The 55,134-nt window shown below is 69.0% G+C and carries 57 protein-coding genes (1 of these 57 only partly in view); 32 read left to right on the forward strand and 25 right to left on the reverse strand.

What is annotated here, in order from left to right; translation table 11 throughout:
• The coding region (locus Q664_RS25580; RefSeq protein ID WP_152622331.1) for a tetratricopeptide repeat protein at positions 1 to 690 on the forward strand (690 nt) is incomplete at its 5' end.
• Positions 691 to 708: 18 nt separating this feature from the next.
• Entirely contained in the window at positions 709 to 1,464 is a 756-nt protein-coding gene (locus Q664_RS25585; RefSeq protein ID WP_043401191.1) for a DUF5953 family protein, read from the forward strand.
• Positions 1,465 to 1,938: 474 nt separating this feature from the next.
• On the opposite strand, the gene Q664_RS25590 is transcribed toward Q664_RS25585, so the two are convergent.
• The 5 genes from Q664_RS25590 to Q664_RS58010 all read right to left on the reverse strand — a co-directional run bounded on the left by Q664_RS25590 (position 1,939) and on the right by Q664_RS58010 (position 6,716).
• On the reverse strand, positions 1,939 to 2,673 hold the full coding sequence (locus Q664_RS25590) for an Imm52 family immunity protein (protein ID WP_043401057.1): 735 nt from the start codon (positions 2,671 to 2,673) through the stop codon (positions 1,939 to 1,941).
• An 11-nt stretch (positions 2,674 to 2,684) separates the two neighbouring features.
• Positions 2,685 to 4,526, reverse strand: coding sequence for a Tox-REase-5 domain-containing protein (locus tag Q664_RS25595; RefSeq protein ID WP_160174498.1), 1,842 nt, complete (start codon positions 4,524 to 4,526; stop codon positions 2,685 to 2,687).
• Positions 4,527 to 4,793: 267 nt separating this feature from the next.
• Positions 4,794 to 5,300 carry a hypothetical protein gene (locus Q664_RS25600; RefSeq protein WP_052518675.1) on the reverse strand — a complete coding sequence of 169 codons (507 nt, stop codon included), beginning with the start codon at positions 5,298 to 5,300 and terminating at the stop codon, positions 4,794 to 4,796.
• Between the two features lie 15 nt (positions 5,301 to 5,315).
• The gene (locus tag Q664_RS25605; RefSeq protein ID WP_043401061.1) at positions 5,316 to 6,248 is read right to left on the reverse strand and encodes a DUF2381 family protein; all 933 of its coding nucleotides are present in this window, start codon (positions 6,246 to 6,248) and stop codon (positions 5,316 to 5,318) included.
• A 162-nt stretch (positions 6,249 to 6,410) separates the two neighbouring features.
• A complete protein-coding gene (locus Q664_RS58010) occupies positions 6,411 to 6,716 on the reverse strand; it encodes a hypothetical protein (protein ID WP_152622332.1) in 306 nt (101 codons plus the stop codon).
• Positions 6,717 to 6,879: 163 nt separating this feature from the next.
• On the opposite strand from Q664_RS58010, the gene Q664_RS25610 reads away from it, so the two are divergent.
• Together Q664_RS25610 and Q664_RS62700 are read left to right on the forward strand one after the other, a co-directional pair.
• On the forward strand, positions 6,880 to 7,296 hold the full coding sequence (locus Q664_RS25610; protein ID WP_160174499.1) for a hypothetical protein: 417 nt from the start codon (positions 6,880 to 6,882) through the stop codon (positions 7,294 to 7,296).
• A gap of 279 nt (positions 7,297 to 7,575) precedes the next feature.
• Positions 7,576 to 8,658 carry a cyclic di-GMP-binding domain-containing protein, MshE-related gene (locus Q664_RS62700; RefSeq protein ID WP_052518662.1) on the forward strand — a complete coding sequence of 361 codons (1,083 nt, stop codon included), beginning with the start codon at positions 7,576 to 7,578 and terminating at the stop codon, positions 8,656 to 8,658.
• Between the two features lie 21 nt (positions 8,659 to 8,679).
• On the opposite strand, the gene Q664_RS25620 is transcribed toward Q664_RS62700, so the two are convergent.
• The 9 genes from Q664_RS25620 to rpmH all read right to left on the reverse strand — a co-directional run bounded on the left by Q664_RS25620 (position 8,680) and on the right by rpmH (position 15,955).
• On the reverse strand, positions 8,680 to 9,264 hold the full coding sequence (locus tag Q664_RS25620) for a Uma2 family endonuclease (protein WP_043401063.1): 585 nt from the start codon (positions 9,262 to 9,264) through the stop codon (positions 8,680 to 8,682).
• 100 nt (positions 9,265 to 9,364) lie between these two features.
• Entirely contained in the window at positions 9,365 to 10,807 is a 1,443-nt protein-coding gene (locus tag Q664_RS25625) for a tRNA modification GTPase (protein WP_043401066.1), read from the reverse strand.
• A 25-nt stretch (positions 10,808 to 10,832) separates the two neighbouring features.
• On the reverse strand, positions 10,833 to 12,002 hold the full coding sequence (locus Q664_RS60150) for a hypothetical protein (protein WP_043401068.1): 1,170 nt from the start codon (positions 12,000 to 12,002) through the stop codon (positions 10,833 to 10,835).
• A gap of 264 nt (positions 12,003 to 12,266) precedes the next feature.
• Entirely contained in the window at positions 12,267 to 12,497 is a 231-nt protein-coding gene (locus tag Q664_RS25635) for a hypothetical protein (RefSeq protein ID WP_043401070.1), read from the reverse strand.
• Positions 12,498 to 12,529: 32 nt separating this feature from the next.
• Positions 12,530 to 13,306 carry a KH domain-containing protein gene (locus Q664_RS25640; RefSeq protein ID WP_043401072.1) on the reverse strand — a complete coding sequence of 259 codons (777 nt, stop codon included), beginning with the start codon at positions 13,304 to 13,306 and terminating at the stop codon, positions 12,530 to 12,532.
• Positions 13,303 to 15,156, reverse strand: coding sequence for a membrane protein insertase YidC (gene yidC, locus Q664_RS25645; RefSeq protein ID WP_043401074.1), 1,854 nt, complete (start codon positions 15,154 to 15,156; stop codon positions 13,303 to 13,305). Before yidC ends, Q664_RS25640 begins: the two co-directional genes overlap by 4 nt.
• 16 nt (positions 15,157 to 15,172) lie before the next feature.
• Positions 15,173 to 15,391 (reverse strand): membrane protein insertion efficiency factor YidD, encoded by a 219-nt coding sequence (yidD, locus tag Q664_RS25650; protein WP_043401078.1) that lies wholly within the window; start codon positions 15,389 to 15,391, stop codon positions 15,173 to 15,175.
• Positions 15,388 to 15,789 (reverse strand): ribonuclease P protein component, encoded by a 402-nt coding sequence (rnpA, locus tag Q664_RS25655; RefSeq protein ID WP_043401082.1) that lies wholly within the window; start codon positions 15,787 to 15,789, stop codon positions 15,388 to 15,390. The genes yidD and rnpA overlap by 4 nt, the downstream gene beginning before the upstream one ends.
• 13 nt (positions 15,790 to 15,802) lie before the next feature.
• Complete coding sequence (gene rpmH, locus Q664_RS25660) at positions 15,803 to 15,955, reverse strand: 50S ribosomal protein L34 (protein ID WP_043401084.1); 153 nt, start codon at positions 15,953 to 15,955, stop codon at positions 15,803 to 15,805.
• A 371-nt stretch (positions 15,956 to 16,326) separates the two neighbouring features.
• Between rpmH and dnaA the strand changes: the two genes are divergently transcribed.
• From dnaA to Q664_RS25685, 5 genes are all read left to right on the forward strand, one after another.
• Positions 16,327 to 17,679, forward strand: a complete 1,353-nt coding sequence (dnaA, locus tag Q664_RS25665; protein WP_052518663.1) for a chromosomal replication initiator protein DnaA — start codon at positions 16,327 to 16,329, stop codon at positions 17,677 to 17,679.
• 113 nt (positions 17,680 to 17,792) lie between these two features.
• A complete protein-coding gene (locus tag Q664_RS25670; RefSeq protein ID WP_152622333.1) occupies positions 17,793 to 18,344 on the forward strand; it encodes a hypothetical protein in 552 nt (183 codons plus the stop codon).
• Between the two features lie 189 nt (positions 18,345 to 18,533).
• The gene (locus tag Q664_RS25675; RefSeq protein ID WP_043401093.1) at positions 18,534 to 19,160 is read left to right on the forward strand and encodes an NAD(P)-dependent oxidoreductase; all 627 of its coding nucleotides are present in this window, start codon (positions 18,534 to 18,536) and stop codon (positions 19,158 to 19,160) included.
• A gap of 193 nt (positions 19,161 to 19,353) precedes the next feature.
• Entirely contained in the window at positions 19,354 to 20,232 is an 879-nt protein-coding gene (locus tag Q664_RS25680) for an alpha/beta hydrolase family protein (protein WP_043401096.1), read from the forward strand.
• Positions 20,229 to 20,918, forward strand: coding sequence for a hypothetical protein (locus tag Q664_RS25685; RefSeq protein WP_043401100.1), 690 nt, complete (start codon positions 20,229 to 20,231; stop codon positions 20,916 to 20,918). The genes Q664_RS25680 and Q664_RS25685 overlap by 4 nt, the downstream gene beginning before the upstream one ends.
• Here Q664_RS25685 and Q664_RS25690 read toward each other — a convergent pair.
• Positions 20,887 to 21,399 (reverse strand): secretin and TonB N-terminal domain-containing protein, encoded by a 513-nt coding sequence (locus Q664_RS25690; protein ID WP_052518664.1) that lies wholly within the window; start codon positions 21,397 to 21,399, stop codon positions 20,887 to 20,889. The genes Q664_RS25685 and Q664_RS25690 overlap by 32 nt on opposite strands.
• 283 nt (positions 21,400 to 21,682) lie before the next feature.
• Positions 21,683 to 22,483: a hypothetical protein gene (locus Q664_RS25695; protein WP_043401106.1), complete on the reverse strand. Its 801-nt coding sequence runs from the start codon at positions 22,481 to 22,483 to the stop codon at positions 21,683 to 21,685.
• 124 nt (positions 22,484 to 22,607) lie between these two features.
• Here Q664_RS25695 and Q664_RS25700 point away from each other — a divergent pair, with 124 nt between their 5' ends.
• The 6 genes from Q664_RS25700 to Q664_RS25725 all read left to right on the forward strand — a co-directional run bounded on the left by Q664_RS25700 (position 22,608) and on the right by Q664_RS25725 (position 29,505).
• Positions 22,608 to 22,823: a hypothetical protein gene (locus tag Q664_RS25700; RefSeq protein ID WP_052518665.1), complete on the forward strand. Its 216-nt coding sequence runs from the start codon at positions 22,608 to 22,610 to the stop codon at positions 22,821 to 22,823.
• Between the two features lie 86 nt (positions 22,824 to 22,909).
• Entirely contained in the window at positions 22,910 to 24,295 is a 1,386-nt protein-coding gene (locus Q664_RS25705) for a cytochrome P450 (protein ID WP_043401109.1), read from the forward strand.
• Positions 24,296 to 24,298: 3 nt separating this feature from the next.
• The gene (locus tag Q664_RS25710; protein WP_043401112.1) at positions 24,299 to 25,021 is read left to right on the forward strand and encodes a class I SAM-dependent methyltransferase; all 723 of its coding nucleotides are present in this window, start codon (positions 24,299 to 24,301) and stop codon (positions 25,019 to 25,021) included.
• A 77-nt stretch (positions 25,022 to 25,098) separates the two neighbouring features.
• A complete protein-coding gene (locus Q664_RS25715; protein ID WP_235216871.1) occupies positions 25,099 to 26,463 on the forward strand; it encodes a sensor histidine kinase in 1,365 nt (454 codons plus the stop codon).
• A gap of 136 nt (positions 26,464 to 26,599) precedes the next feature.
• Entirely contained in the window at positions 26,600 to 28,009 is a 1,410-nt protein-coding gene (locus Q664_RS25720) for a M16 family metallopeptidase (protein ID WP_043401114.1), read from the forward strand.
• Positions 28,009 to 29,505 (forward strand): M16 family metallopeptidase, encoded by a 1,497-nt coding sequence (locus Q664_RS25725; protein WP_043401116.1) that lies wholly within the window; start codon positions 28,009 to 28,011, stop codon positions 29,503 to 29,505. Before Q664_RS25720 ends, Q664_RS25725 begins: the two co-directional genes overlap by 1 nt.
• Positions 29,506 to 29,650: 145 nt before the next feature.
• Here Q664_RS25725 and Q664_RS25730 read toward each other — a convergent pair whose 3' ends face one another.
• On the reverse strand, positions 29,651 to 29,941 hold the full coding sequence (locus Q664_RS25730; RefSeq protein ID WP_043401119.1) for a hypothetical protein: 291 nt from the start codon (positions 29,939 to 29,941) through the stop codon (positions 29,651 to 29,653).
• A gap of 220 nt (positions 29,942 to 30,161) precedes the next feature.
• Here Q664_RS25730 and Q664_RS25735 point away from each other — a divergent pair, with 220 nt between their 5' ends.
• Positions 30,162 to 30,512: an ArsR/SmtB family transcription factor gene (locus Q664_RS25735; protein ID WP_043401122.1), complete on the forward strand. Its 351-nt coding sequence runs from the start codon at positions 30,162 to 30,164 to the stop codon at positions 30,510 to 30,512.
• A 27-nt stretch (positions 30,513 to 30,539) separates the two neighbouring features.
• Positions 30,540 to 31,025: an SRPBCC family protein gene (locus Q664_RS25740; protein WP_235216872.1), complete on the forward strand. Its 486-nt coding sequence runs from the start codon at positions 30,540 to 30,542 to the stop codon at positions 31,023 to 31,025.
• 24 nt (positions 31,026 to 31,049) lie between these two features.
• Here Q664_RS25740 and Q664_RS25745 read toward each other — a convergent pair whose 3' ends face one another.
• From Q664_RS25745 to Q664_RS59310, 3 genes are all read right to left on the reverse strand, one after another.
• Complete coding sequence (locus Q664_RS25745; RefSeq protein WP_235216873.1) at positions 31,050 to 31,673, reverse strand: hypothetical protein; 624 nt, start codon at positions 31,671 to 31,673, stop codon at positions 31,050 to 31,052.
• 122 nt (positions 31,674 to 31,795) lie between these two features.
• Positions 31,796 to 32,350 carry a hypothetical protein gene (locus Q664_RS25750; RefSeq protein WP_235216874.1) on the reverse strand — a complete coding sequence of 185 codons (555 nt, stop codon included), beginning with the start codon at positions 32,348 to 32,350 and terminating at the stop codon, positions 31,796 to 31,798.
• A gap of 65 nt (positions 32,351 to 32,415) precedes the next feature.
• The gene (locus Q664_RS59310) at positions 32,416 to 32,583 is read right to left on the reverse strand and encodes a hypothetical protein (protein ID WP_160174500.1); all 168 of its coding nucleotides are present in this window, start codon (positions 32,581 to 32,583) and stop codon (positions 32,416 to 32,418) included.
• 101 nt (positions 32,584 to 32,684) lie between these two features.
• Here Q664_RS59310 and Q664_RS25755 point away from each other — a divergent pair, with 101 nt between their 5' ends.
• Complete coding sequence (locus Q664_RS25755; RefSeq protein ID WP_043401131.1) at positions 32,685 to 33,506, forward strand: acyl-CoA thioesterase; 822 nt, start codon at positions 32,685 to 32,687, stop codon at positions 33,504 to 33,506.
• An 18-nt stretch (positions 33,507 to 33,524) separates the two neighbouring features.
• Here the strand turns inward: Q664_RS25755 and Q664_RS25760 are convergent, their stop codons facing one another.
• Positions 33,525 to 33,992, reverse strand: a complete 468-nt coding sequence (locus Q664_RS25760) for a winged helix-turn-helix transcriptional regulator (RefSeq protein ID WP_043401134.1) — start codon at positions 33,990 to 33,992, stop codon at positions 33,525 to 33,527.
• 103 nt (positions 33,993 to 34,095) lie between these two features.
• Here Q664_RS25760 and Q664_RS25765 point away from each other — a divergent pair, with 103 nt between their 5' ends.
• The 3 genes from Q664_RS25765 (at position 34,096) to Q664_RS52650 (ending at position 37,293) form a co-directional block, all read left to right on the forward strand.
• On the forward strand, positions 34,096 to 34,950 hold the full coding sequence (locus tag Q664_RS25765) for an SDR family oxidoreductase (protein WP_043401136.1): 855 nt from the start codon (positions 34,096 to 34,098) through the stop codon (positions 34,948 to 34,950).
• 263 nt (positions 34,951 to 35,213) lie between these two features.
• Entirely contained in the window at positions 35,214 to 35,687 is a 474-nt protein-coding gene (locus Q664_RS25770; protein ID WP_043401139.1) for a hypothetical protein, read from the forward strand.
• A gap of 145 nt (positions 35,688 to 35,832) precedes the next feature.
• Positions 35,833 to 37,293, forward strand: coding sequence for a tetratricopeptide repeat protein (locus Q664_RS52650; protein WP_052518668.1), 1,461 nt, complete (start codon positions 35,833 to 35,835; stop codon positions 37,291 to 37,293).
• Positions 37,294 to 37,316: 23 nt separating this feature from the next.
• Here Q664_RS52650 and Q664_RS25780 read toward each other — a convergent pair whose 3' ends face one another.
• Entirely contained in the window at positions 37,317 to 38,621 is a 1,305-nt protein-coding gene (locus Q664_RS25780) for an MFS transporter (protein ID WP_043401142.1), read from the reverse strand.
• A 160-nt stretch (positions 38,622 to 38,781) separates the two neighbouring features.
• Between Q664_RS25780 and Q664_RS25785 the strand changes: the two genes are divergently transcribed.
• On the forward strand, positions 38,782 to 39,504 hold the full coding sequence (locus Q664_RS25785) for a hypothetical protein (RefSeq protein WP_043401146.1): 723 nt from the start codon (positions 38,782 to 38,784) through the stop codon (positions 39,502 to 39,504).
• Between the two features lie 174 nt (positions 39,505 to 39,678).
• Here Q664_RS25785 and Q664_RS25790 read toward each other — a convergent pair whose 3' ends face one another.
• Complete coding sequence (locus Q664_RS25790) at positions 39,679 to 41,265, reverse strand: CapA family protein (protein ID WP_043401211.1); 1,587 nt, start codon at positions 41,263 to 41,265, stop codon at positions 39,679 to 39,681.
• A 129-nt stretch (positions 41,266 to 41,394) separates the two neighbouring features.
• Between Q664_RS25790 and Q664_RS25795 the strand changes: the two genes are divergently transcribed.
• Both Q664_RS25795 and Q664_RS25800 read left to right on the forward strand, forming a co-directional pair.
• Positions 41,395 to 42,564: a hypothetical protein gene (locus tag Q664_RS25795; protein ID WP_043401149.1), complete on the forward strand. Its 1,170-nt coding sequence runs from the start codon at positions 41,395 to 41,397 to the stop codon at positions 42,562 to 42,564.
• Positions 42,565 to 42,623: 59 nt separating this feature from the next.
• Positions 42,624 to 42,995 (forward strand): Ig-like domain-containing protein, encoded by a 372-nt coding sequence (locus Q664_RS25800; RefSeq protein ID WP_043401152.1) that lies wholly within the window; start codon positions 42,624 to 42,626, stop codon positions 42,993 to 42,995.
• Positions 42,996 to 43,097: 102 nt separating this feature from the next.
• Here the strand turns inward: Q664_RS25800 and Q664_RS25805 are convergent, their stop codons facing one another.
• A complete protein-coding gene (locus Q664_RS25805; RefSeq protein ID WP_043401155.1) occupies positions 43,098 to 43,859 on the reverse strand; it encodes a hypothetical protein in 762 nt (253 codons plus the stop codon).
• A 66-nt stretch (positions 43,860 to 43,925) separates the two neighbouring features.
• On the opposite strand from Q664_RS25805, the gene Q664_RS25810 reads away from it, so the two are divergent.
• The 8 genes from Q664_RS25810 to Q664_RS58020 all read left to right on the forward strand — a co-directional run bounded on the left by Q664_RS25810 (position 43,926) and on the right by Q664_RS58020 (position 54,188).
• Entirely contained in the window at positions 43,926 to 44,828 is a 903-nt protein-coding gene (locus tag Q664_RS25810) for a metallophosphoesterase family protein (RefSeq protein WP_052518670.1), read from the forward strand.
• A gap of 162 nt (positions 44,829 to 44,990) precedes the next feature.
• Positions 44,991 to 46,247: a hypothetical protein gene (locus Q664_RS25815; RefSeq protein ID WP_200883771.1), complete on the forward strand. Its 1,257-nt coding sequence runs from the start codon at positions 44,991 to 44,993 to the stop codon at positions 46,245 to 46,247.
• A 205-nt stretch (positions 46,248 to 46,452) separates the two neighbouring features.
• Positions 46,453 to 47,763 (forward strand): hypothetical protein, encoded by a 1,311-nt coding sequence (locus tag Q664_RS25820; protein WP_043401159.1) that lies wholly within the window; start codon positions 46,453 to 46,455, stop codon positions 47,761 to 47,763.
• Positions 47,760 to 51,827: a DUF6531 domain-containing protein gene (locus Q664_RS25825; RefSeq protein WP_043401162.1), complete on the forward strand. Its 4,068-nt coding sequence runs from the start codon at positions 47,760 to 47,762 to the stop codon at positions 51,825 to 51,827. Before Q664_RS25820 ends, Q664_RS25825 begins: the two co-directional genes overlap by 4 nt.
• Before the next feature lie 63 nt (positions 51,828 to 51,890).
• Positions 51,891 to 52,238, forward strand: coding sequence for a hypothetical protein (locus Q664_RS58015; RefSeq protein ID WP_075207510.1), 348 nt, complete (start codon positions 51,891 to 51,893; stop codon positions 52,236 to 52,238).
• Between the two features lie 158 nt (positions 52,239 to 52,396).
• Positions 52,397 to 53,065: a hypothetical protein gene (locus tag Q664_RS25830; protein WP_043401165.1), complete on the forward strand. Its 669-nt coding sequence runs from the start codon at positions 52,397 to 52,399 to the stop codon at positions 53,063 to 53,065.
• Positions 53,066 to 53,152: 87 nt separating this feature from the next.
• Positions 53,153 to 53,701 carry a hypothetical protein gene (locus tag Q664_RS25835; RefSeq protein WP_052518671.1) on the forward strand — a complete coding sequence of 183 codons (549 nt, stop codon included), beginning with the start codon at positions 53,153 to 53,155 and terminating at the stop codon, positions 53,699 to 53,701.
• A gap of 1 nt (position 53,702) precedes the next feature.
• A complete protein-coding gene (locus Q664_RS58020; protein ID WP_152622334.1) occupies positions 53,703 to 54,188 on the forward strand; it encodes a hypothetical protein in 486 nt (161 codons plus the stop codon).
• A gap of 144 nt (positions 54,189 to 54,332) precedes the next feature.
• On the opposite strand, the gene Q664_RS25840 is transcribed toward Q664_RS58020, so the two are convergent.
• Positions 54,333 to 55,134: the 3' portion of a hypothetical protein gene (locus tag Q664_RS25840; protein ID WP_043401166.1), read on the reverse strand. The gene runs 107 nt beyond the window's last position; only the last 802 of its 909 coding nucleotides appear in the window; its start codon lies off the right edge, out of view — the gene reads right to left on this strand; its stop codon occupies positions 54,333 to 54,335.

Here is a 55,134-nt window from a genome sequence, read left to right on the forward strand (position 1 = left end):
CTCCACCCGGACTACAGCGCTTCGCTCCACACCCTGGCCATGGTGCTCGAAAGTCAGGACAAGTATGCCGAGGCGGAGGCGCTGCTCCGCCAGTCCCTCTCCATCGACGAGCAGTCACTCGGCACACACCACCCCAACTACGGCGCTTCGCTCCACGAATTGGCCAGGGTGCTTGAAAGACAGGGCAAGTATGCCGAGGCGGAGGCACTGCTTCGCCAGTCCCTCACCATCAAGAAGCAGGCGCTCGGCACACTCCACCCGGACTACGGCGCTTCGCTCCACGTCCTGGCCAGGGTGCTCCAACAACAAGGCCGCTACGTCGAAGCAGAGGCGTTACTCCGCCAGTCCCAGTCCATCATCGAGCAGGCACTCGGCCCTCGACATCCAGCGCTTTGCTCTGTTCTCGCGAACCTCGGCTCCAACCTGGCCGCACAGAATCGCCCACAGGAGGGAGAGGCGTTTCTGCTGCGCTCCGCCAGCATCGCCAGTGCCGCCCTGGGGCCGAAACATCCCGAGACAGCGCAAGCCCTTACCCAGCTCGCACAAGTCCAGGCCGCGTTGAAAAAGCCCGAAGCCGCCACCACGGCCCAGCAGGCCATGGACACCCTGCTCGGCTCTCTTGGGCCGGAGCACCCCGTCGCCAGGGAAGTGCTCCCCCTGCTCCGCCAGATCCTGGCGGGCAACGACTGAGCTCGCGGGGTGCAAACCATGACCACTCGGGCTCGCCTCCATCTGCACGTCTACGCGCCAGCGCTCACCACGGACGACGGGCGCCCGCTCGCGGCTGTTGAAGGGATGGAGCGGGCACTCCCCGGGTTGCGATTGGCGTGGCGGGTCTCGGAAGCGGGGCGGCCCATCGCGCTTCCCGAGCGTGAGGCGTGGCTGGCTGAGTCGATAACGGACGGCGAGTTCGGGTTGCTGTGCAATGGGGACGAGGGCTACCCGGTGACGATGGATGGGAGGCGGGAGAGCGCGATCTCGAGTCCAGGGGGCGAGCCGCTGCTGCTGGTCCATGCGAAGCTCCCGCAGGACGACGCCGTTGTCGCCGCGGCAAGAGACATGCTGGAGAATGTCGCGGAAGGCGTGCGCGCCCGGTGGGGCGTCGTGGCGCCGGGACCCGTGAGGCTGGTCATCGCGGCGCAGACGGGACCGAAGTCAGGTGGGCCGGAACATCCCCCTCACGGGCTGCCCATGCTCAAGCTCCCGTGGCACATCCGCTCGCCCAGGCATCCTCAGTACCTCGGGTGGATCAACTACTGGTCCACGGCCGCCGCGGAGGCGCTCGGCTTCCCGGACCCCTCCCGCGATGCCGAACTACTGGCGCGGGCCCGGCGGACAGAGTCGGGAGGGTGGGTGGTGAGCCTCACCGATGCGCCGCTCGACCTGGACAAGCCCGCCCACCTCGAGGCGCTCAAACGAGCCTACGAGCGATTCCCGGAGATCGGCGGGCGCGCGGAGACGTGACAGCGCTAGAGGAAGGGCGTTGGCGAAGGCAAGGCGGGCGGTGGTGACGGGGTGCGAACGCTGACGTCGCGATGTCTGGGAGACGCGCGGGGTGTACGGCCACGATGAGCGGCTTCAGGTCAGCCCCTGGCTCTGATGAATCCCTGCCCGAAGGCACTCAGCGCATCCGGGCGGAAGAGCGCCTCGAACGCTTCGGTCCCTTCGGGGAACATCCAAAAGCCAGGACGGGCAGGATTGGGGACCGCCTCGGGAGACAGAGAGCCAGAAGAAGGTCACGCCCATGGCGAAAGCCTATCCCTCCCTCGCGCGAGCCTGAGGGGTGACTCCCAGGGGGAGGAAGGAAACGTCCCGTTCCTCCTCCAAGCAGGTCGCCAGAAGTTCTCGACACCAAGCGTCCCTGACAAAACCGCCCCGGCCTCCGCAGAAGCCGCCAGAAGCCGGGGCGCAATACCGGTTTTGTTCGGGTCTCCAAGTTCATGTCTTCCGCCTCGAAGCCGGCGGCACCATCAACCGGAACAGCCCCCGCTCCTCGAGCGCCCTCTGCGTTCGCCAGGCAAGCGCCACGTGCGCCGGATCGCTGGGGGAAAGTCGCTCCGGGGTGAGTGTCACCAGCGTCCCCTTGTCACCCACGGGCTCCACACGCACTGGCGCGGGCAAGGCAGGCACCTCGCCCCGGGCCCTCGAGAAGTACGTCATCCAGCCCACGAAGCATCCGAGCTGACTGCCACCGGAGAGCTCGTCCCACAGCCCGTCCGCCGTCGCAACCGCCCACTCCGGCTCCCACGCCACCGCAACGGCACGCATGGCACTCGAGACGACAGGCCCCGTGACGACGCGCTCCTGACCCAGGGCCTCCTGGGGGAGGAAGAGCCACAGGAAGTTCGGCGCAACCTCCGCCTTCGAGCCACAACCGAGCATGACCGAGCCGCCCCGGTCCTGCTCCACATGCCCCGTCCAGGCGTCGAACTCAAAACCGTCATCCAGAATCTGGTACTCCTCGCGGCCGAAGAAACGGATGAAGGTTTCGCGGGTGGGCTCAAAGCCGAGTTGCAGCGCCTTTCGAGCGGAGTTGCTTTTCTCGTACCACCGCGCGAAGTCCGGATGGCACTCCCCAAGGAGGCGGAAGAACGTCTCCGCCCGCCGTGCGCACTCCTCGGCCGACTCTGGACGGTGCCCCCAATACGCTTTGATTCCGTAGCGTTCACTCATGCTCGGCGGCCTCACTTCACCGGTTGGGTGTAAACCACCTCTATGGACTGAAGGCCTCGCTCATCAAAATACTTCCGAAGCACGGCCACCATCCGAGGCTCGGCGACGTGCCAGCGGATTGGCAGCCCGCCTGCCATCTGGAACTGACGTCGCGCTTGCTTGAGCAGGTCCCCCAAGCCCTCGTAAAAATCGAGCTTGGGCTTGAGGTCCTTGTCGAACCATTGCTCGTACCCACGCGCCTTGCCCTCGAGAAGCACGCCCTCCTTCGGCGCGAAGCCGTCGTACTCGACGCACTTCCCATTCCGGCACACCGTGTAGCACCAGCCTTCCGGGGCGCCCGTCACCTGGGCCTGGTAGGCCCGGGCCTGCTCCGACATACTCGAAGTGTCCCGCACCCACTGACCCGGCCCCCCAACCGGAGGCCACCCGCCACCGCTTCCCGCGCCATGGGCGCTCTGGTTGGCCATGTGCAGCACGTAGGTGGCGCTCAGCGTCGGCGCGGCCGCGGTGGCAACACTCCCCACGGGCACGGCCACCAGGCGCACCGTCAGAAGTCCCTCACCCGAAAGCGACAGCAGGGGCACGGGGAGGCTCCCCAGCTTGCCGCCCCAGGCAGCCACCTTCGCCGTCCCAGCACCGGCCGTGCCCACCGTCAGCACCGCGCCCGTGGCAAGCCGCGACACCGTGCGCACCTTCTCCGCGTGGGGCTTGTGACGAAACTCCTCCCACAGCCGCGGGGAGTTCTCGTAGAGCTGCCTCACGACACCCGGCAGTTGCGCGAGCCCCTCGAGCGTCTCGCCCGTGTAGAAGACCAGCCGGTAGAGGCCTTCCACCATGTCCACCACGGCGAGCGCCGCCCCCTCGGCTACCGCGAGCGCCGGGTTGTCGTCGGGCTCGTACAGGCCGGCCGGCCGCGTGCCTTTGGGAACCTCGAGCCCCTGGTCCACCGGAAAGAGGCGCCCGCCCTCGACGGCGTAGAACGGCCCCACCTCGAAGCGCCCGGCCCGAAGCGTGCCGTCCTCGGCGAGGACGACCTGACCGGCCTTCTGGACCGCCACTCCCGTCGTGGCCCTCACCAGGTATCCGTCCGGACGCAGCACCAGCAACCGCGAGAAGCGCCGCATCCTCGCGTGGAGCGTGTCCCGCGTCACGACCTCCCCCCCAGCGGCCACCTCCAGGAGCAGGTGCGCCGCCATTCTCCGCAGCCCGAAGTCACCCAAGGTCAGCGGAGTGGAGAGCAGATGGGGTAACAGCTCCATCGCCTCCCGAGGTGCGAGCGTACGCCCGTCCTTCGAGAGCGCCGTGCCGGGGACGCCCGCCTGCGCGAGGAAGCCTTGGAAGTAGTCGAGCGTCATGGGCACCTCGAAGGGTTGCCCGTCGCCTACTCCGTCGGGCCATCCCATGCCCTTGCCCTCGAGCGCCTCTCGCTCGTCGGCCACTCTCATGCGCCGCGGCCGGTGATTCCGCGGCCCCGGTGCCGCGGCATCTTCTTCGACCACCACGGGCACCCCGGCCTCACGCCCTTCACCTCCAGTGGCAGCGTCCTCCAGGTCCTCGCCCGCACCGCCTGGCCTCACGGCGGAAGCCGCCTGGGCCTCGCCGTCGAGCGCCTGTGACATGGCGCTCGCCTGCCGCCCCCTCCACCGTGGGTGTCCCCCACCCGCCAGCGTCCCGCTCATGGGATGGCCCGTCGCGCACGCCGTCAGCCCGATGAGCACCAGTGCCACCAGACGCAACGTTCCCCACGCCCCGCCCCGTCGCCTCCGCCGGGCCTCCAACTGCGTACCGCCGCCCGCCCCCACCGCGGGAATCGGGTACCTCTTCGATGTGGCGCTGTCCTGACTCACGAGCATGCCCTGGAGGATAGGAGGCGGGACGGCCAACCCTACAGAGGGGGCAGGCCCATGCAGGCCCATTATCCCAGCGACGCCATGTCCTGGAATTGACGGGCTACGCCGCCGCTCTCGCCGCCGGCTCCGGCGTGCGGTGGGGCGTGCGGAGACGTGACAGCACTGCATCTACCCTGGTGAAGAATCCCGGCTGAAATCAGCTCCTGCGGAATTCAACACGAGGCCCTCCCCCGCGGGCACGAGGACAGTGCTGTGGCTGCGTGCGGCAGCTCACCGGAACGCGTCCACGATGAAGACCGCCGCGGCGGGGGACTCCACGATGGCGGTCCCCGGCTTGGACTCGGGCCTCTTGCGCAGCTGCCCCTTCCCGAGCCGGGCCACCGCGCAGATGGGCACCTTGTCTCCTTCCAGGGGGTGAGCTTCATAGTACCGGATGACGACCTGGGGGCCTTCCGTCCAGACACGCCCGTACAGACGAGACGGAGAACTGAGCGTCCCCAGGTCCTCCTCCAGGATGCTCTCGATGGGCCCCTCGTAGAGGGTGATGGGCCGCGTACTCATCTGGTTCGCATCAAGCGAGATCCAGGCCGAATCCCCGACGCTTATTCTCAGATACCGCATCACCTCGAGGGCCTTCGCCGGGCACTCGTCCGCCACCGGAGTTCCATCCGCTCGCAGCGCTACGTTACCCGGAAACGGGGATGGAGCCGTGGCGCAACCCGCCGACATCAGAAGCACGAGGGTGGAGAGGAGGAAGGCCCCCGTCCTGGGCATCATGGGCATTGCTCGCTCCTACTCCTGCACCAGTTGGGGATCCAGCGAAACGGCCAGTTGCTGGAGCCCGTCATCGCGGAAGATTTCCAGGACGAGACTCACCATGCCCTTCTCCGAAACGAACGCGCTCTTGTCCACCACGACGGCGAGACTTCCCGATGCCCCGGAGACGATCTCCGCCCGGTTCATCCGAAGGGCGAAAGGCCGGGCCGTGCGGGAAGTCGAATCGGAGGACACCCGAGCCTCCTTGAGGATCCACGGCCTGTCGCGGTGCGTGTTGGCGAGCTGGACCACGACCGCCGCCTTACCGTTTCCCTTCCCAGCGAAGATCTCGACCTTGATGCCGATCTCCCCGTCGCTGAGCTCGTAGAGGTCCTTCCGCTTGAAGGGCGCCTGCTTCACCTCGCCATTGGCCAGCAGCGTGGCGTAGGCGTGGTCGATCGAGTTCTCCTCCTTCTCGTAGCGCTCGACCTGCTCGCGCAGCTCCCGCTCGCTCTGGAGCGCGCGGTACAGGGAGGAGAGCACCGCGTCGTAGTCCTCACGGCTGGCGAACACGTTGACCTGCTGGTCCACCTCGCGGTTGCCATAGGACTGCTCGTGGGACGTCACGATGAACGGCAGCTCCGTCCCATCCGCGAGCGTCACCCGGAGCAGGAACGGGTTGTCGGGGGTAAGGTCGCGCAAGGGATAGAGCAACACCCACCTGCCAGCGCACACCACGGGCTCGAAGTGCCCCTCCCACCCCAGCATCACCGTGCGCGCGGGATCACACGGCTTCTCCAGGCGCAGGAGGGTGGCGATCCTTCCCCCCACATACACCCGGGGCGCCTCGCTCCTCGGGTGCTCCGAGAGGATGAGGGCCCGCTCGATGGGCTCGCGCACCTTGGCCACGGCCACGGCCGCGGCGAGGACGAGAAGCAGGGTAGACCGCCGAAGTAGCTTTTCGCGCATGCGGCGGGTGAACCTAGCAGGTCAGATGGCATGCCGCCAGTCCTCCAGTCACGGTCCCGGGTGACCGTCGGGAAGCGGGCACCTGGAGCAGGGCGCGCGGGCCGCCTGGCGGCTGGAGGGTGGACTCGAGAGCGCCCACTTGCTCCCATCTCAGGCCCATCATCACTCATCGAACCCAGACACTTCCAATTCGTCACGGTCGTCAAACAGACCGGCACCAAACCAGGTGGCTGGCGCGCCGCATGCGTTCACGTCAACATCCAGCGTGTCACGGGAGATTCTTTCCTTTGCAGATTCGGAGTGGACGTGCCTATCGAGAACGAGGACGCCCATTTCTCCGTTCCCCTCGCACAGCGCATCGCAGCGGAACGCGCCAATGAGGCCGCCCGCCTCGTCTTCAGCTCCGCCACGCCGGCATCCGGTCTTGGTTTGTTGTGCGAAGACTTCAATTTGGAGGGTGGGTCCCATGAGCCAAACGGACTTGACCCCGGAGCAACTGCTCTCCATTGCAAGAGAGTATTGGCGCCCGGACAGGTACCAGCATCTCACACAAGAGCCGAGCCCGGAGGATCACAAACGCGAAGCACGCTGGAAAGAAGTGCTCCAGAAGGCCGACCGCTGGCATGCATTCTTGAATGCCCTCTCTCGAGAGCTTCCCGACTTCACCATGGGAGATGGCACCGCGACCGCGGACGCCTGCTTCCGCTGTGTCGCCTATCCCGTCAAGGGCCGGCCGCTGCCACCTTTCGACTGGGCCGTCGTGGGCTGCATCAGCATCCTGGCGCCCATCTACATGCTCTACGGAATCGAATTCGAGCGGGCCGGCAAGGTGCGGCTCCGTTCCACGGTCCGCTTCGAGCCCCTCACTCCCCCGATGAGGCACCCAGCCGACGTCTTCGCCAGGAAGATCGAGGAGACGTTCGGCGTCAGCGCCCTCCCGCGTGAGGTCGCCGAAATCCCCGTCCCGCTCGTCGTGGAATGGAAGGAGCCTCCCGAGACGATGCTCTTCCATGCGCTCTTCTCGAACCAGCCCGAGAACGTGCCTTGATCACCCGCCCCGTTCCTCGGGCGCCCCAGGAGGCCACCGGTGACTGAGCAGCCCCCGCCCGGACCCGAGCCGTTCCGGGCGCTCCCCCAGAGAGGGAGGACGTCCCCCACCGCCGTCCGGAAGCGGACACCGGCCTCGTCGCACGCCCGGGATAACCAGACAACCCCTGAAGACAGACAGGAAATGGCGCCTGGTCGCAACATTTTGACGCGAACAGACAAGACAGCCCGGGTGGAAACGTTCTAGAGAGCCGCGCACGCACGCATGGGGGGGCTGCCAATGCAGACGAAGAAGCGGCTGGGCGAAATCCTGGTGGAGCTGGGGGTGCTGGACGGGTTGCAGTTGCAATCGGCCCTGGCCTACCAGCGCAAGTGGGGCGTACCGCTGGGGCAGGTGGTGGTGGATCTGCGGTTCTGCACGGCGGAGCAGGTGCTGGAGGCATTGGCGCACCAGACGGGCGTGCCGGCGATGGACCTGGACGCGCAGCGGATGAACGCGCGGCTGGGGAACCTGGTGCCGAGGCGGCTGGCGGAGATGCACCGGGTGGTGCCGCTGCGGCTGGAGGGCCCGAGGGACATGGTGCTGGTGGTGGCGATCGCCGCGCCGGCGAGCCTGCAGTCGCTGGACGCGGTGCGCGGCGTGGCGTGCAAGGCGCGGGTGGTGCCGTGGCTGGCGACGGACGCGGCGATTGGCCGGGCCATCGAGCGGCTCTACCAGGGTGGAGCGGAGGTGGCGCCCCGGCGCGCGGAGGTGGAGGCCATCACGCTGCCCGAGGCGGACGCGGACATGGCGGTCCACCACGAGGACGGCCTGGCGGCGCTGACGGAGGGTGGGCCCTTCGAGGTGGTGCGCGGCGTGCTGCTGCCGGACCTGAATCCCGAGCGCGAGACATTGGACATTCCGCTGCTGGAGCCGCTGGAGATGGAGGAGCTGGCGGGGATGCTGGAACTGCCGGAGCGGGCGGAGCCGGAGATGGGGGCGGTGCTCGTCTACGGGTGGGGCGCGGCGGCGGCGGCGGGGCTGGTGCGGGTGTTGGGAGAGGCGGGCTTCCGGGCGGGCGTGGCGAGCACGGAGCAGGTGCTGGCGGCGGACGCGCGGGCGGTGGTGCTGGCGCCGTTGCCGTCGCTGGAGGCGATGGGGCGCAAGCCGGTGGCGCAGTTGCTGGTGGCGGGCAAGGTGCCCGAGCTGGACGTGGAGAGGGCGCGGGCGCTGGGAGCGAAGGGCTTCCTGGCGGCGCCACTGGACACGGACCTGATGCTGCGGGCGGTGAGGCGGCTGTTGCGCGCGGCGGGCGAGCGGCCTCGGGTGCCGGCGGCGCGGCTGTTGAAGGGAGAGGCGCCCCGGCTCCGGGCGGCGAGCTGAGGCGCCTCGGGAGTCAGGGGCTCAGCGGACCAGTTCCAGGAAGCTCTCGGTGGGCATCCAGAGGGAGGAGAGCTCGAGCGGGAGCGAGTGGAAGGGCTCGGCGCGGACGATGGAGTCGCCCTCGTAGGTGTCGACGAGGAGCCAGCCGCGCTTGACGCGCTGGAAGACCTCGAGCGTGCGGGCGGCGGGGTCCACGAGCCACACGTGGGAGACACCGGCGCGAGCGTAGGCGGGCAGCTTGCGGGTGCGATCCAACGCGGCGGTGGAGGGCGTGAGGACCTCGCAGATCCAATCCGGGGCGAGCGTGAGGAAGGGCTCATCGGGCGTGGGGGCCTCGGAGAGCCGATCGCGGCGCCAGCCGGCGAGGTCGGGGACGAGCACATCGCGGCCGAGACGGAGCTCGGGAGCGCGGAGGAAGCACCAGCGGCCGGAGCCCCCGCGGCGGGGATCGAGCCGTTCACCGAGTTCAACTCCCAACATGAAGGCGGCACGGGCCTGACCTGGCGCCGGCCGGGGCGAAGCCACCAGTTCCTCGTCGAGGATCTCCCCAACCCATCCCATCGGCAGCGCCTCGAGAGCCGAGTAAGCCGCCTGGCTGTTGCACATCGGAATCACCCTGTCCTCCTCCGGCCCTGGTGAGTGGGGGCCGGGCAGGGGAAGCATTCTAAGGAGGGGTCTGACACGAGCCGGGCGGTGGGGCGGGTGTCTACTTACCGATACAGAAGCGCTGGAAGATGGCGTCGAGGAGGGCCTCGGAAGCGGAGGTTCCGGAGACCTCGCCGAGGGACTCGAGGGCGAGGCCGACTTCACCGGAGACGACCTCGAGGGTGGAGAAGCGGCAGGCGCGCTCGGCGCGGGAGAGGGCGTCAGCGGTGCGGCGAAGGGCATCGGCATGACGTTCGGAGACGAGGGCGACGGCGGAGGGAGCGCCGCCGCCCCACAAGCGCGAGAGCATCTGGGAGCGGAGCGATTCAACCCCTTCGCCCGTCAACCCACTGACCGCCAAGGCGGACCCACGGCCAGAACCCCTCTCCCCCCGGGAGAGGGACGGGGTGAGGGTGCCCGCATCCCGGGTTGAGCCCGAGTCAATCCCCTCTCCCTCTGGGAGAGGGTCAGGGTGAGGGTCAGCGCGTTCCCGAGACCCACGGACATCACACTTCCCCGCGACAAGAAGAACAGGAGTGGCCCCCGCGTCACGAAGCCACCGCTGTGCCTCGTCTCCACTGGCCTCTGGGGGAAGCACGAGCACGGCGAGGTCGACAGCGGCGAGCACCTCGCGAGTGCGAGCAATCCCCAGCGCCTCCACGCGTCCTGGGGCCTCGCGAAGCCCGGCGGTATCGAGCAACACCACACCGAGCCCCTCCCACTCGACACGGGCCTCCAACACATCGCGAGTGGTCCCCGGCTCCTCATCGACGAGCGCGCGCTGTTCCCCCAGGAGCCGGTTGAACAGCGTGCTCTTCCCCGCGTTCACGGGCCCATACAGGGCGACACGGGCCCCCCGGCGCACGAGCCGTCCACGGCCCACCTCGGCGAGCAGGGAATCCGCGGTGCTCCGCAACTCGGAGACACGGGCCTCCATGCCCGCATCGGCGCCCTCGGCCTCCTCGGGAAAATTCAGTACTCCCTCGAGGTCCGCATGGAGCGAGCGCAGGGGCTCCTCCAGCCCGCGGACGCGAGCGGCGAGCGCCCCCGCCAGTCCCGCCGCCGCGGCGCGCACGGCGGCCTCGGAGTCGGCGGCGACGAGGTCGGCGACGGCCTCGGCGCGGGTGAGGTCGATGCGGCCATGAAGGAAGGCGCGGCGGGTGAACTCCCCGGGTCCGGCGTGGCGCACGGCGGGATGCTCCAGGGCGCGAGCGAGCAACATGCGCAGGAGACGAGGACTCCCATGGGCCTGGAGCTCGACGACATCCTCGCCGGTGAACGAATGAGGAGCGCGGAAGAAGAGGAACAGCCCCTCATCGAGCGCGGCGCCGGAGGAATCGACGAAGGAGGCGAGGTAGGCGTGCCGGGGAGTGGGCGAAGCGGGCACGCCGGGGGCGAGCATGCGGCCCACCTCGAGGGAGGCGGGGCCGGAGAGGCGGAGGATGCCGACGGCGCCGGCGGTGGGGGCGGTGGCGAGCGCGGCGAGGGTGGCGGGGGAGCTCATGGAAGGGTGCCCCCGCGAGGGGGGACTACAGGCCGGTGGGAGAGGCGGGGGAGTGGAAGTTCTCGTCGTAGCAACCGTTGCAGGACACGATGCCATTGCCATCGGCCTTGCCACCACGGAGTTGGGAGGTGGCGATGCGGATGGAGTACCCCTCGGAGGAGCGCAGGGTCTGGGTAGAGCCCGAGAGGGTGGAGCGCTGCACGTCCACGACTCGAGCGGAGTCGGAGCGCAGGGTCTCCAGGGCGCGAGCCTGCTGACCCGAGGGGCCGGAGCCCGAGAGGGTGCTGTCGCGGACGGAAGCGGGGGAGGAGGCCAGGCGCAGGCCGACGGACACACCGCCGTCGGAGCCGGAGACCTCGGCGCGCACGAGCACGAGGCGGGAGCCCTCGGCCTCGACGCCCAGGGCCTCCGAGCCGCCCTGGCCCATGGCCGAGGAGTCCCACAGCTCCAGGGCGCCCCCGTGCACGGAGACGCCGGTGGCCCGGGCTCCGCCCTGGGCGAGGAACGTGGAGCCGGACACCTTCACGGAGCAGCCCTCGCAGGAGAAGCCCACGGTCTCGCCGCGGGAGGACACGGCACTCACCTGCACGCGCTCGAAGCCACCGGTGCCGGGGCCCGCGGTGGACAGCAGCCCCACGGTGCGCGAGGAGCCCTCGCGGGCCACGGCCACCACATCGCGGGCGCGGAACAGGGACGAGGGATTGGAGAGGGCCACGGCCTCGCCGGAGCCCCCGAGGTGCTCCACGGTGAGGGAGCGCAGCTCGGTATGGTCCGTGGTCACCACGGTGGGGCCGGCGGCGCGGGAGCGCACGGTGGTGAGCTGCTGTCCGGCGCCCTGCACGTGGATGTACGGGCGCAGCTGAATCCCCTGGGTGCCGAGGTCATACACGCCGGGCTCGAGGAAGAGGAGCCAGGGCTCCTCGGCGGAGACCTTCGTGATGGACTGGAGGGCGTTGCGCAGGTTCTCGCCGCCGATGAGGGGCGAGTCCCCCGGGGGAACGACGCGGATGCGGGCGAAGTTGCCGGGAGGCCCCATGGGCCCGGTGTCTCCCTTGGCACCCGGCTCACCGCGAGGCCCGGGGACGGACTCACCGGAGGCGCCCGGCTCTCCCTTGGGACCGGGGTCACCCTTGCCTCCACAACCGGAGGCGGAGACGAGCAGGACGAACAAGGGGAGGACGACGAGGCGCCGCATGCGAGAGGCCTCCTGAGCCCCGGAGGGGCATGGCCCGCCGGAACCCTTCCAGCGGGAAGCCTCCAGGAACTAGGCGCGCCCGCTCGCCGCGTCCATCGGACCCGGGGCGGGGCGCGGCCAGGAGACGCTCGGAACGTCCACCAGCGGCGCCCCGCGCGGGTGCGAGCCCACCGGCCGACACCTACCCGGGACCGAGGGACATCGCCCCGGGAGACGAGCCCTCGGGGACGAGACGAGTCCCCGGGGACGTCAGCCGCGGGGACGTCAGCCGCGGGGACTCTGCGCGGGAATGGAGCCGCGGGCGGCGCGCTCGACGCTCTCGCGGTTCTCCTCGATGTACTTCTCGACCGCGGCGTCCTCCAGCTCCAGATCGCGGAGCACGCCGGGGTAGACGAACTTGAAGGCCGGGGACTCCTCGTCCCCGCGCAGCCGGAAGCTCATCTTCATCACGGCGGCGCCGTATAGCTTGTCCTTGAGCGACTTGGCCTTGCCCATGGAATGCCCTTTCGTCGGTGGGCCCCGAGGGCCTAGCCCTCGAGGTCGTCCTCGTCATCGTCGTCCGGCAGCATGCTCCGCTTGGGGAGCGGGGCGGGCTTCTCCGGAGTGAACACCACGCGCCGGTTGCGGCCCTCGCCCTCGCAAGAGACCTTCACCCCCGGCACACCCTCTACTGCTTTCAGGACGCGCGCGCGGTCATCTTGCTTCACTGTAACGAGGGCATAGAAGCGGCCCAGCGAGGCCGACTTCTCGGCCAGCTTGCGAGCCACCTCGCGCAGGGAGGCATCCTCGGCCACCTCCAGGGAGCGCTCATCCGACTCGGACACACGGGCCGGGGCGGCGGGCGCCTTGGCGTGCGGGGGGGCCTGCTGGGCGCCCCGGGCGGGCTTGGGCTGCCGGGGCGCGGGCGCGGCGGCCGGGGGAGCGGGCTGCGGCGCGGGCACGGCGGGCTGAGCGGCGGCGGCGGCCTGCTCGCGCTTCAACCGCTCGCTGCGGGGCTCGGGGTGGACGCCGGCGCCCACCAGGAGGAAGCGCCGCTCGGAGCCCGGGCGGTGGAGCATCTTGTTGAGGAGGAACTGGAGCGAGTCCACCACCTGGCTGCGCTTGCCCGGCTCCACTCCGGGAGGGGGCTCGCCCTGGAAGTGCAGGGCGACGGAGAGGCTGCCATCGCTGGCGTCCTTGAAGTCGAGCCGGGCGGGGAAGCCCATCATGCCGAGGATGTCGGTGAGCAGCCGCTCCACGCGGAGGCGCATGTCCGAGCCGCCCGCGGGAGTGGAAGTGGACGGAGGTGCCTGCACGTCGCTCACTTGCGCTTGCCTCCCGCCGTGGCCGTGGCCGTGCCCGCTGGCAGTCCGCCAGACCCGCCGCCCTTGTGCTCCTTGCTCTCCAGCCACTTCCTCAGCCCGTACTGCTGGGCGATGGAGAGGAGGTTGTTGGTGAAGATGTAGAGCGCCAGGCCCGCCGGGTAGTTGAGCAGCGTGGCGGTGAAGAGGATGGGGACGAACCAGGTCATGATTTTGGCCTGGGTCGGGTCACCCATCTGCGGCTGGAGCTTCTGGGTGATGATCATGCTGATGCCCAGCGCCAGCGGCAGGATGTAGGTGGGGTCCTTGAAGGTCAGGTCGCGCCACACCGGGCCGAAGAAGGGCTCCTGGTAGATGTCGTAGCTGTTGCGCAGGGCGGTGAAGAGGGCGATCCACACCGGCATCTGGATGAGCATGGGGAGGCAGCCGCCGAGCGGGTTCACCTTGGCCTCCTGATAGAGCTTCATCATCTCCATGTTCTGGCGCTCGCGGTCGTCCGCGTACTTCTTGCGCAGCTCCTCGACGCGGGGCTGGAGCTTCTTCATGGCCTCCATGCTCACCATGGAGCGGTGGGTGAGGGGCAGGAGGATGAGCTTCACCAGCACGGTGAGCAGGATGATGGCCACGCCCCAGTTGCCCGAGAGGCCGTGGAAGAACTTCATGACGCCCACCAGCAGCTTGGCGATGACGGCCCACATGCCGTAGTCGATGGTCTCGGTGAGCTGGGGCTTGTAGGCGGTGGCGGCCAGGCCGGTGGCGTCGCGCAGGGCCTGTCCGGGCACGGCGGCGAGCAGATCATCCTCCTTGGGCCCGAAGTAGCCGCCGAAGCGCAGCGTCACCGTCTCGCCGGCGGCCACGGTGAGCGGGAAGCTGGCGGTGACACCGCGCACCGTGGGGGTGGCCACGAAGTCGCAGCGGCCCTGCAGGGGGCCATCCAGCGGGTAGAGCGCGGAGAGGAAGTACTGCTGATCAATGCCGAAGTAGTGCACCGGGCCGCGCGACTCCTCGGCGTCCGGCGCGCTCTGCTCGGGAGCCAGCTTGTGCTTCTCCTCACCCACGTGGCACGAGGCGTAGCTGAGGTTGCCCACGCCGCCGAAGAAGGACGGGGCGTGCTCGTTGTTCGGGTCGATGGCGCGGTTGTAGTGCACCTGCAGCTCGCCGGTGGCCGCCTGCGCCGAGGTGTTCTTCACCTGCAGCGTGTAGAGCAGCTCGAAGCCCTCGCGGGGCCACTGCAGGCTCTTGGTCACCTCCCACGGGCCCTGGCGGGCGGTGAAGAGGGTGCCGCCGGGGGTGCCCGTCTCGGCCACGGCGTAGCGCGCGTCGGCCGCCAGGGGCGCGGGGCCGGTGATGGACACGGACAGCGGCAGGGGCTGGCCGGCCACCGGCTGCGCCAGGTTCATCTGCGGCGGAGGCGGCACGTTGCCCCCGAAGAGCAGCTTGTAGCCCTCGGCGATGGACACCTGGCCCTGCTCGCGCATCTTCTGGCCCTGGAGCTCGGCCGACACGAGGCCCGCGCCCTGGGTGGAGAAGGAGTAGCGGGCCCACTCGCGCTGGAAGTCGAGCGTGCGCACCGGCGGGGGCGGCGTCGCCTCGGCGGCGGCCACGGGGGCCTCCGAGCCCGTCCCAGTGGACGGCGTCCCGGTGGTGTCCGCCCCCGCGGTGGGAGCGGCCGTGCCGGCGTCGGTGCCGGCCACCACCTGCCCCGCGTCCGCGCCTCCGGCCTGGGGCGGCGGCCCCTGCGGGGCGAAGAAATAGGTGTAGGCGAAGGTGAGCGCCATCGCGAGGGCGAGCGCCACCATCAGTCGCCGCTGGGAGTCAGCCGAGTGGGGCGAGAGCGGATCCAGATCGTTCATAGGGAGAGGGGAGCCGTCAGGGCACCGGGTCGAAGCCGCCCGGGTGGAAGGGTTGGCAGCGCAGCAGGCGCCAGAGGGTGAGGCGGGAGCCGCGCAGGGCCCCGTGCTTGTGGAGGGCCTGGAGGGCGTACGAGGAACAGGAGGGGTGGAAGCGGCAGGCCGGGGGGAGCAGGGGCGAGAGGAAGCGCCGGTAGAAGCGGATGGGCAGCGCGAGCAGCCAGGCGAGAGGGCTCATCGGGTGGACTCCCGGGGGCCGGACGGAAACAACCTCTGCAGCTTGCGGGTGATGCCATCGAAGGCGCGAGACAGGTCCGTGAACGACGCATCCTTGGCGGACTGGCGCACGACCAGGACTACGTCCACACCGGAGGGCCATTGCCCACGACGCTTGCGGAACAGCTCCCGGAGGAGCCTGCGCAGGCGGGCACGCTCCACGGCATTGCCCACCTTGCTGGAGACGGTCAGGCCCACGCGGCTGTAGGGCCGGGCGTTGGGCCGGGCGAGTCCCAGGAGGCTGTCAGAGGGAAGCTTCTGACCCTTCTCCTGGACCTCGAGGAACTCGCGCCGGGTAAGCAGGCGCAGGGCCTTGGGAAAGCGCTCGTCGCGAGGTGGCGCCTGGCCCTCGGCCTTCACGCGAGCGTCCCAGCTACTTCTTGTAGGACGACACCACCAGGCGCTTACGGCCCTTGGCGCGGCGGCTCTTGAGCACGTCCTGACCGCCCTTGGTGGAGTTGCGCTTGCGGAAACCGTGGGTGCGGTTGCGCCGGATCTTCGAGGGTTGATAGGTGCGCTTGGACACGGCTGGACTCCTGGGACGACGAGACGCCCGAACGTGAAGTGGGCGCCCTTATCCACGAGACTGAGGAAGGCGGCGCTCGTAACCCGATCTCCCACCCAAGTCAATGTCGGATCACTCCGGGCTGTCCGGATCTGATGGACCGGCCCCCTTTTGCGCCCCACACCCGGGGTGAAACGGGCGGGGGGTGGGAAGACTCGCACCACAACCGGTGGGAGGGGGGTGGGGATTCCGGTGGGGGCTGAGATCGGACGAGGGGGTGTAGGGTCGCGGAATGACAGGAGGAGGGGCGGCAAACTTGATCGCCCAGGGGGGGCCTGTTAGCACGGACGGCCCCCTCCCTGGCGGCCTCGCCGGGGTCCTGGAGGCCTTTCGTGAACGCGCTCGCCCGCCCCCTGCCTGTCCAGCCAAGTGCCGAGAATGTCTGGGAGATGCTCCTGGACTGTCTCAAGCGGGACGGGAAGGACTACGCGCTGGGGTGGCTCAACCGGATGCAGCCGCTGGAGGTGCGCGAGGACGCGCTGGTGCTGGCGGTGCCGGACCGCTTCTACCAGGACTGGGTGGATGACCATTACCGGGGGCTGCTCGAGTCGACGCTGGCGCGGGTGACGGACACGCCCAGCCGGCTGGGCTACGAGGTGGTGCCGGGCCTGGCGCCTCCGCCGGAGCTGCAACCCGCACCAGCGGTCAAGTCCGATGGGAGCCGGCCGCCCCGGCTCAACGCCCGGTTCACCTTCCAGAACTTCGTGGTGGCGGATAGCAACCAGCTGGCGGCCGCGGCGGCCCAGGCGGTGGCCGACACCCCGGGCCGGGCCTACAACCCGCTCTACATCTATGGCGGCACGGGCCTGGGCAAGACGCACCTGCTGCACGCCATCGGCAACAAAATCTGGGACAGGGACCCCACGCAGCGCGTGGTGTACCTGTCGAGCGAGCAGTTCACCAACGAGTACATCGAGAGCGTGCGCGAGCAGCGGATGCCCGAGTTCCGGAGGAAGTTCCGGGACGAGTGCGACGTGCTGATGATCGACGACGTGCAGTTCCTGGGGCGGAAGGAAGAGACGCAGCGGGAGTTCTTCCACACGTTCAACACGCTGCACGAGCAGGGCAAGGCCATCATCCTGACGAGCGACATGGTGCCGGCGGAGGTGCCCGGGCTGGAGGATCGGCTGCGCAGCCGGTTCAGCATGGGGCTCATCACCGACATCCAGGAGCCGAGCTTCGAGACGCGGGTGGCCATCCTCCAGAAGAAGGCGGTGATGGAGGGGTTGGACCTGCCGGACGAGGTGGCGCACTTCATCGCCCGGGCGTTCCAGAAGAACGTACGGGAGCTGGAGGGGGCGCTGGTGAAGGTGAGCGCCATCCACTCGCTGTCGAGGCACCCGGTGACGGTGGACTTCGCCTCGCACGTGCTGAAGGACGTGCTGCCGTCGCGGCAGGTGGTGGACGTGGAGAGCATCCAGAAGGAAGTGGCGCGGTTCTACAAGGTGCCGGTGGAGGCGCTGAAGGAGGACCGCCGGCACAAGGCGCTGGCGCACGCGCGGCAGGTGGCCATGTACCTGAGCCGCAAGCTGACGAAGGGCTCGTTCCCGGAGATCGCCGCGCGGTTCAACAAGGACCACTCCACGGTGATTTCGGCGGTGCGCAAGGTGGAGAAGCTGCGCGAAACGGACGCCGGAGTGAAGCGCGAGCTGGACGAGCTGGAAGCGAAGCTGACCGGCGAGTGAACGGCGCCGCCCCGGAGGGCGGACATCCAGACACCTGACCTGTGCGGTGACTTGACTTGAGGTGACCTCATGGGTCAACCTACTGGAGAAGTCACCACAGGAGGAGTGCGTCGATGGATCGATCCACGTCGGTGCCCATGGGGATGGGCGAGCAGTCCCTCACGCCAGGCGAGCAGCGCATCCTGGTTTTGATGGAGCAGGGCCAGCAGCGGCTGGAGCAGCGCCTGCAATCGCTGGAAGACGGTCAGAAGCGCACGGGCCTGCTTCTGGGCGGCATGGACCTGCGACTCACGGAGGTGACGCTCAAGGTCGACCAGGAGATCGTCAACAGCAAGGTGCGAGACCGGCAGTTGGCCGCGGCCATCCAGGAACTCCGAGAGGAGCAGCAGGAACGGGGCATCCGATTCCTGGCTCAAATCGAACGTTCGCAGCAGATGACGCTCGAGGCCGTGCACCAGGAGATGAACAAGCTCCGGTCCGAATTCTCCAAGCGTTTCGACCAGCACGACACGCGTCTGGAGGTGGTGGAACAGACGCTCGAGCGGCACGACGAGCGCCTGCACGGGCACGGCCAGGCCATCCAGGGCTTCCAGCAGGAAATGAGCAAGCTCACGGTCGCGGTCGAGCACCTGACCCAGGCCCCGCAGGTGCCCGCGTCACCTTGACGCCACACACCGGGCCTCCCGGTAGCGGGAACCCCCCCTTCACCGGCCGCCTCCGGACGCTCGTGCCGTGAACAGCTTGCGGACAAGCGTGGGCCGGGGGCGCTATACACCCGGAGCCGCGCTCGTCCGCGCCAGGGCCTGACGGGCCCGGTCCTTGTACACGGGACGCGGCTCGGAGGAGCAACACCCATGCGGTTGACGGTCTTCGGAGCGACGGGGCGCGTCGGGCACACGCTGGTGCACGATGCGCTCGGGTTGGGGCACGAGGTGACGGCGTACGTCCGCGACCCGAAGCGGCTGGGCCTGAAGCACGGGCGGCTCTTCGTGAAGAAAGGCAGTCTGGAGGACGGCACCACCGTGGCCGAGGCCCTCCGCGGCGCCGAGGTCGTGGTCAGTGCCATCGGCGCCCGGGACGCCACCCACGCCGTCACGGTGGTGACCGAGGCCACGCGCTCCATCGTCACCGCCATGAAGTCCGAGGGCCTCAAACGGCTCGTCACGGTGGGCGCCGCGGGGCTGCTGCCCCACCCGGCCGGGGGACTCGCCGGAGAGCACGGCCTGCCGCCCTTCCTGCGCCATGCCTTCGAGGACCACCGGGGCGCGTTCCAGGTGCTGCAGGAGAGCGAGCTCGACTGGGTGGTGGTGTGCCCTCCCGTCATGCCCAGCGGCGTGAAGACGGGCAAGTACCGCACCGCCGTGGAGTCCCTGCCCACCGGCGGCCGTCAGGTCTACGCCGAGGACGTGGCCGACTTCACCCTCAAGACGGCCCTCGGCGCCGAGCACCACCGCGTCCGCGTCGGCATCGTGGGCGACTGAGCCCCCGCCGGGCGCGCTCGTCACCAACTGGTCCAACAGTCGGACCAGTTCGCGAACTTCGTCACCGGCCCCTCGCCCTCCGGGAGAGGGACAGGGTGAGGGTATCGCGCGCCCCGGGTTCCCACACGCGCTGGCGAACCGCGGCTCCGGGCCTTACACAGTGCCCACCCGTGAGCCTCCGCGAGCCCCTCGTATGAAGCCGGCCCCGCTGTCCTTCCTCCTCCTTGCCCTCGTGTGCGCCCTGTCCGGCTGCGCGCTTCCCGCGCCCACCTCGGGCAGATTGCTGGGCACCGGGCCCACTCCCGTCTCCGAGGCCTTCTTCGAGGTGCGCGCCCGGCACACGGACCTCGTGTCCGTGCGCGTCGTCTTCCCCTCGGACGCCGAGGGCCATCCCGCCCGGCCCGCCGATGGCGCTCCACTCCCCGGGCTCGTCCTCGTCCACGGTGGCTTCGTGGCCCCCGAGGGCTACCTCTGGCTCGCCGAGTCCCTCGCCGCGCGCGGCTACGTCGTCGCGATGCCCTCGCACCCGCTCGATCTGCCGCTGTCCGCCATCGACAACGGCCACTTCGCCCGCGAGCTCCTCACGACTCCTCCCGAGGGCTCGCTCCTCGAGGGCCTCGTCCAGCCCTCGCGCATCGCCGTGGCCGGCCACTCGCTCGGCGGCGTCGTGTCCGCCAAGCTCGCCCTGGACGGCGGCTTCGCGGCCCTCGCCCTGCTCGCCAGCTACCCGGACCCGGCCGACGCCGAGCGCATCCCCTCCCTCGCGGTGCCCTCGCTCTCGCTGGCCGGAGAGCTGGACTGCCTCTCGGAGCTGTCCCGCGTCCGGGAGGAGGCCTCCCGGCTCCCCGCGCCCACGGTGCTCGCCGTCCTCCAGGGCGTCACCCACTTCCAGTTCACCTCCAGCGACCAGCGGGACGTGGAGGATGGCTGCGCGCCCACGGTGCCGCTCGACACCGCGCACGAGCGCATCGCCGAGGTCCTCTCGCGCTTCCTCCATGCCGCGCTGGCCGGACAGGGCACCGGCGCCGATGACATCCGCCAGGTGCCCGGTACGGAGGTAACCGCGCGATGAAGGCCCACGTCTTCGCCAGTGCACTGCTGCTCGCCCCGGTGGCCGCCGCCGAGGCCCCCGTCCTCACCGCGCGCGGCCGCGTGGATGCCTCGCACCTGTCGCTGCTCGGGGGCACCCAGGGCGTGGGCCTGGGTTTCCTCCTCGCCGCGCCCCCCGTCTCCGAGTCCCGGCCCACCGCCTTCGGTGGCGAGTTCTTCATCCTCCCCTCCACCGGGGTGCTGGAATTGCGCGGCGCCGGCCAATGGCAGCTCACCTCGGGCACGGGCACCTTCCAGGTCTCGGCGCAGCTCGGGCTCACCGCCTATGGGGTGGTGCGAGGCCCCGCGGACCTGGGACTCGGGCCGCACGCGGGCCTCACCGCGAGCCTCGGGGGCCCCCGGTTCGAGGGCTTCCTCGGCGCCCAGGCCGGACTCGAGGCGTTCCTGCGCGATGGAGGCCCCCGGGTGCCCGTGCGCGCACTGCTCGGCGCGCGCGGGCGGCTGGGGCCCTGGGGGCTCGCCCTCACCGCTCGCGCCGGAGTGGACTTCGAGGGGGGCCTGTACGCCACCTGGCGGGGAGATGTGCTGCTCGCCCTCAGCTGGTACGGCCGCGAGGTGTCCCCTCTCCCCCTGGGAGAGGGTCAGGGTGAGGGTCTTCCCCCGAGGGAGCATGCACCTACGGAAGGCTCGGCGCCTCCACGTCCGTGACGATGAGCGTGTTGGTGCGTACGTCCACGCTCACGCTGCCCCTCGGCGATAGCACGCCCTTCACGTGCGGCAGCAACTCCGAGGCCCGCGCGGAGTTGACCGGAATCAGCCACGTGCGCAGCGGCGCCGACTGCTCCTTCGCCGCCTTCAGGCGAACGAGCGCCTCGGCCTCCTCCTGCAGCGTCCTCAGCGACGCCACGCGCAGGATGCTGCCCCGCCGCTCCATGCCCAGCCCGCGCGAGGCCAGCACCACGTCCAGCGCCTCCGTCCACACCACGTTGCGCAACGACAGCGTCACCGTGCCCTGAACCTCCTCGGACACCACCAGGTTCAACCGGCCCACGTCCGCCAGCATCCGCAGCACGTCGTGCACGTTGGCCCGGGTGACGTCCAACGAGATGCGCTTCGCCTCCTTCGGCGATTTCGCCACGGCGGGCGCGGCGGTTTCATGGAGCCAGTCCAACCCCGCGACCCCACTCACTTCAAGTGCCTCCCGGCCCTTTGTCCTCCATGGACTTCGGGGTGGGACGCGCCCTGCCTCCGCCCCACATTCCCCGGCGTGTGGCCGGTGCACCCGCTCCGGGGTCTCTATTTTCGAAACAGCCCGAACCGGCAAACCGCGCGTGCTCTCCCAGTGTGCGCCAGGATCGCCGGTCCGCACGCGGTGGGTGCCTCCCACCTCGGATTCGGGACCGGGCCCCCTCCAGGCCTCCACCCTGGAGGGGGCCGTGCGGCCTTCCTCGAGAGTCCCGGACCGGCCCGCGCTAACCCGTGGCGAGCAGCTCGCCCAGCAGCACGGTGAGGCGCGGCCAGAGCCACACCCACAGGACGAGCGAGCCCGCGCCCAGTCCCGTCGCGGCCAGGGCCTGTCCCCGGCGGCCGATCGGCGGACGGGCCTCGGGATTCACGCGCCGCAGCGCCGTCAGGCCCAGCGCCAGGGCCAGCGGCGCGAAGAGCGGGAAGAACACCCCGTACAGCCCGAGCTGCAGGCCCACCAGGGCCAGGGGGTTGTTCTCGTGACGGTTCCACAGCCGCAGCAGGGCGCGCTCGGGAATGGACACCCGGTGGAAGAGCTTGTGCCTCGGGTCCTGGTGGACGGAGGCCCCCATGCCCAGGAGGAACAGGGCGGGGACGAGGAGCAGGGGCTCCCGCGACACCAGGCCGAGTGCCCCCAGGCCCACGGGCAGGGCGAGCAGCCCCGCGCGGGCCCACCGCTGGCCGAAGAAACACCCCACCCCCACCGCGGAGCAGGCGAGCAGGAAGGCTCCCGGCAGGGCGTCCCCGTGCAGCAGCAGCGTGAGGCCGGGGGCGAGCATCACCAGGCCCCCCAGGCCGAGGAACCAGGCCCACGTGTCCCGCCGGCCCCACAGCTTGAGCCGGAAGGCCTCCAGGTAGTTGACCTCGGGGAGCGCGGCGCAGGCGGCGCAGTAGACGGCGCCGAGCACCCGGGTGGCGCACCCGGGGCAGGAGAAGCCGCCGCAGCGCGTGCAGATGCCCTCGGCGGGGACGTCCGGGTGCACGGCACAGCGGGGAAGCGTGGCGCCCGAGGCGTCGGCGGGGGGCATGGGCCCGAGTATCCCACGAAGCCGCCCGCCCCTTCCTCGAAGGGTGGAGCAGGCGCCGCTTGTTGCCGCCATCGCCCACCCCCACCCTCGAAAGGGAGGGTCACTTCCGAACGAGGGAATCGCCATGGCGGAACACACCTGGGGCAACTGCAAGGGCTGCCGCTTCTTCAACAGCCACAACGCCCAACCCGATGACGCCGAAGTCGCCCAGTGCACACAGCCCGAGCTGCGGGAGTTCGAGTTGCAGGTGACGGGGATGAGCGGCTGCAAGGAATTCGAGGCCCGCACCGGTGCCTCCGGAGGCGCCTACCAGGAGCCCGAGGCCACCTCGATGCACTGAGGGACGTGCGTCCCACCCGGCACAGCCGCTAGCGTCACGCTCGTCCGGTCTCCGCCCGGGGACCGGCCTCACACGAGGGACGCGCCATGCCGGAAGCACGCACGCTGGGAGAGGCCCCGGGACCCCGGGGCCACTGGTTCTGGGGCAGCATCCAGGAGCGGCGCCACAGCCCGCTCCAGCTCTTCGTGCGCGCCCACCAGGAGTACGGAGAATTCGTCCGCCTCCGCATGGGGCCCGCCATCAGCCTCGTCTCCGTCACCGACCCCGAGCTCGTCAAACACGTCCTCGTCGACCGCGCGGACCGGTACGGCAAGCCCTCCAGCCTGGTGCGCGATGCGTGGCCGGTGCTCGGCAATGGCCTGTTCACCAGCTCGGGCGACTTCTGGAAGCGCCAGCGCCGCCTCATGCAGCCCGCCTTCCACAAGGAGCGCCTGGCCGCGCTCGCCGGCTCCATGGTGGAGGCCACCTGGCAGATGCTCGCGCGCTGGCGGGCCCGCCCCTCGGCCTCCGAGCCCCTCGACGTCAGCGCCGAGATGATGCACCTCACCCTGGGCATCGTCGGCCGCGCCCTCTTCTCCACAGACGTCAGCGGCGACGCCAGCAGTGTCGGCCAGGCGCTCACCGTCGCCCTCGCCGAGACGAACCGCCGCATCCTCTCGCTCGGCCTCTACGCCCCGGACTTCCTCCCCACCGCGCGCAACCGCGTCTTCCACCAGGCCATGCGGTCCCTCGACGCCGTCGTCTTCGACATCATCGCCCGCCGCCGTGCCGGCGAGACGCAGGGGGATGATCTGCTCGCCACGCTCATGGCCGCCCAGGACGCCGACACCGGCGAGCGCATGACGGACGCCCAGCTGCGCGACGAGGCCATGACCCTCTTCCTCGCCGGCCACGAGACCACCGCCAACGGGCTCGCCTGGCTGTGGCACCTGCTCGCCCAGAATCCCGAGGTGGAAACCCGCGCCCGCGCCGAGGTCCAGCGGGTGCTCGGCGGCCGCTCGCCCACGGCCCAGGACATCCCCCAGCTGCGCTACCTCACCCAGGTGTTCGAGGAGACCATGCGCCTGTACCCGCCGGCGTGGATCATGGCCCGCCAGCCGGTGAAGGAGGACGAGCTCGGCGGAGTGCGGATCCCCGCCAGCCCGCGCGTCATCGTCGTCACCGCGCCCTACGCCCTCCACCGCAACCCGAGGCTGTGGCCGGACCCGGAGCGCTTCGAGCCGGAGCGCTTCTCGCCCGAGCAGACGGCGCAGCGCCCGCGCCTGGCGTACATGCCCTTCGGCGGCGGCCAACGGCTGTGCATCGGCAACAACTTCGCACTCATGGAGGCCACGCTCATCATCGCCGAGGTGCTGCAACACTTCCGGCTGCGCGCGGTGCCGGGCCACACCGTGGAGCCCGAGCCGCTCGTCACCCTGCGGCCCAAGGGTGGACTGCCCATGTTCGTCGAGCCCCTGCACGCGAGCGCCTGAGCCATGTTCCATCCCAAGGGACCGAGCTTCGTGGAGCTGGTGCGGCAGGGCTTGAGCTCGGTGGAGCGGGGGTATGATCTGCTGGCGCCGAAGTTCGACTACACGCCGTTCCGCACACCGGACGACGTGCTGAAGGCGAGCGTGGAGCAGGCGGGCCCGCCGGGGAGCGTGGCGAGCGCGCTGGACGTGTGCTGCGGCACGGGAGCGGCGATGCGCCACCTGAGGGCGCTGTGCCACGAGCGGGTGGTGGGGGTGGACCTGAGCCAGGGGATGCTGGACGAGGCGCGCCAGGGACTCGCGGACGCACCGGGGAGCGCGGCGTTGGAGTGGGTGCGTGGGGATGCACTGGAATTGCCGTGGCGCGAGGAGTTCGAGCTGGTGACGAGCTTCGGCGCCTTTGGCCACATTCCCGAGGAGGACGAGCCGCGGCTGGTGGAGTCCATCCACCGGGTGCTGAAACCCGGAGGCCGATTCCTGTTCGTGACGGGGGAGGAGCCCTCGCGGCTGAGGCCGGGCTATTGGATGGCGAAGGCCTTCAACGCGGCCATGCGGGTGCGCAACGCGGTGTGGGATCCGCCCTTCGTCATGTATTACCTGACGTTCCTGCTTCCACGGGCGCGGGCGCTGTTGGAGGCGCGAGGCTTCCGGGTGGAGGTGCGGCGGGACGCACTGCCGGAGAAGTACGCACACCATGGATTGTGCGTGGTGCTCGCTACCCGGCAGTGAGGGGAAGCCCGGCTGTTCAGGCGCCGCGGGGGCGTCATAGCATCGCCGGACACCCTCGCTGGAGCCCCGCCGAGCCCATGTCTGCGCTGTTGCCGCCCCCGGACGCCGGGATGATCACACGTCACTCCTCTCGCGAGCAGAAGGGGCGGCGGTGGAGGATGAGCGGGGTGTTCGCGGTCTCCATCCTCCTGCTCTACCCGTTGGATCTGTTCATGCTGCGGGAGCCGAGCCCCGCGACGCTGGTGGTGCGGGTCCTGTGGTCCGGGGAGATGCTGCTCTACACGTGGCTGGTGATGATGCTGGGGGAGCGCTGGCTGTCGCTGTTGCTGCGCATCCACACCGCGCTCATGAGCGGCTTGTTCATGAGCATCGTCGTCCTGACGGGGGGAATGGACAGTCCCTACATGACGCTGGTGCCCTCGATGCCGCTGTTGGTGGCGCTCATCCGGCCGGGGGACACGAAGCCGGCGATCGTCTGCGGGGCGACGTGTGCACTGGGAGCCCTGGCCATCGTGATGAGGACGGAGGGCTCGGCGCTGAACGCGCTGGCCTGGGCGGGGATGGTGACGTCGTCGACGTTCTTCGGGGTGTACGGCTCGTCGCAGTTCCGCAAGGCGCAGACGGCGGAGAACGAGGCGAGGGTGGAGCGCGAGCGCCGCGAGTCGATGGAGAAGCTGACGAAGGCCGAGCGGCACCGGGCACAGTCGGAGAAGCTGGCGACGGTGGGGCGGCTGGCGGCGAGTGTGATGCATGAAATCAACAACCCGCTGGCGTTCGTGGGCTCGAACCTGGAGTACCTGCGCACGGAGGTGCTGGCACAGCCGCTGAAGGAGGAATTGCGGCAGGAATTCCAGGAGGTCTTCGACGAGACGAGCACGGGGATGGAGCGCATCCGGCAGATCGTCACGGACCTGAAGGGCTTCTCGAGGATGGACGTGGAGGAGCCCTGCGAGTGCGTGCTGGCGGACGTGGTATCGGACGCGGCGCGGCTGGCGGGGGTGCGGCTCAAGCACGTGGCGAAGCTGACGGTGGAGATACCGGCGGAGCTGCCAGAGGTATTCGCGACGAGGCGGAGACTGGCGCAGGTGATTCTGAACCTGCTGGTGAACGCGGGGGACGCACTGGAGGAGGCGAGGGTGCAGGGCGGGGAGGTGCGGGTGATGGGGAGGTTGGAGGGGGAGAAGGTGACGCTGCTGGTGGAGGACAACGGACCGGGCTTCCCGCCGGAAGTGCTGCCGAGGCTCTTCGAGTCCTTCTTCACGACGAAGGGGCCGGAGAAGGGGACGGGGCTGGGGTTGAGCCTGTCGCGGGAGATGGTGGAGCGATTCGGGGGAAGACTGACAGCGGAGAACCGGGCCGAGGGAGGCGCTCGCCTGCGTCTGGAATTACCGGTGCAAAGAACCCCTCGCCCCCCGGGAGAGGGACGGGGTGAGGGTGCCTGACGCCCCGGGTTGCCCCCGTGGGGACCCACCGCGAGCACATGCCCGAAACCCGATTCCCGAGGGGATTCCCGCTCTACGAGAAACGAAGCACGTGCTAAGCGTTTGCCTCTGCACAACGAGGAGGCACTCAGCCCGCATGAAGAAAGCGCTCATCACCGCCGCCGTCCTCGCCCTCGGCCTACCGGCCTTCGCCCAGCAGCAGCAGCAAGAGGCGAAACCGCTGGTGCCCGGGCGTGAGGCACTGGCCATCCCCTACGAGAAGTACACGCTGCCCAACGGCATGGAAGTCCTCCTGGCCCAGGACAAGAAGCTGCCCGTGGTGGCGGTCAATGTCTGGTACCACGTGGGCGCCTACCACGAGCAGCCGGGCCGCACCGGCTTCGCGCACCTCTTCGAGCACATGATGTTCCAGGGCTCCAAGCACGTGCCGGACGACGTGCACATCGCCATGCTCGAGCAGCTCGGTGCCAATGATCTCAACGGCACGACGAACTTCGACCGCACCAACTACTTCGAGACGGTGCCCACCAACCACCTGGCCACGGCGCTGTGGCTGGAGAGTGACCGGATGGGCTTCCTCCTGGATGCGCTGGACGAGAAGAAGCTGCGCACCCAGCAGGAGGTGGTGAAGAACGAGCGGCGCCAGGGCGTGGAGACGCGTCCCTACGGCCTCGCGCTGGAGAAGCTGTGGAAGGCGCTCTTCCCCGCGCCGCACCCGTACCACGGCAAGGTCATCGGCTCGATGGAGGACCTGGACGCGGCCAACGTGGAGGACGTGAAGGGCTTCTTCCGCAAGTGGTACGCGCCGTCCAACGCCACGCTCGCGGTGGTGGGAGACTTCGACCCGAAGGAGGCCCGCGCCCTCATCGAGAAGTACTTCGGCACGCTGCCGGGCGGCCCCAAGCCGGAGAAGCCCACGGTGGCCCCGGTGAAGCACACCGCCGAGAAGGTCATCCGCCACGACGAGACGGTGGGCACGCTGCCGCAGGTGATGATGGCCTGGCTCACCCCGCCGTACTTCAGCGAGGAGGACGCCACCGCGGACGTGCTGGCCAACGCGCTGGGCACCGGCAAGTCCAGCCGCCTCTACAAGCGACTGGTGTTGGAGAAGGGCCTGGCGCAGAGCGTGATCGCCGCCCAGCAGAGCCTCGGGGCGCAGTCCGTCTTCTTCATCGAGGCGGTGGCCCGGCCCGGCGTGTCCAGTGACGCGCTGGCCAAGGAGATCGACGCCGTGCTGGAGGAGGTGCGGCGCGGCGGCATCACGCAGCAGGAGCTGGACCGGGCGCGCACGCGCTTCGAGACGCAGATGCTGGCGGGGCTGCAGTCGGTGGGTGGCTTCGGCGGCAAGGCGGACGTGCTGCAGAGCTACAACCACTACACGGGAGACCCGGGCTACCTGGACGAGGACCTGGGGCGCTACGACTCGGTGACGACGGAGCGGGTGCGCGACTTCGCCCGGGACTTCCTCCAGTCCGATGCCCGCGTGGTGCTGCACGCCGTGCCCACGCAGAAGGGCCCCATCTCGGCCGCGAAGGAGACGCACTGATGCGCCGCTTGTTCATCGCCCTGTCCGTGTTGGCGCTCGCCGCCGGCTGCAAGACGGCCCCCGAGCCCGTCCCCGAGGCCCCCAAGCCCCCCGAGACGCCGGCTCCGCCGCCGGAGGACCCCAACGCCTTCCGCCAGCAGCCGCCCAAGCCCGGTGAGCCGCCCGAGCTGGTGCTGCCGAGGTTCGAGCAGGCGAAGCTGGACAACGGGCTCACGGTGCTGGTGAGCACGCGCAAGGAATTGCCGCTCGTGTACACGGGGGTGGCGTTCGCGTCGGGAGGCTCGCAGGACCCGAAGGGCAAGTGGGGCCTGGCGGACGTGACGTACAAGATGCTGCTGGAGGGCGCGGCCGGGAAGGACACCACGGCGCTGGACCAGGCCTTCCAGGACCTGGGCGTATCGCCCGCGGTGAGCGTGAACCCGGATGGGGCCTTCATCGGAGCGCGGGTGCTGAAGCGGCACGCGGACGCGGCGCTGGCGCTGCTGTCCGACGTGGTGCGCAAACCGAACCTGGCGCAGAAGGACTTCGACCGGCGCAAGAAGCTGCAACTGGCCGAGCTGGTGCGCGCCATGGGCAGCCCGGGCTTCCTGGCGCAGCAGGCGTACCTGGACGCGGTGTTCGGCGCGGAGCACCCGTACGGGCACCCGGTGAGCGGGCTGCCGGCCACGGTGGACACGCTGACGCTGCAGGACGTGAAGTCCTTCTACGGCAAGAGCGTGGGCCCGAAGGCGGCGGCGCTGGTGATGACGGGGGATGTCACCCTGGACGAGGCGGTGGGGCTGGCGAAGAAGTACTTCGGCGACTGGAAGGGCAACGCCCTGCCGCCGCCGGTGCCGCCCACGCCCGCGGCGACGCCGAGGCAGCAGGTGGTGTTCGTGCCCAAGCCGGGGCTGGACCAGACCATGATTGTCGTGGGCCGGCCGGGCATCGCGGTGGGGCACTCGGACGAGTACGCGTTGGACCTGGCGACGACGGTGTTCGGCGGCTTCTTCGGCAGCCGGCTGAACATGAACCTGCGCGAGGACAAGGGGTACAGCTACGGGGCGGGGGCGAGCGCGGACGCGCGGCTGGGCGTGGGGCCGCTGACGGCCTCGTCGGCGGTGCGCAAGGACGTGACGGGGCTGGCGCTGAACGAGTTCTTCGGGGAGATGAAGGGGATACAGGAGCGCCCCATCACGGAGAAGGAGCTGGCGGCGGCACGCGAGGGCCTCATCCGGGCGATTCCGGGCGAGTTCGAGTCGGTGGAAGGACTGGGCTCGAGCGCGGCGTCGCTGTTCTTCCTGCGCAGGCCGATGGACGAGTACGCGCGGACGGTGACGGGGCTGGAGAAGGCGACGCCGGCCGAGGTGCAGCGGGTGGCGGAGGCGTACCTGGGCCCGGCGGCGATGCAGGTGGTGCTGGTGGGAGACCCGGCGGTCATCCAGGAGCAGGTGGGCCCGATGAACCTGGGCAAGCTGGTGGCGAAGGAGCCGGTGGCGCCCCCGGCGAAGAAGTAACGAGGTGACGGGGTGAGGGGCAGACCCTCACCCCAGCCCTCTCCCAGCGGGAGAGGGGGCACACACGGTGGACACCGGGGTCAGTCCCTCTCCCTCTGGGAGAGGGTCGGGGTGAGGGAAGTCGGGGTGAGGGAAATCGAGTCCCTCAGTCCCGATCCTTCTCCCGCTCCTCCTGTCCGCGGAGGATGCGGATCTCCTCATCGGCCTCGTCGATGGGGCTGCGGATGTCCGGGACATACCCTCCGACCTCGGCGTCGCTGTCGAGGGCGAACTTCTGCTCGCGGGTGCCGTGGATGGAGTCCGCGGAGTAGAGGGGGAGGGTGTCATCGGCTTCGAGACCGCGCTCGACCCGGTCGGGGGAGAAGGGAGGCTTCTCGTCTTCCCGCTCCTTGGGGTGCACGGGGTCGTACTTCCTCCGCTTCTCGTGGTCGGCCATGGTGAAGACTCCTCGTGGAAGGCGGACGCGCGGGTTGCGCGACCCTACGAGGTTCAATGTGGGGCGAACCGGGAGCGCTCCAAGCTTCCCGGGGAGGGACGAGCGCCCGCTCGACGGGCGGGTGCATGAGGAGCCCGACTCCAAGCCAGGCGTGACTTGACACCGGCCCGTGCGGCGCCTATTTAACCTCTGAGTTAATTAACCAGAAGGTTAAACCCGAATGCCGTCCGACCGTCTCGATGCCACCTTCACGGCCCTCGCGGATCCAACGCGGAGGGCCATCCTCGCGCGCCTGGCGGAAGGGGAAGCCACGGTGATGGAGCTGGCCGAGCCCTTCGCGATGAGCCTCCCGGCCATCTCCAAACACCTCAAGGTGCTGGAGCGAGCGGGGCTCATCTCCCGGGGGAGGGACGCGCAACGGAGACCCTGCCGGCTGGAGACGGCGCCGCTCAAGGAGGCCGGCGAGTGGGCGGAGCACTTCGTGCGGCTGTGGGAGGAGCGGCTGGACCGGCTGGACGACTACCTGCAGGAGCTGCAGGGGGCGGAGAAGAAGCAGGGCCCCCGGAAGTAGGGGGAACGGGCCAACGAGGAGACGGACATGATGGACATGAAGCGGGACGTGAAGAGCATGAGTGAGCGGGAGCTCGTCCGGGTGCGGGTCCTGAACGCGCCGAGGGAGTTGGTGTTCAAGACGTGGACGGAGGCGGAGCACCTGGACAGGTGGTGGGGTCCGCGAGGCTTCACGACGAAGACGCACCGGATGGAGGTGAAGCCGGGAGGCTCGTGGCACTACCTGATGAGCCACGCCGAGCACGGGGAGTTCGACAACCTCATCACGTACCGGGAGGTGGTGCGGCCCGAGCGGCTGGTCTACAGCCACGGCACGAGCGAGGAGCCCGAGCAGTTCCAGGTGACGGTGACGTTCGCGGACGAGGGAGGCAAGACGCGGCTCACCATGCACAGCGTGTGGCCGACGGCCGAGGCGTTCGAGGCGGTGAAGAAGTACGGCGCCGTGGAGGGCGGGGCCCAGACCCTGGACAAGCTGCAGGAGTACGTGGAGAAGCAGGCCGGGCGCACGACGTGAGCCGCTGGAGGAGGGGGGAGCGGTTCACGTGGGCAACGGATGGAGCGAGCGGAACTCCACGGCGCATTCGAGGAGCCGGCGGATGGCCCGCTCCGCGTCTCCATCACAAGACTCGAGGAACGGCAACGTCCAGTCCTGACCCGCGGGGACACCTTTCGCCTCATGGAGCCAGCGCTCGAAGCGGGGATATTCCTCGTCACGGGCGCCCGCGAGAGCCAGACACAACCGGTAGCCATCGATGAAGCCAGCCATGCGCTTCACCTCGATGGGACCGATGAACAGGAAGAGTCGGCCTTGCCTGTCACCGATCTCCTGACGGACCTCCAACAGCATATCCAGCGTGGGTTTCGGTGGATGCACGGGCACCAGGGAGGGCACCCGGCCCGAGGGATGCTCGCCCCCAGGCCTCCATTCGATGGACGCCAGGGCCTCGGGCGGAAGGGCACGGAACTCGGCGACGAAGTCCAGGTACTTGAGCAGGGCGCGCCGGTGATCGCCGTGGAATTCCTCCAGATAGGCTGTTTCCCAGCCCTGGCCCGGCCAGGCTTTTTTGATGAAATGCAGCCACTCGCCGAACAACACATCCGCGCCTTCATCGACCCCGAGGAGGTGAAGACACCATCCATACCCCCCGATGAAGCACGCCATGTGGTCCACATCTGGCATCCCGATGTAGCGATACGGCTCCGCTGTGCGGTTCCGCATATCCTCGCGGATGCGCAACAGCAAGTCATGCAAGGGGACGACAGGCTTTGCTCCAGATTGAGGGCTCATGGCGTCTCCGGCAGGACTTCAATGACCTTCTGGGTGATATCCGAGAGTGCGCCCAACCGGCTCACGTACTCCGCCCACGGCATGCCCACCGCACCAGTGTATGCGTCGTAAGCACGACCATTCATCCGCACCAGGACATGATAGCCGTTCTTCGACACATTCAGGTCCCGGCCGTCCAGCATCTTGAACATGATATAGCGAAACTTCTGGTCGTCCCGGGTGGTCAGTTCCACGAACTCCGGATTGCCTCCCAGTTGAGTGAAGGCCGTGTGGATGGACCGGGCCACTCCCTGACAGGCCCCCGCGACCTGTTTACTCGCACTGAAGGCCGTCTTGAGCGCGAACAGCCAGGAGGGTGCGGCTCTACCAGTGGTCACCGCCCAGTAATCAATGGCCCCTGTCACCTCTCCTCGTGCGAGGAGGCTGAGCGTATGTGCCCTGAGCGAGTCCGCGCCCATCACCTGCGCGGCCACCGTCTCGCGAACGGGTATCGTGCCGTGCGCGGTACCCGTGGAGAGCACCAGGCACGACATCACCAGCCAGACGCGCATGAGCCGCATGAAGCGCGATTCTCAGCCCAGCACGCCTGCCCATCCAGGCACCCGGAGTGCGCGCTTCACAGGGACCAGCCAGGTGACAACTGCGCACGCGGAGCCACCGTCACGGTCCACGGGCTGAAGCCGGGAAGCGCGGGCCGGTAGAGAGCGCCCAGGCCCAGCGCGCCCTGCACGGTGAAGCCCTCACGGAGCCGGAGGCTGTAGCACCGCGCCGCCCCCCACGTCACGCCGCGTACGCACCCGCGCCTTCCACTGACACGCGCCGTACGCACCTGGCACCGACGCACGGAACGTGGCCCACGTCCCGGGCCTTCGTTAGGTTGCATCCATGTCCACCCCCGCCTCCGACTCGCCCTTCGTCACCGCCACCACCTGGAACGCGCTCGGGGAGGGGCGCTACCAGGGACACATCCGCCCCGAGTGGTTCCAGGGACGCGGCGCCTATGGCGGCATGCTCGGAGGCGCGCTGCTGCGCTCGATGATGCGCGAGCTGAACGAGCCGGCCCGTGCGCCGCGCTCCTTCACCGTGCACTTCTGCGCGCCCGTGGCCGAGGGCGAGGCCTCGCTCATGGTGCGCACGGAGCGCGCCGGGCGGCAGGTGACGCACCTGTCGGCGCGGATGGAGCAGGCGGGGCAGGTGACGTGCCTGGCGAGCGCCACCTTCGCCACCTCGCGCGAGACGCCGCTCGTCTACACGGACGCGCGCCCGCCCAGGGTGCCGCCTCCGGACGACGTGCCCCCCGTGGCGAGCGCCATGCTGCCCACCTTCGGCGCTCAGTTCGACTACCGCTGGTGCGTGGGCGCCGTGCCCTACACGGGCGCCGCCGAGGCCCGCGTGGGCGGGTGGATTCGCCCGCGAGTCCCCACGCCGCTCGATGCGCCGCTCGTGGTGGGCCTGCTGGATGCCTTTCCTCCCGCGGCCTTCGCTCGCGTGGACGGCTTCTGCAACGGCGCCACCATGGACTACACGGCGCACTTCTACGCGCCGCTGCCGCTCGACGCCTCGCCCGAGGCCTTCTACCTGCGCACCGGCCACTCCCGTCACGCCGCGCACGGCTACGCGGATGACCTCGCGGAGCTGTGGAGCCGGGACGGACAACTGCTCGCCCAGCTGCGCCAGATGGCGGCCGTGTTCCCCCCGAGCCGCTGAACCGGCGCCCGCCTCCTCTCAGGCGGAGGACTCGCGCCGTCCGGCCCGGCCCGCCTTCCCGCCCTCGGGAGCGGACTTCCGGGAGACGTGCTGGGCGCGCGCGGCGAAGACACGGGGCAGGTTGTCTTCGATCCAGTCGGTGAGGGCCTCGATGTGCGAGGCGACCTCCTGACCCATGGGCGTGAGGCTGTAGTCCACCCGGGGAGGGATGACGGGGAAGACCTCGCGGACGACGAAGCCGTCCTCCTCCAGCGCGTGGAGCGTCTGGGCGAGCATCTTCTCGCTCACCCCCGCCACCTTCCGCCGCAATTCACTGAAGCGGTGCGTGCCCTCCAGCAGGGCCACGAGCACCAGCACGCCCCAGCGGCTCGTGACGTGATCCAACACGCCCCGGGACGGGCACGCGGCGGCGTAGAGGTCTCCCCGCTGCTCGGCCCACTTCGCCATCGCCTTGCGCAGGTGCTTCGGCTGCTTGCTCGCTGTCATGTCAGTAGCTTACCTCAAGGTAGGTACTTACGAAAAGTAAGCATGGCCGTTAGGGTGTGTCCTGCGTTTCGACGAAGTCCTCACGCCAGGAAAGGAACACCCCATGATTCTCGTCACTGGAGCCACCGGGAAGCTCGGCCGTCTCGTCCTCGAGAAGCTGCTCGAGAAGGTCCCCGCCCACCAGGTCATCGCGGCCGTGCGCAACCCCGAGAAGGCCGCGGAGCTCCGCGCGCGCGGCGTCCAGGTGCGCGAGGCGGACTACAGCCAGCCGGAGACGCTCGGGGCGGCGTTCGCGGGAGTGGAGAAGGCGCTGCTCATCTCCTCCAACGAGGTGGGGCAGCGGACGGCGCAGCACCAGGCGGTGGTGGAGGCCGCCAGGAAGGCCGGAGTGAAGCTGCTGGCCTATACGAGCATCCTGCACGCGGACCGCTCGGGGCTGGCACTGGCCGCGGAGCACAAGGCCACGGAGGAGCTCATCCGGGCCTCGGGCGTGCCGTACGTGTTGCTGCGCAACGGCTGGTACACGGAGAACTACACGGAGAACCTGGGGCCGGCGCTGGCGCAAGGGGCCATCCTGGGTAGCGCGGGCGAGGGCCGGGTGGCCGCGGCCACGCGGGCCGACTACGCGGCGGCGGCGGTGGCGGTGCTCACGGGCTCGGGACATGAGAACAAGGTGTACGAGCTGGCGGGAGACACCGCGTTCACGATGACGGAGCTGGCCGCCGAGGTGTCGCGCAAGGCGGGCAAGACGATCGTCTACAAGGACCTACCGCCCGAGCAGTACCAGGGCGTGCTGGAGGGAGCCGGGGTGCCGGGGCCCTTCGCCGGAATCCTGGCGGACTCGGACGTCGGCGCGTCTCGCGGCGAGCTGAACGGCGCGTCGGGAGATCTGCGCCGCCTCATCGGCCATGCCACGACGCCGCTGGCGGACGCGGTGGCGGTGGCGCTCCAGCGCTGAGCCCCACCTTCCGAGCCAGGAGGATGGAGTCCCCGTCAGGGGGGAGGTTCCGGCCGCGATGGGGAGCAACGGGTCCGACTGTTGGACCCGTTGGTCCGCAGCGGGGCCGGAAGACACCCTGGCGAAGGGAGCCGTGGAAGTCGTCGGGAGATGTGGGGTGGGGGTTCGCTGGGGGCCACTTCCGCTCCAGGCGGGGCTCGGGTAGTTTGCGCCGCCCTGCGTTCGGCAGTTCCGCAGTACGCAGCAAACCGAGGACATCAACGATGGCACGCATTTCCCAGGACCAGGCGCAGGAGCGCCACGCGTTCCTGCTCGACCTCTTCCGCAACCAGCCGGACATCAGCCGCAACGAGGCGATGGACGCGTACAAGGACAAGTTCGGGGCCTCGCTGAACGCGAAGACGTTCAATGAGCTGCGCGAGCAGGCTCTGCGGGAGGCGGAGAGCGTGGAGAAGGAGGAGGAGAGCGTGAGCGAGCCCGAGGAGACGCCGGTGGAGGAGAAGCAGCGGGTGGTGGCGGCGGCGCCGGTGCTGACGAACGAGGCGGGCGCGCCGGCGGCGGCGAAGAAGCCGAAGGCGAAGGGGCCGGGCTCGAAGAACGTGTTCGTGGACGCGACGCAGGAGCAGCTGCAGTTCCTGGAGAAGGTGCTGGTGCAGTTGCAGGACTCGGGCGCGAACAACGTGCGCATCGACCACGCCACGGACCGCTGGATGGTCCTGACGGTGGACTCGAAGTAGGAATCCCTCCCTCTCCCCCCGGGAGAGGGTCGGGGTGAGGGTGCCCGCCCCCGTGTTCCCCCCGTGAGGGAGAGCGGACCGGGGGCGGAGCCCGGAAATCCCGGTAGGATGGAGGCCTTCACCCGCCGAGGGGAGGGCCTGCCCGATGGAGAAGGATGCTTCGAGTGCGGCACCCGTGGAGACACGGCTCACGTGGGACAGACTGGCGGTCCAGGCGCCGCTCACCGTCTCGAACGAGAACCTGACGCTGTCCTGGGACAAACCCGACTCATCCCAGTACCAGCCGGTGTTCCTCCGCGCCCTGGCCACGGGCGAGCTCAAGGGCAGCCACTTCTACTGGGAATTCGTCATCGAGTCCTCGCGGCAGCAGCGGCTCGGCGTCGGCGTCATATTGGAGCCTGCCTGCTGGGTGCACCCGGGCTATCTGGGCGCGGGAGGGAATTCCTGGTCGTACGATCCGCTGCGAGGAGTGATCGTGACCCGGCAGCAGGCCCTGCACTCGGGCCTCCCGACCCTCCCGGACTCGGGAGTGATCGCCGTGGAGCTGGATCTCGCCGAGAGCGACACCTTCACGTTCATCGTGAATGGAGAGCGGACGCCCCCCATCGAGCTTCCTCTTGGCTGTACCGTGATTCCCGCGGCCTGCCTCTTCGCGGTCGGGCAGAAGGTCACCCTGCGCAACTTCGTGGCCAATAAACCCGAGGTCCTCTCCCTCGCGAAGGTCCGGCGGAAACGAGAGCGCGCGGGTGTGCCCGATGAGGCCGAGAGCCAGAAGCGGCCCAGCGGCGCCGCCTTGAAGCTCGCCGACACCATCCTGAAGATCGTGGAGTTCGCCGAATGTGAATCGGCGCTCGTGAGGGACCCGAGGAACATCAGGCTCCGCTACAAACAAATCGAGCTCCTGAAGACACGTGCCGTCCTCCCCGATGACGAGGTCAGGAGGGACAAGGTGCTCGCGGCCTACGAGACGCTCTGCATGCTCGCCCCGGAGGATGACAAGGCCTGGATGGGGAGGGCCGACTGGCTCCACCTCCATGGCCGCGGTGAAGATGCGTTGGCGTGCCTGGACAAGTGCAAGCAACGCAACGCGAACTACTGGCTGGTCCGGGCGCAATACCTGGACAAGCTCGGCAGGTTCGAGGAGGCACTGAGCTGCTTGAGGACCGTCCAGGAGATGCAACCGGAGGACAACTTCCTGTTGGGGAACATCGGCGGTGCGCTGGCGAAGCTGAAGCGATGGGAAGAAGCCCTCGAGGTGCTCGAACAAGCGCTCCGCACGAATCCACACTACGTGGCCGCCCGGCTCGAGAAGGGGCAGTGCCTCATCGGCCTCCAGCGCTACGAAGAAGCGCTCGCCGTCATCCATGAGGTGGATATCACGCGGAAGATGGGGAGAACGAAATCCCTGCTGGCCTATGTCATCTTCAAGCTGGGACACCCCGACATGGCACGGCGGCTCCTGGATGCGGAACTCTCGTGGGCTCCCAAGGCCCAGCCGCTCGACGAGAACGGCCGCACGGTCCTGGGCACCGAGGTCGAGGAGGAATTCCAGACCCTGGCCAGGGAGGTGTACGACCGTTACGAGCCCCTGCGCCGCGACGACTAGCCTGAACCGCCCGGAGCAGCGCCTCAGAACTCCCCGGAGCTCTCGAGGCGCACGGCGGCGGAGCCCGGAGCCCCAGCGGGCACCAGCTTGGAAGGAGCCTCGGTGGCGTCGAAGGCGCGGGGGCGCAACAGCCTCAAGGTGAGCACCAGTGCCAGGAACAGCACCGCGCAGCTGGCGGTGACGAAGCGCACGCCGATGCGATCCGCGAGCGCCCCCTGGGCCCACACCCCGGCGGCGTACCCGACCCCGAGCATCATGCTGTAGAGGCTGTGGATGCGGGCCTGGAGCTCGCGGGGGACGCGCAGCTGGCACAGGGTATTCAGGCCGGTGAGGGTGGCCATGTAGAACCAGCCGAGCCCCACCATGGCGAGCGCGGCGAGGTGCAGCGTGGGGGCCATCCAGTAGAGGGCGGCGATGGGGCCGATGCCGAGCAGACAGGCCTCGAGGACGCGCTGGCGGCCGAGCCGGGTGACGAGGGGCCCGAGCATGACGGCGGCGAGCACGGCGCCGACGCCCTGGGCGGTGACGAGCAGGGAGGTGGCGGCGGCGCCCTGGTTGAAGACGCGGATGGCGTAGACGGGCACCAGGCCGATGAAGGGGGCCACGAGGGTGCACATGACGAGGGTGCCCATCATGGCGAGGAAGATGCCGGCGTCCTCGCGGGCGACGCGGGCGCCGCGGACGATGCCGGGCCAGAGCTCGTCCTGGGAGAGGGAGCTGGCCCTGGCCGAGGGGCTCACGCGCCACAGGGCGACGAGCACGGCGACGAAGGACAGCGTGTTGACGAGCAGGGCCCAGGCGATGCCGTGGGCGGAGAGCACCACGGCGGCGATCGCGGGGCCGATGATGCGGCCGAGGTTGAACTGGGCCGAGTTGAGACTCACCGCGCTGTGGAGATCCTCGGGAGGGACGAGCTCGGAGACGAGGGCGGAGAAGGCGGGGTTGGTGAGGGCGCTGACGCAGCCGTTGAGGAAGGAGATGACGCCGACGGCGGGCACGGTGAGGTGGCCGGTGAAGGCGAGCACGGTGAGGATGCCGGCCAGCAGCGCGTGCAGCAGGGTGCCCACGGCGACATAGGAGCGCCGATCGAAGCGGTCCGCGAGTGCCCCGGCGACGGGGGAGAGGACGAGCGCGGGAAGATAGGTGATGGCGGCGATGCCGCCGGTGGCCTCGGCGCGGCCCGTCACGGTGGTGACGAAGACGCCCAGCGCGAGGATCTCCATCCACGTGCCGATGTTGGAGACGAGCGCACCAGACCAGACGTAGACGAAATTCCGGTGCCCGAAAGCACGGAGCGAAGAGAAGCGCGACAGATGGAGGGCAGTCACGGCTCGACCCTTGTAACGCACCCGCGTGACGCGTGCTCGGTGGGCACCTGCGCACACGACTCCAGTGGCGACGAACTCGTATGAACACAAACAAGGAATGAAATCCACGAGGCGGGACGGAAGTGGCCCTGGAAGGAGTGACGCATCAGGCTGACGCGCCATGACACGAACGATGAAGCTGATGCTGCTGTTGAGCCTGATGGTGGCGGGGACGGCGGGAGCCACGGGGCCCTCGTCGCTGGAGGTGAAGCTCACGCCGCTGGCGGCGAGGAAGGGGTCGGTGCTCTTCCGCACCCGTTACACCGTCAACCGGGAGGGGGCGCACCGCTTCATGACGGTCGAGTTCGGCTGGCTGGTGGTGGATGCGGGCGGGGGCTGGAAGGAGGTGCCGCACCGGACGGTGGCGGAGCCGCCCTCGCCCGCGTCCGCCGAGGAGGACACACGGGCCTGGGCGGAGTTGAAGCGGGCGGACGCGGAGTTCAAGGCGCCACTGGATTGGAAGTCACCTCCGGAGAGCCTCGCCGGGCTGCTGCGCGAGTACGGCTTCACGAAGAAGGACGCGGTGGCGAAGAACGCGGGAGCGGGCACGGTGACATGGAGCCCGAAGGAACTGTGTCAGGGCAAGCACTGCACGACGCCCTGCCGCCAGCGCACGCTGCACGAGTGGCGGAGCGGGGACGCGGATGCGGTGGAGGAGCCACAGAAGAAGCCCCTCCAAGCGCTGTTCGTGCACTCGGGCCTGGCCGTCTTCCACAACAAGTACAACGAGGAGAACAACCAGGGTGCCTTCTTCACCGAGCCCGTGAAAGGGAAGGTGGAGGAGGACAGGGACCCGGGCATCGAGATACACGACGTGATGGCCATCTGCGTGCTGCCGCGCTGAGCCCCGGAAAGAACGAGAGCGCCCGGGAAAGAACCCCGGACGCTCGGAAGAACAAACAGAGGAAGCCCCAGCGGGAACACAGCCTGGCCACACATCCCCTCTCCCCTCGGGAGAGGGTCGGGGTGAGGGTATCCGTCCCGGTGCTCCTACCCGGCGGACCCCCACTGTGCGCCGCTACTGCGCGCCGGTGGCGATGGGGCCCTTGCGCGAGGAGATGGAGCCATCCGCTCCGATGACGGCGCCGGTCTCGGGAAAATCCTCGTTGGTCAGGCGGCGCACGAGGGGAATGACCTCGCCCGCGGAGTCAGGCACCGGAATCCCCCTGCCCTCCTGCTTCGTGGGGAGGATGCGGCCGGAGCGGAAGCGGCCCTGGGAGTCGAGCTCGACGTCGACGACCATGCCGAGACCCTGGGGGCCCTTGAGGTTGAAGGAGCCGTAGGTGGCGAAGTTGCCCATGGAGTAGACGATGAGGCGGTCCTTGTAGAACTCCATGGCGCGGACGACGTGGGGCCCGTGGCCGAGGACGAGGTCGGCGCCGGCGTCGATGACGGCGTGGGTGAAGAGACGCAAGTCCCCCCGGTCCTCGCCGTAGAAGATTTCGCGGCCCTTGGGGATGTTGAGGGCCTTGGAGCCCTCGGCGCCGCCGTGGAAGGAGACGAGGACGAGATCGTGATTCTGCCGGGCCTGGCGCACGAGGGCGGTGGCGGTGGCGGTGTTGTTGAGGTGGTTGCAGGAGGGGGAGGTGTGGAAGGCGACCATGCCGATGCGCAGGCCATTGCGCTCGAGGGTGGCGATGGAGCCTGCGGGGCCGCTCCAGGGGATGCCGAGGGAGTCGAGGGTGGCCTCGGTCTCGCGGCGGCAGAGCTCGCCGAAGTCACCGGAGTGGTTGTTGGCGGTGGAGGCGAGGTCGACACCGGCCTCGACGAGGAACTTGCCGTAGCGGGTGGGGGTGCGGAAGGCGTAGCAGTTGCCACCGCGGCGGCACTTCTTGGTCTCGCCGTTGTCGCAGAGGGGGCCCTCGAGGTTGATGAAGGTGAGGTCCGCGTCGCGCAGGAGGGGGTAGACGGAGGAGAGGCTGGAGGCGCCGTCGTCTGGGGGGAGGAGGCCCTCGGGGAAGTCGGTGCCGAGCATCACGTCGCCGACGGCGCGGATGCGGACGCGGGCGTCCTTGGGAGGAGCGGCGCGGGGAGCGGACTGGGAGTCAGCCTGGGCGAGCTTCTGCTGGAGGGAGGACTGGCCGCGAGCCTGGGTGAGGGCGTCCTCGAGGTCGGGATGGTTGGGGTCGAGCTTCTGGACGGAGGACCACTCGGTGAGGGCGTCGGACCAGCGATTGAGGACGGAGTAGGCCCAGCCGAGCTCCCAGTGGCAGTCGATGCGGGAGGGGGCGGCGCGGGTGCAGGAGGAGAAGGCGGCGATGGCGGCGGGGGCGTCCTTGGCCTTGAGGGCCTCGACGCCGCGGGCATAGAGCGAGTCCGCGGAAGCTCCCTCTCCCTCTGGGAGAGGGTTGGGGTGAGGGTCTTCGGCCGGAGCAGCGGGAGCGGCCGCCGCCGGAGCCGGAGCAGCCGCCGGAGCCGGAGCAGCCGCCGGAGCCGGAGCCGGAGCCGCGGGAGCGGAAGCGGGAGCACTGCCAGCGGAGCCCTCGTCGGCGGGCTGGGAGTGGGAGACGGACTCGGGCTCGGCGGAGGAGGGGCCGCGAGCGGTGGCGCAGCCACCGAGGGCGGAGAGCGCGAGCACGGAGAGCAGAAGAGAGCGGGAGCGCATGAGGGGGCGCATCTTAAAGGCGCCGGGGCCGCATCCCGAGAAATGCGTACAGGGACGTCCAGCGCTCGACGGCGGAGCAGCCGAGCGGGCTCGGGGGAAAGCCGGTAAGCGTCCTATACTGGGCGCGGTATGTCCCAGCCCGCGCCCGCACTCGCTCCCCCGGCGGCCCCGACCGCTTCCGCCGTCCGTTTCGACGGCCTGTGGCTTTTCTCCCCGCGGGTGGACGTGAGCCTGCTGCTGATGCCAGCGCTGCTGACGTTCTTCTCGGCGTGGCTGGCGGGCACCACGGGCGAGGGGGTGGACGGGTACTCGCGGGCCCTGGGCCGGTGGGCGTCGCAGTACGTGCTCTTCAATGGCACGCACGTCATCCTCACCTTCCTGCTGGTGGGCGTGAGGCGCGAGCTGCTGCACACCACGCCCACGCAGGCGAGGCTGCTGGTGGGGGGCTCGGCGGGGGTGTTCGCGGTGTGCTTCGCGCTGCTGTGGTACGCGAGCCAGCACGCGCCGCAGCTCAACCTGATGGTGGCGGCGGGCATCCACCTGTTGGCGGCGCACCACACGCTGTCGCAGGTGAAGGGCCTGTGGGCGCTGCACGGGCTGAAGGCGCGAGTGGCGGGAGTGCCCTCGTTGTCGGAGGCCGAGCGGCGGCTGCAGCGGGTGTTCGTACCGCTGGCGCTGGTGTTGATGATGGTGCGCACGCTGGCGGTGCCGATGACGAGCCGGGCGGGGGACTTCCCGCTGGTGAACGTGGGCCAGGCGGAGGGCGGGATGCTGCCGTACGGCACCACGTGGGTGCTGCTGGCGGTGTGGGGGGTGTTCGTGGGCCTGCTGGTGGCGGCGCTGCGAGGGCAGGCGGGGCCGAGCGGCCCGAGGCGGCTGTACGTGCTGGGGCACGCGGCGGTGGTGGCGGTGTACCTGGCGTGGCCGGCGTGGGGAGTCATCCTGAGCGCGGGCATCCACGGGTTGGAGTACTTCTTCCTGACGGGGCGGATGTTGGAGCCCACGGCGAGGGAGGCGGAGTCGAGGCTGCGAGGGGGAGCGGTGTGGATGGCGATGGTGGGGGTGATGCTGCCGCTCATCGTGGTGGGGGTGGCGCAGAGTCCCTTCGTGCTGCTGGTGGACGCGAGCACGGGAGGGTCGGCGACGAACTTCCTGCTGAGGCAGGAGCCGCTGTGGACGCTGGGGGTGACGGTGACGAACGCGATCGTGCTGGCGCACTATTTCGCGGACGCGTTCCTCTACCGATTCAGGATTCAAAAGGTGCGCGAGGTAACGCTGGGAAGACTGGGCCTCGCGTAGATCCCCTCTCCCCCTGGGAGAGGGTTAGGGTGAGGGTCTTCCCCCCGAGAGGAGACCTCATGCGAATCGCCGCGGTCCTCACCCTGTCCGTCGCACTGTCCGCCTGCGGTCTTCCTGGCGGGGACTTCTGTACCCTCGAGGCGCGCGCCTCGGTGCAGGTGAACGTGGTGGACCCGCGAGGCAATCCGGTACGGGACGCCCGCGTCACCTTCTCGCTGAATGGAAGCGCCGAGCAACTGGCGCTGTGCAATGGCAGCGAGCAGACGCAGGGCAACTGCGACACGTGGGTGACGGGCTACGAGCAGCCGGGCAATTACGTCGTCACGGCCACGAGCGCGGACGGCCAGCGCACCGCGAGACAATCGGTCACGGTGGGCGAGGACGAGTGCCACGTGCAAACCCAGACAGTGACGCTCACGCTGCCGGACTGAGGAGGCCGGAGAGCCGCTGCCGGGCGCGGTCTTCACGAACTTGTCCAACAGTTGGACAAGTTCATACAACGCGTGGCCGGAAGGTCGGCAGGGGCCCCTGTGTCAGGGCGTGCAGTCCCCGGTGGGAGACAGGTGGTAGCCCGGGGAGCACGAGCCCGACCCGACGCACCAGCCATCCCCCCCGTCGTGCCGGCCGGGCCCGCAGGCCGAAGGGTCGAAACACCTCCCATTCGCGTCGCCCGTACTCAGCAGCCGTCCATTCAACTCCAGGCCCTTCAGGTTCACCGCCAGCTCCGCGGGAGAGGGGCTCGAGCGATAGAGACGGATGACGCGGTCCGGAAAACCCAGCCGCACGGGCTCCAGGCACACGGAGGAGGCCTGGCGCTCGGGGACCTCCTGGGGTCCGAGGTAGCTCCAGGGAGCGAAGCCCGCGGGGGAGCTGTACACCCCCTCCACGGCGTCCAGGAACCCCGGGCACGCCGAGTCCGCCGTGAGCTGCACCTCGGTGAGGCCGCCGAAGGATCCATTGCCCGCGCCGAAGACGAGCTTCAGGGGACAGGCGCCCTGGGCCAGCGACAGGGTGAGCTCGAGCCGGCTGACGCACCGGTCCTCGATGGCATCCACGTCCACCTTGTGCACGGAGCGCACGGCCACCTGGCCCCCGCCGTAGCCGATGGAAACGGGGCCCGTCTGGACGGAGCCGGAGGGCACCAGCCGGGAGACACAGGCGCCGGCTGGAGGCTCGTCCTCGGAGGGGTAGTAGCCGGGATCCACCTCGATGCCGGGGTCGAGCACCCAACATCCCGCGGTCATCACGCCCATCAGCACGGACATGGGCAGCAGCCCCTGGAGACCCGAGCGCACGATTCCTCCCAGACTACGGACATGGCTTCTCATTGGATTGCGAGAACGACTCCGGAGTGGATCCCCATGAGCCTGACACATCTGCCGCGCCGCGCGGGAAGCGCGGCCCTGTTGCTGAGCCTCGGCGCGTGCCAGACACCGGGAGGGGCGTCCGGAACGACGCCGGGAGGGGAGACGAGGCCCGGCCAGCCCCAGGTGCTGGTGGGAGCGGGGGACATCGCGAGCTGCGAGTCGGACCGGGACGAGGCGACGGCGGCGATGCTGGACGGAATCGAGGGGACGGTCTTCACGCTGGGAGACAACGCCTATCCGGACGGGACGGCGGAGGACTTCCAGCGGTGCTACGCGCCGTCATGGGGGAGGCACAAGCAGCGGACGAGGCCGGTGCCGGGCAACCACGAGTACCACTCGGCGCGAGCGGGCCCGTACTTCGAGTACTTCGGCGAGGCGGCGGGCGAGCCGGGCAAGGGCTACTACAGCTACGAGCTGGGAGACTGGCACGTGGTGGCGCTCAACACGGAGCTGCCGGAGAGGGCGCGAGCGGAGCAGGAGCGGTGGCTGCGCGAGGACCTGGCGGCCCACGCGGCGCGGTGCACGCTGGCGTACATGCACCGGCCGCTGTTCAGCTCGGGGCTGGGGCGGGACAACGCGTGGGTGAAGCCGCTGTGGGAGGCGCTGTACGAAGCGGGGGCGGACGTGGTGGTGGCGGGGCACGACCATTTCTACGAGCGCTTCGCTCCGCAGACGCCCGAGGGACAGGCGGCTCCGGAGCGGGGCCTGAGGCAGTTCGTGGTGGGGACGGGAGGAATGACGGCCTACGCCTTCGGCCCGACGCTGCCGAACAGCGAGGTACGCCAGGCGCGCACGTTCGGGTTGATGAAGCTGACGCTGGAGGACGGCGCGTACACGTGGGAATTCCTCCCGGTGGGAGGCGGCGTGCTGGACCAGGGGCGAGACACCTGCCACTGAGCGCGCGCCAATTTCCCCTCTCCCCCCGGGAGAGGGACGGGGTGAGGGTGCCGGAGCCATCGGGTTGGCTCCGTGAATCCCCCGTGTCCTGGTGGGGTTGGAGCCTGACACACGATGAATACCTTGGACTCCCCTCTCCGACCCCACACCGGGAGTCCCCTCATGCTGGAAACCTCCGCCCGCACTCCACACCGGGTGCGCCTGCTCACCATGCTGCTGCTGAGTGCCCTGCTGTCCGCCCCACCGGCGCGCGCCGCGGAAGGCGCCACCCCGTTGGAGGACAACCGCCGCATCACCGAGGGCTACATCCAGCTCGCGAATGCCTTCCAGACGCTGCTCGACCCGGACTTCCAGCCCGGGGGCACGAGCGGCCTGCGCCCCAACTGGTTCGCCTTCGCCCCACACGCCTCGCAGGCGGCGGGCAAGGGCATGCTCACCACGGCGCTCGCGAGGCGCATCCTCGACGCGGCCCGGGGGCGGCCCTCGCTGTCCGTGCTGGAAGCGCTCGAGCGGGTGGGCCTCACGGGAACGGTGCGCCTGACGGTGGAGCAGCTCGCGCTGGAGCTGGTGGTGCGGGGCCTGCCCACGGACGTGGCCTCGGCGCTCGGCGCGCTCACCACGGGGATGAATGGCGAGGCGCTGGCGGATGCGCGCACGCTCACCACCACCGCGTCGCGCCTGGCCACGCTGTACTGGGGCGCACCGGGGTGGTCGCCGCTCGACAAGGCGGAGACGGTGGTGCTCACGCTGGAGCGGACGCTGCACGGGGGCAACGTGGCCATCTTCGCGGACATCGGCGGCGCGGCGAACGCGTACCTGGCGTGGCGCCAGTCCGCCGGAGGGGTGAGCCCCGAGCGCGTGCTGTCGGAGTTTCCGCTGGCCGGCGCGAGGCCCGAGGAGGCGCGGCTCGCCTACGACTACGCGCGGACCCACGCACAGGACACCCCGAGACCCTACGCCTTCGACGTGCTCTTCCCGGGAGTGGAGGGGAGGAGCCTGGTGGTGGCGGCGTTCGCGCTGTACGAGCGGGCGCGGCTCACGGAGGAGTACACGGAGCGCGAGGCGCTCATCGCGGTGGCCAACAACTACCTGGCCTGGAGGGAGCAGCACGACGCGGTGCAGGGAGCCTTCGCGCCGGCGGAAGCACAGACGGACGAGGTGTCACGCCCGGAGGTGATGAGGATGATGACACCGATGCTCGTGGTGCACTTCGGCACACTGAAGTGGACGCTGGCGGACTACGCGTATGCCCATGAGGACCGGGACGGCAATCCCATGACTTCACAGCCGACGGAGTATGTCTGGGCGACGTTCTGGGATCGCTGGCCGCCGATCCTCGATTCCTTCGAGAAGGGCTACGCGGAGTCCACGGCGCTGTGGGTGATGCCGGAGCCACTGGAAGACCCGACGGCGGGATGAAACGGATTCATGAGCCGCACAGGGGCTGCGAATCCATCCACCTCGAGCGGAAAGGCATGGGGTGATTGGAAGCGGAATGGAGTGTTGAGGGGCATGAAAGCGTTCGTCTAGCCTGGGAGCCGTTCAGCGCGTTCGCCACCCACCAACGGACATGGGCCACCAGCCGCGGGGAAGGAGACGAGGCTCTCCGCGCTGGGAGGAGCCGATGACGGTGCGGAAGAACGCGGTGGAGCGGCGGCTGGAGTTGCTACACGACCAGTGGATGGAGTTCGCCCAACTGCCCGAGGCGCGCCTGCTGCGCTGGTTGGTGGAGCCGGACGAGGTGCGGATGGTGGAAGCCTTCCTGGAGAAGGAGGGCGATGAGCGGATGGGGGAGTGCCCGGACCTCTTCCTGCGCCTGGACGAGCCCTTCGACGAGCCGGAGCGGTACGGGTACGCGCTGCGCGAGGCCCTGGTGCGGATGGAGGAGGAGAGCCGCGCCGGGCTGGAGGAGGAGGGGCTGTCGGGCTGGAAGTGCCCGCCGGTGAAGGAGGGAGAGACGGACGTGGAGGCCTTCCTCGCGGCGTGTGACTGGCTGCGAAGCCACTACGAGAGCCTGTGCGAGCACCTGGTGGTGGTGCTGCTGCCGGCGCAGGGGACGGATGCGAGCGCCTGGCTGAAGTGGCTGGGGAGCGCGGTGGAGAAGGCGCGGTCCGCGCACGTGCGCCTGGTGGTGCTGGACGACGTGAGGACGCGGGTGTTGGAGCCGTTGGCGGAGACACGGCCCGACAAGGTGGTGACGATACCGGCGAAGCTGGAGATGGGACGGGCGCTGGAGGAGCTGTCACAGGAGGCCGGCAACCTGGAGAGCCCCGGAGGGCAGTTCCGGGAGCTCTTCGTGCGCCTGGGCAACGCGGCGGCGAAGAGGGACGTGGAGAGGGCGCGGACGTTGGGGGCCCAGGCGGTGGCCGTGGCGGCCGGCCAGGGGCTGTACGAGCTGGTGGTGGCGGCACACTTCGCGGTGGGCGGAGCGCTGCTGGGGGCGGGGCGGCCCCGGGAGGCGCTCGAGCAGTACCAGCAGGCGGAAGCAGCGGCCGGGGAGTCCGCGGCGAAGGGACAGCCCCAGGGCGCGCAGCTCCGGCTGAGCTCGCGCATGGCACAGGGAGCCGCGCGGGTGACGGCCCAGGAGTACGCCGAGGCGGCGGCGCTGTACGAGGAAACGGCGCCCCTGGCGAGCGAGCTGAAGGACGCGCGCATGGAGCTGGAGTGCTGGCGGATGGCGAGCTGGTGCCGCGAGGTGACGAAGGAGGTGGAGCGGGCGTGGGAGCACGGCCAGCGCGCGTGGGAGGTGGGCCGGGCCATGGACGCGGGGACGCGGGAGACCTCGACGCTGCCCTACATGGCGGAGGCGCTGGTGCGGCTGAGCCACGAGCGGCAGGGGGCGCAGGCGGCGCGGGCCATGGAGTCGGAGGTGGAGTCGATCCTGGGAAGTGATTGGCGGCCGGAGGCTCCGGCCGCGGGAGGGCAGCCGCGATGATGCCAGCGGTGAAGCACCTGGACCCGGTGTTGGGCGTGGACATCCACTTCATCATCACTCCGCCCGGGCCGGTGGTGCCCATTCCCCATCCGCACATCGGAATCGTGTTCGACCCGTTCGACTACCTGCCCATCATCGGGGCGACGGTGGTGGTGAACGGGCTGCCGAGAGCACAGGCGGGCACGGGCGGGCGCACGCTGCCGCCGCACTTCCCGATTGGAGGCGTCTTCGCCAAACCTCCGGGGAACGAGAACGAGACGTTCATGGGCAGCTCCACCGTGGTGGTGGAGGACGAGCCCTTCACGTACATGCTGCTGCCGGTGCTCAGCTGCCAGGACATCGGCATGCCGTCGCCGCCGCGCAAGAAGGGGCCGAGCGCGAAGACGTTGCAGTTGCCCACCTCCATCGCGCTGTCCATTCCCGCGGGGCCGCCCGTCATCGTGGGAGGACCGCCCACCATCTCCATGTCGGGGCTGATGGGGAAGGTGGCGATGGCGGGCCTGCTCAAGGGCCTGAAGAAGCTGCGCAAGCTGCAGAAGGGCAGCCGGAAGATGAAGGCCCTGTCCCAGCGAATCCACCGCAAGGTGGCGCGGGTGATGGACAAGGCGGGGCTGGGCCCGCGCGCCCGTGACAAGGTGCACAAGGCCATCTGCACGCTGACGGGCCACCCGGTGGACGTGGTGACGGGGCGGGTGGTGACGGAGGTGACGGACTGGGAGTTGCCAGGGCCCATTCCGTTGCGCTTCACACGCCACTACTCCTCCAGCCTGGGGTGGCGGAACACGGGGATGGGGTACGGGTGGAACCACTCGCTGGACCTCGCCGTCTGGGAGGAAGCGGGGCGGGTGGTGTACCGGGCGGAGGATGGGCGGGAGATTGAATTCGATACCACGGCGCTTCCCAAACAGCGGCTGGAGGTGGGGGCGGAGCTGTACGCGCCCATGGACCGGCTGACGCTGCGGCGGTTGGGGGAGCGGCGCTGGGAGGTGGAGTCGGCGGAGGGCCTCACGCACGAGCTGCGGGGAGTGCCGGGAGAGGCTCGGCCGGGGCTGTGCCGGGTGGTGCGCACGCGCAACCGGGCGGGGCACTCGGTGGAGTACGAGTACGACGGACCAGGCCACCTGAGGTGGGTGAGGGACAGCGCGGGCCGGCGGGTGCTCTTCGAGTGCGACGCGGCGGGACACCTCCTGCGTGTCGCGCTGCCGCACCCGAGAGAGCCGGGGCAGATAACGCACAACCACTACGTGTACTCGGAGGCGGGACACCTGCTGGAGGCGCGGGACGCCCTGGGCCACGCCCTGCGCTACGCCTACGAGGGCGGGCTGCTGGTGCGGGAGACGGACAGGACGGGCCTCTCCTTCCACTTCGAATACGACGGCCAGGGCCCGGACGCCTGGTGCGTGCGCACGTGGGGGGACGGCGGCATCTTCGATCACCGGCTGCGCTACGACCGGCAGGCGCGCATCACCGAGGTGACGGACTCGCTGGGCCACACCACCACGTACGAGTCGGACGGGCGGGGCGTGGTGGTGAACGAGGTGGACGCGCTGGGGGGGGAGAAGCGCAAGGAGTACGACGAGGCGCTGCGGCTGGTGTCGGAGACGGACGCGCTGGGCCACACCACCTTCTACGAGTACGACGCACGCGGCAATTGCGCGAAGGTGGTGGGGCCGGACGGGGCCTCGGTGGCGGTGCGTTACAACGCCCACGACCTGCCCGAGGAGGCCACTGACGCCAACGGCGGCACCTGGCGCTGGCGCTATGACGTGCGTGGCCAGCTCTTGGCGGAGACAAACCCGCTGGAGGAGACGCGGCGCTACGAGTACGCGAACGGCCTGCGGGTAGCGGAGGTGGGCGCGGGCGGCGAGCGGACGGAGTACGGATACGACGCGCAGTGCAACCTCACCCGCGTCCGCCTGCCCACGGGAGGGCAGGTACGCCTGGAGTACGACCGGCGGGGCCGGAGGGTTTCCGTACGGGACGCGCGCGGTGGAGAGCAGCGGGTGCGGTACGACCTGCTGGACAGACAGGTGCGGGTGGAGGGACCTGGCCACGACGTATGGGAGGGCCGCTACGACGCGGAGGGCAACCTCCTGGAGGAGAGGGGCCCGCTGCGCCGGGTGAGCCTGGGCTACGAGGGCTTCCACTGGCCCGCCTGGCGTGAGGAGGCTGGCACCCGCCTGAGCTGGCGCCATGACACCGAGGGCCGGCTGGTGGAGGTGAAGAACGAGGTGGGCGAGCTGTACCGCTTCACCCGGGACGAGCTGGGTCGAGTGGTGCGCGAGGAGGGCTTCGACGGGGCCGCGTGGCATTACCAGTACGACGCGGCCGGGCGGCTGTCACAGGCCACCCAGCCCAGCGGTCGGACACGGCGGCTCTCCTACGACGAGGCCGGGCGGTTGATGCGGGTGGAGTACAGCGATGGCACCAGCCACGCCTTCCGCTACCGGGCAGACGGATCCCTGGTGGAGGCGGAGAACGAGTGGGGCACGGTGGCCCTGACGAGGGACGCCTTGGGACGGGTGGTGGCCGAGAAGCAGGCGGACGGGGAGGTGACGTCGCGCTACTCGCCATCCGGCCACCGCGTGGAGGTGGAGAGCAGCCTGGGAGCGCACCAGAAGCTGCTGCGGGACGCACTCGGGACGGTAAGGGGAGTGACGTACACCTCACCCGGCAGGCCAGAGTGGGCGGTCCGCATGGAGCGGGATGCGGGCGGGCTGGAGGTGTCGCGGTGGATGCCGGGCGGGGTGGTTGCAACCTGGAAGCACGACGAGGCTGGCCTCCCAACGGAGCGGCGCACCCTGGTGGGCGGTGGAACGGTGGCCCAACGCACCTGGCGCTGGCGCCCCGAGGGGCAGATGGCGGCCATGTCGGACGCGGCGCACGGCCATACCGAGTACCTCCATGACGCCTGGGGGCGGCTGGTGGGAGAGCGAAGGCCCGACGGCAGCATCCAGCACCGCACCATGGACACGGTGGGCAATCTCTACCGTCACCCCGGGATGAAAGACAGGCGCTACGGCCCGGGTGGGCGGCTGCAGGAAGCAGACGGCACCCGCTACACCCATGACGCCGATGGCAACCTGACGGAGAAGCACACGCCCGAGGGAACCTGGCGCTATGGCTGGAATGGAGCGGGCCTGCTCTCCGAGGTGCATCGGCCGGATGGAGTGCGCGTGCACCTGCAGTATGACGCACTGGCCCGGCGCACGCGGAAGGTGGTACTGGAGGCGGAAGGCCAGACAGCCCCCGAGCGCGAGGTGCGCTTCGTATGGGACGGGCACGTCCCCCTGCACGAGGTGGCCTCCGCCGAAGACGTCACCACCTGGCTGTTCGAGCCGGAGAGCTTCGCCCCACTGGTCAGGGAGGACGCCACCGGGCGATACGCCGTGGTGACGGACCACCTGGGCGCTCCCACCGAGATGTATGACGAGTTGGGGCAACTCGCCTGGCGGATGCAACTGGACACCTTCGGCGTGGGCAAGGCCGACGTGTCCCTCCAGCAGTGCCCCTGGCGTTGGCCGGGACAGTACGAGGACGAAGAGACAGGCCTCCTCTACAACCGCTTCCGCTACTACGATCCGTATGCTGGACGCTACATCAGCCAGGACCCGCTAGGGCTGGAGGCTGGCCCCAGCCTCTACGGTTACCCCGAGGACCCGCTCTCCGCCATCGATCCCCTGGGTCTGGCCAAGAAAAAGTGTGGTGCCCCCAATAAAGACAAGGGCGAGTACGGCCAGGTTGGAGGACATCATGTCCACGCAAAGGCTGGGTTCCGGGGTCTTGCCGGGTACAATCCCAACAAAGGATTCAGCATCAGCCAGGACTTCATGAAAAAGAATGGATGGGTGCATGAGGACATGACGAAAAAGCAACGGCAACTGTTCGACGCGCTCCATTCAAGTGGACGACCCAATTCGCTCAGAGAGCACACCCGTATAGCCGTGGAATCTCTCATTGCAGGGGGTGCTCCCGCCAAGGAAGCACGCTCGCTTGTCGCGGAATCACTGCTAAATCTGAGGGCTCAGGGAGTCCGAGCACCAAGTCGGATACCTTGGAACTAACATCCAACCTTTTTCTGGAGCGCGCTCCAGGAACAAACAAGATTCACCCAGGGGAGAAGAGCAATGGAAGATCCGGCACTCGAGGCATTCGGGAAGCTTTTGATGACGCGCGTTCGCGATGAATCCATCGAACAATGGGATGGCCTCATTGCTGGACAATTGAAGGGAAGCACCGCCGCAAGAGTAAAGGAATTACTAGCTGGCTGGAGCGATGAGCAACGGGCAGTGCTGAATGCCTTGGTGCCTGCGATCGTTGACACGACATTGCATCACCTGCTCTGGACCATTGAACAAGAGCAGACCGTATCCTTATCGATGAGCGAGGGCCCGCAACTTCGGGATGTGAGCGATGGCCTTGCTGGCGACCTCATTGGATGGAAGAAGCGATACAGTAAGCAACGAGACTTTTGAAACGAGCCCCTCCTGCCCGCGCGCAACGCGGGCAACATGCCTTCAACCTTTCACCGGCGGCCAGGGCCTCGGGTCTCGTCTCGAGAAGGGTACGCCCGGACGTATGGAGAGTCTGATACGGTTTCACACGGTGGCCGGTACTGAATCCCGGAGAGCACATGCGATTGACGACTGTTACGATGATGGCCAGCGAGGCGGCGGCACCTCCCGCCAACAAGGGATTCAGGGCGCTCACCCATCACGTCACGGAGCTCTTCACGCATTTTCTGCCCAAAGGCTATACCTTGGACGGAAGCGGCCGGGTCACGGCGACGTGCGGTCCCCGCGGCTCGGAGCCGCAGTACATGCGGGCTCTTGGTACTTCCAACTTCTTCGCCGAGAACTTCGACTTCAAGAAATTCTATGGCTCGCGCGGGGAAACACGCGACCAGATGACCCTCGAGACCTTGAGGGATTCATTATCGTCCATCGCTCGGATGCACGGTGACAACCCCGCGGTCGTTGAGCCCATTGTCGAAGCGGCTCGAAAAGTCTCTGACTCCGGGTTTCAGCTGATGCTGCCCGTGAAAAAACTCTCGAAGACATGTCGGGAACGGAAATTCCGTATCCAGGTCAGCCGTTGTTTGAACAGGGATTCAGGTGAAGCCTGGCTTGCGGAGTTGTTCGACCCGGCCGGCTCCAAGCGCGACGAAAAGTGGGTGACCGATCGGACCGGCTCTCTGGATATGCGGGAGCATTTCCGAGAAGCGCAGTTCGAAGGCGGGACGTACAAGGTATTCGATCGGTTCGACAAAGTGATTTTCGAATGGAGGACTCCCGAGGGCTGACTGTGAGAACAATGGGATGGCCTCATTGCTGGACAATTGAAGGCAAACACCGCCGCGACACCCCCACCTCTAGCTCCAGGAGATGTCATGCCACTCTTCACCATGTACGGGCACGACAACGATCTGAGCTTCTTCAAGGATCGAAATGATGTGAAGCGGTGTTCGTCCTGCGGATTATTGGTAGCCAAGTGGGAAGAGGATCTCGGCGTCGTATCCATCCCGCGGCGCTTACGGCATGACGTGTCGAGCAGCTACGATGGTGTCTTTGTAGTGTCAGGGCGCTTCCGCGATGTCTATGAGCGTACCGGTTTAACGGGTCTGGAATTCACTCCGCTCACTGGCGACCATTTCGCGCTGAGGGCGACCCATACCGTGGTTTTCGACTCGGCCAGGCGCGGGACGCGATTCATCAAGAAATGTGATGCATGCGGCCAGTATGAATCGGTGGCAGGCGCAGCCCCAGCGTTCTTGGTGGATGGCGAGACGATCGGCGAGCTGGCATTTGCACGCACGGACTTGGAGTTTGGGTCCGGAGATGAGAAGGCTCCGGTGTTTGTCTGCGGAGCTCGTGCTGCCGAGGCGCTCCGAGGGGCGAAGCTGAAGGGGATGGACTTGGAGAAGGTTGAAGGCACATGAAATGGAAGCCATCGTAAGCGTTCAACAACACCCCATGGAGCTTCCCTTCATGAGAGTGTCAATCGGGCAGATCTACACAAAACCCGGTGTGAGCTTTCCTTTTTCACATCAAATGCAACGTTGGCTGGGAGACGAACTATCGTCTGCCACCAACGCTGCTGCCGATTTCGAAAAGAAGTATGGCACCGGATTCAACCTTGTGGTCCGCGTCAGTGCGGACACACAAATATCGGATAATCAGATAAAAGGACCGACCGTCTTCAAGAGAGACAAGGATGTAGAATTCACCGTGTTTCTTCCTTTCGATGTCATTGTCTCGTCGGCGGGAGGATGCCGCGTTGCCGTGGAGTATCTGCTGGGCGGAATCCGCTCGGTCTTCCAGCAGGCTGGCATCGACCCCGGAAAGTTGGACGAAAAAAAGGCGCTCATTCTCGAGCACCTCTGTTCGGATCCAACGATGCTCACCATGCCTTGGCCATACGTTTGACGGCATCGAGCAAGCTCGGTGAAGGCCCTCATTGAGGGAGAGAACCTCTACTCGAACCTGCCCCGGCAGCCCGGCCCTACACATCGGTCTTGAAGAAATGACCCGGCTTCCGCCCACCCGGGTCCCGACCCCGCGCGGAGCCGTCTACCTGCCGCCGCGCTTCCTCACGGCCTTCTTGGGGCGGCACAGGGGATTCGGCTTCTTGTCCACGGAGGCGAGCTGGAACGAGCGCTTGCCATTGCAGGCCACGCGGAACTCGGGGTTCTCCTCCTTGGGCACGCGGAACGTCCTGGCCTTCGCGCCGCGCAGCAACTGGTGCTGCCACCACACCTTCGCCCGATCCTTCCCGTACATGCCCGCGCCGCACTCGAGGTACGGCAGACGGCCCAGCACCGGCGTGAAGGACGGCGCATGCACCCCCTCCACGAGCCGGGTGCCGAAGAAGACGCGGCCCTCGTAGCGCACGAAGCCGCAGCCGAGCTCCTCGTACCCCTGCCCATCCCCGCGCGGCACGGCGACGAAGGCGGGCAGCTCCGGGCGCTCGGTGTGGTTGAGGTAGAAGAAGCGCGCGTCCCGCGGCCGGCAGTCCGCGTCCACCTCGAAGGTCTCCGCGTCCGCCAGGTCCACGCGCGTGAGCACGTCGGCGCGCTGGCCGTTGGGCTCGTCCACCTGGTCCTCCGCGCTCAGCGGCCGGCCCCAGTAGATGCTGGTGGCGTAGCGGAAGTAGCCGCAGCCGATGGGACGGAAGGAGTCCGGCGCGAAGGGCACCGGCGGACGGTTCTTCAGCGGGCGCTGCAACAGCAGCGTGCAGCCCCGGCGCACCCGGCGGCCATCCGCGTAGAAGCCCTGCCCCAGCGGCCGGAGCATGCCCTCGCCGTTGCCCACCTGCGTGTCGCCACAGTGGGTGATCTCCGGCTCGAGGGCTGAAACGGGAGGAGTCAGGGAG

Source organism: Archangium violaceum Cb vi76 (assembly GCF_000733295.1).
Taxonomy (GTDB): Bacteria; Myxococcota; Myxococcia; order Myxococcales; family Myxococcaceae; genus Archangium; species Archangium violaceum.

Excerpts from the sequence above, each read along its gene's own strand:
- Q664_RS60150 (WP_043401068.1), bottom strand. The coding sequence starts at position 12,002 with ATGCGGCGCCTCGTCGTCCTCCCCTTGTTCGTCCTGCTCGTCTCCGCC.
- Q664_RS25755 (WP_043401131.1), top strand. The coding sequence starts at position 32,685 with ATGTCCACCCCCGCCTCCGACTCGCCCTTCGTCACCGCCACCACCTGG.
- Q664_RS25820 (WP_043401159.1), top strand. The coding sequence starts at position 46,453 with ATGACGGTGCGGAAGAACGCGGTGGAGCGGCGGCTGGAGTTGCTACAC.
- yidC (WP_043401074.1), bottom strand. The coding sequence starts at position 15,156 with ATGAACGATCTGGATCCGCTCTCGCCCCACTCGGCTGACTCCCAGCGG.
- Q664_RS25795 (WP_043401149.1), top strand. The coding sequence starts at position 41,395 with ATGTCCCAGCCCGCGCCCGCACTCGCTCCCCCGGCGGCCCCGACCGCT.
- Q664_RS25770 (WP_043401139.1), top strand. The coding sequence starts at position 35,214 with ATGGCACGCATTTCCCAGGACCAGGCGCAGGAGCGCCACGCGTTCCTG.
- Q664_RS25735 (WP_043401122.1), top strand. The coding sequence starts at position 30,162 with ATGCCGTCCGACCGTCTCGATGCCACCTTCACGGCCCTCGCGGATCCA.
- Q664_RS25705 (WP_043401109.1), top strand. The coding sequence starts at position 22,910 with ATGCCGGAAGCACGCACGCTGGGAGAGGCCCCGGGACCCCGGGGCCAC.
- Q664_RS62700 (WP_052518662.1), top strand. The coding sequence starts at position 7,576 with ATGCAGACGAAGAAGCGGCTGGGCGAAATCCTGGTGGAGCTGGGGGTG.
- Q664_RS25715 (WP_235216871.1), top strand. The coding sequence starts at position 25,099 with ATGTCTGCGCTGTTGCCGCCCCCGGACGCCGGGATGATCACACGTCAC.
- Q664_RS25685 (WP_043401100.1), top strand. The coding sequence starts at position 20,229 with ATGAAGGCCCACGTCTTCGCCAGTGCACTGCTGCTCGCCCCGGTGGCC.
- Q664_RS25750 (WP_235216874.1), bottom strand. The coding sequence starts at position 32,350 with ATGCGCGTCTGGCTGGTGATGTCGTGCCTGGTGCTCTCCACGGGTACC.
- Q664_RS25745 (WP_235216873.1), bottom strand. The coding sequence starts at position 31,673 with ATGGCGTGCTTCATCGGGGGGTATGGATGGTGTCTTCACCTCCTCGGG.
- Q664_RS58015 (WP_075207510.1), top strand. The coding sequence starts at position 51,891 with ATGGAAGATCCGGCACTCGAGGCATTCGGGAAGCTTTTGATGACGCGC.
- Q664_RS25790 (WP_043401211.1), bottom strand. The coding sequence starts at position 41,265 with ATGCGCTCCCGCTCTCTTCTGCTCTCCGTGCTCGCGCTCTCCGCCCTC.
- Q664_RS25800 (WP_043401152.1), top strand. The coding sequence starts at position 42,624 with ATGCGAATCGCCGCGGTCCTCACCCTGTCCGTCGCACTGTCCGCCTGC.
- Q664_RS25785 (WP_043401146.1), top strand. The coding sequence starts at position 38,782 with ATGACACGAACGATGAAGCTGATGCTGCTGTTGAGCCTGATGGTGGCG.
- Q664_RS58020 (WP_152622334.1), top strand. The coding sequence starts at position 53,703 with ATGGAAGCCATCGTAAGCGTTCAACAACACCCCATGGAGCTTCCCTTC.
- Q664_RS25835 (WP_052518671.1), top strand. The coding sequence starts at position 53,153 with ATGCCACTCTTCACCATGTACGGGCACGACAACGATCTGAGCTTCTTC.
- Q664_RS25605 (WP_043401061.1), bottom strand. The coding sequence starts at position 6,248 with ATGCGCGAAAAGCTACTTCGGCGGTCTACCCTGCTTCTCGTCCTCGCC.
- Q664_RS25710 (WP_043401112.1), top strand. The coding sequence starts at position 24,299 with ATGTTCCATCCCAAGGGACCGAGCTTCGTGGAGCTGGTGCGGCAGGGC.
- Q664_RS25765 (WP_043401136.1), top strand. The coding sequence starts at position 34,096 with ATGATTCTCGTCACTGGAGCCACCGGGAAGCTCGGCCGTCTCGTCCTC.
- Q664_RS25635 (WP_043401070.1), bottom strand. The coding sequence starts at position 12,497 with ATGGGCAAGGCCAAGTCGCTCAAGGACAAGCTATACGGCGCCGCCGTG.
- Q664_RS25740 (WP_235216872.1), top strand. The coding sequence starts at position 30,540 with ATGATGGACATGAAGCGGGACGTGAAGAGCATGAGTGAGCGGGAGCTC.
- Q664_RS25600 (WP_052518675.1), bottom strand. The coding sequence starts at position 5,300 with ATGATGCCCAGGACGGGGGCCTTCCTCCTCTCCACCCTCGTGCTTCTG.
- yidD (WP_043401078.1), bottom strand. The coding sequence starts at position 15,391 with ATGAGCCCTCTCGCCTGGCTGCTCGCGCTGCCCATCCGCTTCTACCGG.
- Q664_RS25810 (WP_052518670.1), top strand. The coding sequence starts at position 43,926 with ATGAGCCTGACACATCTGCCGCGCCGCGCGGGAAGCGCGGCCCTGTTG.
- Q664_RS25620 (WP_043401063.1), bottom strand. The coding sequence starts at position 9,264 with ATGTGCAACAGCCAGGCGGCTTACTCGGCTCTCGAGGCGCTGCCGATG.
- Q664_RS25675 (WP_043401093.1), top strand. The coding sequence starts at position 18,534 with ATGCGGTTGACGGTCTTCGGAGCGACGGGGCGCGTCGGGCACACGCTG.
- Q664_RS52650 (WP_052518668.1), top strand. The coding sequence starts at position 35,833 with ATGGAGAAGGATGCTTCGAGTGCGGCACCCGTGGAGACACGGCTCACG.
- Q664_RS25830 (WP_043401165.1), top strand. The coding sequence starts at position 52,397 with ATGCGATTGACGACTGTTACGATGATGGCCAGCGAGGCGGCGGCACCT.
- Q664_RS25670 (WP_152622333.1), top strand. The coding sequence starts at position 17,793 with ATGGATCGATCCACGTCGGTGCCCATGGGGATGGGCGAGCAGTCCCTC.
- Q664_RS25700 (WP_052518665.1), top strand. The coding sequence starts at position 22,608 with ATGGCGGAACACACCTGGGGCAACTGCAAGGGCTGCCGCTTCTTCAAC.
- Q664_RS25695 (WP_043401106.1), bottom strand. The coding sequence starts at position 22,483 with ATGCCCCCCGCCGACGCCTCGGGCGCCACGCTTCCCCGCTGTGCCGTG.
- Q664_RS25595 (WP_160174498.1), bottom strand. The coding sequence starts at position 4,526 with ATGCTCGTGAGTCAGGACAGCGCCACATCGAAGAGGTACCCGATTCCC.
- Q664_RS25590 (WP_043401057.1), bottom strand. The coding sequence starts at position 2,673 with ATGAGTGAACGCTACGGAATCAAAGCGTATTGGGGGCACCGTCCAGAG.
- Q664_RS25825 (WP_043401162.1), top strand. The coding sequence starts at position 47,760 with ATGATGCCAGCGGTGAAGCACCTGGACCCGGTGTTGGGCGTGGACATC.
- Q664_RS25680 (WP_043401096.1), top strand. The coding sequence starts at position 19,354 with ATGAAGCCGGCCCCGCTGTCCTTCCTCCTCCTTGCCCTCGTGTGCGCC.
- Q664_RS25720 (WP_043401114.1), top strand. The coding sequence starts at position 26,600 with ATGAAGAAAGCGCTCATCACCGCCGCCGTCCTCGCCCTCGGCCTACCG.
- Q664_RS25625 (WP_043401066.1), bottom strand. The coding sequence starts at position 10,807 with ATGAGCTCCCCCGCCACCCTCGCCGCGCTCGCCACCGCCCCCACCGCC.
- Q664_RS25730 (WP_043401119.1), bottom strand. The coding sequence starts at position 29,941 with ATGGCCGACCACGAGAAGCGGAGGAAGTACGACCCCGTGCACCCCAAG.
- Q664_RS25725 (WP_043401116.1), top strand. The coding sequence starts at position 28,009 with ATGCGCCGCTTGTTCATCGCCCTGTCCGTGTTGGCGCTCGCCGCCGGC.
- Q664_RS58010 (WP_152622332.1), bottom strand. The coding sequence starts at position 6,716 with ATGGGACCCACCCTCCAAATTGAAGTCTTCGCACAACAAACCAAGACC.
- Q664_RS25815 (WP_200883771.1), top strand. The coding sequence starts at position 44,991 with ATGCTGGAAACCTCCGCCCGCACTCCACACCGGGTGCGCCTGCTCACC.
- Q664_RS25585 (WP_043401191.1), top strand. The coding sequence starts at position 709 with ATGACCACTCGGGCTCGCCTCCATCTGCACGTCTACGCGCCAGCGCTC.
- Q664_RS25760 (WP_043401134.1), bottom strand. The coding sequence starts at position 33,992 with ATGACAGCGAGCAAGCAGCCGAAGCACCTGCGCAAGGCGATGGCGAAG.